General features: G+C 54.2%; 54 protein-coding genes (2 of these 54 cut by a window edge). 33 read left to right on the top strand and 21 right to left on the bottom strand.

What is annotated here, in order from left to right:
* On the bottom strand, positions 1 to 48 hold the 5' end (the start) of the coding sequence (locus tag CCALI_RS04405; protein ID WP_044948871.1) for a hypothetical protein. It extends 867 nt beyond the left edge of the window; 48 of the gene's 915 nt are visible here — the first part of the coding sequence; the start codon lies at positions 46 to 48; its stop codon lies off the left edge, out of view.
* A gap of 96 nt (positions 49 to 144) precedes the next feature.
* The gene (locus tag CCALI_RS04400) at positions 145 to 657 is read right to left on the bottom strand and encodes a hypothetical protein (RefSeq protein WP_016482271.1); all 513 of its coding nucleotides are present in this window, start codon (positions 655 to 657) and stop codon (positions 145 to 147) included.
* A 307-nt stretch (positions 658 to 964) separates the two neighbouring features.
* Between CCALI_RS04400 and infC the strand changes: the two genes are divergently transcribed.
* The 18 genes from infC to CCALI_RS04320 all read left to right on the top strand — a co-directional run bounded on the left by infC (position 965) and on the right by CCALI_RS04320 (position 17,876).
* A complete protein-coding gene (gene infC, locus CCALI_RS04395) occupies positions 965 to 1,540 on the top strand; it encodes a translation initiation factor IF-3 (RefSeq protein WP_016482270.1) in 576 nt (191 codons plus the stop codon).
* A 69-nt stretch (positions 1,541 to 1,609) separates the two neighbouring features.
* The gene (gene rpmI, locus CCALI_RS04390; RefSeq protein ID WP_016482269.1) at positions 1,610 to 1,813 is read left to right on the top strand and encodes a 50S ribosomal protein L35; all 204 of its coding nucleotides are present in this window, start codon (positions 1,610 to 1,612) and stop codon (positions 1,811 to 1,813) included.
* Positions 1,814 to 1,866: 53 nt separating this feature from the next.
* Positions 1,867 to 2,241, top strand: a complete 375-nt coding sequence (gene rplT / locus CCALI_RS04385) for a 50S ribosomal protein L20 (protein ID WP_016482268.1) — start codon at positions 1,867 to 1,869, stop codon at positions 2,239 to 2,241.
* A 103-nt stretch (positions 2,242 to 2,344) separates the two neighbouring features.
* Positions 2,345 to 3,439 carry a phenylalanine--tRNA ligase subunit alpha gene (pheS, locus tag CCALI_RS04380; protein WP_016482267.1) on the top strand — a complete coding sequence of 365 codons (1,095 nt, stop codon included), beginning with the start codon at positions 2,345 to 2,347 and terminating at the stop codon, positions 3,437 to 3,439.
* A 15-nt stretch (positions 3,440 to 3,454) separates the two neighbouring features.
* Positions 3,455 to 5,560: a phenylalanine--tRNA ligase subunit beta gene (gene pheT, locus CCALI_RS04375; RefSeq protein ID WP_016482266.1), complete on the top strand. Its 2,106-nt coding sequence runs from the start codon at positions 3,455 to 3,457 to the stop codon at positions 5,558 to 5,560.
* A 128-nt stretch (positions 5,561 to 5,688) separates the two neighbouring features.
* Positions 5,689 to 6,198, top strand: a complete 510-nt coding sequence (gene accB, locus CCALI_RS04370) for an acetyl-CoA carboxylase biotin carboxyl carrier protein (RefSeq protein ID WP_016482265.1) — start codon at positions 5,689 to 5,691, stop codon at positions 6,196 to 6,198.
* A 22-nt stretch (positions 6,199 to 6,220) separates the two neighbouring features.
* Positions 6,221 to 7,531 carry a homoserine dehydrogenase gene (locus CCALI_RS04365; RefSeq protein WP_016482264.1) on the top strand — a complete coding sequence of 437 codons (1,311 nt, stop codon included), beginning with the start codon at positions 6,221 to 6,223 and terminating at the stop codon, positions 7,529 to 7,531.
* A gap of 68 nt (positions 7,532 to 7,599) precedes the next feature.
* Complete coding sequence (locus tag CCALI_RS14850) at positions 7,600 to 8,139, top strand: DUF1854 domain-containing protein (RefSeq protein WP_016482263.1); 540 nt, start codon at positions 7,600 to 7,602, stop codon at positions 8,137 to 8,139.
* 22 nt (positions 8,140 to 8,161) lie between these two features.
* A complete protein-coding gene (locus tag CCALI_RS04355) occupies positions 8,162 to 9,610 on the top strand; it encodes an MATE family efflux transporter (protein ID WP_016482262.1) in 1,449 nt (482 codons plus the stop codon).
* Between the two features lie 148 nt (positions 9,611 to 9,758).
* Positions 9,759 to 11,330: an NAD(P)/FAD-dependent oxidoreductase gene (locus tag CCALI_RS04350; protein ID WP_016482261.1), complete on the top strand. Its 1,572-nt coding sequence runs from the start codon at positions 9,759 to 9,761 to the stop codon at positions 11,328 to 11,330.
* 186 nt (positions 11,331 to 11,516) lie between these two features.
* Complete coding sequence (locus CCALI_RS04345; RefSeq protein WP_016482260.1) at positions 11,517 to 12,881, top strand: sulfatase family protein; 1,365 nt, start codon at positions 11,517 to 11,519, stop codon at positions 12,879 to 12,881.
* A gap of 262 nt (positions 12,882 to 13,143) precedes the next feature.
* Positions 13,144 to 14,205 (top strand): NAD(P)H-dependent glycerol-3-phosphate dehydrogenase, encoded by a 1,062-nt coding sequence (locus CCALI_RS04340; protein ID WP_197408696.1) that lies wholly within the window; start codon positions 13,144 to 13,146, stop codon positions 14,203 to 14,205.
* 63 nt (positions 14,206 to 14,268) lie between these two features.
* A complete protein-coding gene (locus tag CCALI_RS04335) occupies positions 14,269 to 15,009 on the top strand; it encodes a polyprenol monophosphomannose synthase (RefSeq protein ID WP_016482258.1) in 741 nt (246 codons plus the stop codon).
* A gap of 44 nt (positions 15,010 to 15,053) precedes the next feature.
* The gene (rpmH, locus tag CCALI_RS15675) at positions 15,054 to 15,188 is read left to right on the top strand and encodes a 50S ribosomal protein L34 (protein ID WP_016482257.1); all 135 of its coding nucleotides are present in this window, start codon (positions 15,054 to 15,056) and stop codon (positions 15,186 to 15,188) included.
* A 117-nt stretch (positions 15,189 to 15,305) separates the two neighbouring features.
* Positions 15,306 to 15,713, top strand: a complete 408-nt coding sequence (gene rnpA / locus CCALI_RS04330; RefSeq protein WP_016482256.1) for a ribonuclease P protein component — start codon at positions 15,306 to 15,308, stop codon at positions 15,711 to 15,713.
* A 40-nt stretch (positions 15,714 to 15,753) separates the two neighbouring features.
* Positions 15,754 to 15,960, top strand: coding sequence for a membrane protein insertion efficiency factor YidD (gene yidD, locus CCALI_RS15670; protein ID WP_343123218.1), 207 nt, complete (start codon positions 15,754 to 15,756; stop codon positions 15,958 to 15,960).
* Positions 15,961 to 16,030: 70 nt separating this feature from the next.
* Positions 16,031 to 17,353 (top strand): YidC/Oxa1 family membrane protein insertase, encoded by a 1,323-nt coding sequence (locus CCALI_RS04325; RefSeq protein WP_016482254.1) that lies wholly within the window; start codon positions 16,031 to 16,033, stop codon positions 17,351 to 17,353.
* Between the two features lie 40 nt (positions 17,354 to 17,393).
* Complete coding sequence (locus CCALI_RS04320; protein ID WP_016482253.1) at positions 17,394 to 17,876, top strand: Jag family protein; 483 nt, start codon at positions 17,394 to 17,396, stop codon at positions 17,874 to 17,876.
* Between the two features lie 23 nt (positions 17,877 to 17,899).
* Here the strand turns inward: CCALI_RS04320 and CCALI_RS04315 are convergent, their stop codons facing one another.
* From CCALI_RS04315 to CCALI_RS04285, 7 genes are all read right to left on the bottom strand, one after another.
* A complete protein-coding gene (locus CCALI_RS04315; RefSeq protein WP_016482252.1) occupies positions 17,900 to 18,334 on the bottom strand; it encodes an acyl-CoA thioesterase in 435 nt (144 codons plus the stop codon).
* An 11-nt stretch (positions 18,335 to 18,345) separates the two neighbouring features.
* Complete coding sequence (locus tag CCALI_RS04310) at positions 18,346 to 20,763, bottom strand: YfhO family protein (protein WP_155850476.1); 2,418 nt, start codon at positions 20,761 to 20,763, stop codon at positions 18,346 to 18,348.
* A gap of 53 nt (positions 20,764 to 20,816) precedes the next feature.
* A complete protein-coding gene (locus tag CCALI_RS04305; protein ID WP_016482250.1) occupies positions 20,817 to 21,188 on the bottom strand; it encodes a tetratricopeptide repeat protein in 372 nt (123 codons plus the stop codon).
* Between the two features lie 252 nt (positions 21,189 to 21,440).
* On the bottom strand, positions 21,441 to 22,532 hold the full coding sequence (gene queG / locus CCALI_RS04300) for a tRNA epoxyqueuosine(34) reductase QueG (RefSeq protein ID WP_016482249.1): 1,092 nt from the start codon (positions 22,530 to 22,532) through the stop codon (positions 21,441 to 21,443).
* Positions 22,533 to 22,547: 15 nt separating this feature from the next.
* A complete protein-coding gene (locus tag CCALI_RS04295) occupies positions 22,548 to 23,240 on the bottom strand; it encodes a chlorite dismutase family protein (protein WP_016482248.1) in 693 nt (230 codons plus the stop codon).
* A gap of 29 nt (positions 23,241 to 23,269) precedes the next feature.
* A complete protein-coding gene (locus CCALI_RS04290) occupies positions 23,270 to 24,355 on the bottom strand; it encodes a WD40 repeat domain-containing protein (RefSeq protein WP_016482247.1) in 1,086 nt (361 codons plus the stop codon).
* A 148-nt stretch (positions 24,356 to 24,503) separates the two neighbouring features.
* Positions 24,504 to 25,523, bottom strand: a complete 1,020-nt coding sequence (locus CCALI_RS04285; RefSeq protein WP_016482246.1) for an aldo/keto reductase — start codon at positions 25,521 to 25,523, stop codon at positions 24,504 to 24,506.
* Between the two features lie 240 nt (positions 25,524 to 25,763).
* Here CCALI_RS04285 and CCALI_RS14845 point away from each other — a divergent pair, with 240 nt between their 5' ends.
* The 3 genes from CCALI_RS14845 (at position 25,764) to CCALI_RS04270 (ending at position 30,566) form a co-directional block, all read left to right on the top strand.
* Positions 25,764 to 27,458 (top strand): hypothetical protein, encoded by a 1,695-nt coding sequence (locus tag CCALI_RS14845; protein WP_016482245.1) that lies wholly within the window; start codon positions 25,764 to 25,766, stop codon positions 27,456 to 27,458.
* Positions 27,459 to 27,720: 262 nt separating this feature from the next.
* A complete protein-coding gene (locus CCALI_RS04275; protein WP_016482244.1) occupies positions 27,721 to 29,049 on the top strand; it encodes a putative glycoside hydrolase family 15 protein in 1,329 nt (442 codons plus the stop codon).
* A 125-nt stretch (positions 29,050 to 29,174) separates the two neighbouring features.
* Entirely contained in the window at positions 29,175 to 30,566 is a 1,392-nt protein-coding gene (locus CCALI_RS04270) for a hypothetical protein (protein WP_016482243.1), read from the top strand.
* 20 nt (positions 30,567 to 30,586) lie between these two features.
* Here CCALI_RS04270 and CCALI_RS04265 read toward each other — a convergent pair whose 3' ends face one another.
* On the bottom strand, positions 30,587 to 31,915 hold the full coding sequence (locus CCALI_RS04265) for a nickel pincer cofactor-dependent isomerase, group 22 (RefSeq protein ID WP_016482242.1): 1,329 nt from the start codon (positions 31,913 to 31,915) through the stop codon (positions 30,587 to 30,589).
* 116 nt (positions 31,916 to 32,031) lie between these two features.
* Here CCALI_RS04265 and CCALI_RS04260 point away from each other — a divergent pair, with 116 nt between their 5' ends.
* From CCALI_RS04260 to alaS, 7 genes are all read left to right on the top strand, one after another.
* Entirely contained in the window at positions 32,032 to 32,364 is a 333-nt protein-coding gene (locus CCALI_RS04260; RefSeq protein ID WP_156415914.1) for a hypothetical protein, read from the top strand.
* A 145-nt stretch (positions 32,365 to 32,509) separates the two neighbouring features.
* A complete protein-coding gene (locus tag CCALI_RS04255) occupies positions 32,510 to 33,535 on the top strand; it encodes a LacI family DNA-binding transcriptional regulator (RefSeq protein WP_172636625.1) in 1,026 nt (341 codons plus the stop codon).
* Positions 33,536 to 33,599: 64 nt separating this feature from the next.
* Complete coding sequence (locus CCALI_RS04250) at positions 33,600 to 34,430, top strand: DUF1559 family PulG-like putative transporter (RefSeq protein WP_016482239.1); 831 nt, start codon at positions 33,600 to 33,602, stop codon at positions 34,428 to 34,430.
* 247 nt (positions 34,431 to 34,677) lie between these two features.
* Positions 34,678 to 36,519, top strand: a complete 1,842-nt coding sequence (locus tag CCALI_RS04245; protein WP_044948853.1) for a tetratricopeptide repeat protein — start codon at positions 34,678 to 34,680, stop codon at positions 36,517 to 36,519.
* Between the two features lie 19 nt (positions 36,520 to 36,538).
* Positions 36,539 to 36,793 carry a hypothetical protein gene (locus tag CCALI_RS04240; protein ID WP_016482237.1) on the top strand — a complete coding sequence of 85 codons (255 nt, stop codon included), beginning with the start codon at positions 36,539 to 36,541 and terminating at the stop codon, positions 36,791 to 36,793.
* Positions 36,794 to 36,941: 148 nt separating this feature from the next.
* Positions 36,942 to 38,498, top strand: coding sequence for a CRTAC1 family protein (locus CCALI_RS04235; RefSeq protein ID WP_044948851.1), 1,557 nt, complete (start codon positions 36,942 to 36,944; stop codon positions 38,496 to 38,498).
* Between the two features lie 86 nt (positions 38,499 to 38,584).
* Positions 38,585 to 41,320: an alanine--tRNA ligase gene (gene alaS / locus CCALI_RS04230; protein ID WP_016482235.1), complete on the top strand. Its 2,736-nt coding sequence runs from the start codon at positions 38,585 to 38,587 to the stop codon at positions 41,318 to 41,320.
* A gap of 69 nt (positions 41,321 to 41,389) precedes the next feature.
* Here alaS and CCALI_RS04225 read toward each other — a convergent pair whose 3' ends face one another.
* Positions 41,390 to 42,238 (bottom strand): phytanoyl-CoA dioxygenase family protein, encoded by an 849-nt coding sequence (locus CCALI_RS04225; RefSeq protein WP_016482234.1) that lies wholly within the window; start codon positions 42,236 to 42,238, stop codon positions 41,390 to 41,392.
* A 523-nt stretch (positions 42,239 to 42,761) separates the two neighbouring features.
* Here CCALI_RS04225 and CCALI_RS04220 point away from each other — a divergent pair.
* Positions 42,762 to 44,063 carry a sugar-binding domain-containing protein gene (locus CCALI_RS04220; RefSeq protein ID WP_016482233.1) on the top strand — a complete coding sequence of 434 codons (1,302 nt, stop codon included), beginning with the start codon at positions 42,762 to 42,764 and terminating at the stop codon, positions 44,061 to 44,063.
* Between the two features lie 44 nt (positions 44,064 to 44,107).
* On the opposite strand, the gene CCALI_RS04215 is transcribed toward CCALI_RS04220, so the two are convergent.
* Positions 44,108 to 44,953: a hypothetical protein gene (locus CCALI_RS04215; protein WP_016482232.1), complete on the bottom strand. Its 846-nt coding sequence runs from the start codon at positions 44,951 to 44,953 to the stop codon at positions 44,108 to 44,110.
* A 197-nt stretch (positions 44,954 to 45,150) separates the two neighbouring features.
* On the opposite strand from CCALI_RS04215, the gene CCALI_RS04210 reads away from it, so the two are divergent.
* Positions 45,151 to 45,564 carry a CoA-binding protein gene (locus tag CCALI_RS04210; protein WP_016482231.1) on the top strand — a complete coding sequence of 138 codons (414 nt, stop codon included), beginning with the start codon at positions 45,151 to 45,153 and terminating at the stop codon, positions 45,562 to 45,564.
* Here CCALI_RS04210 and CCALI_RS16725 read toward each other — a convergent pair.
* The 9 genes from CCALI_RS16725 to CCALI_RS04165 form a co-directional block, all read right to left on the bottom strand.
* Positions 45,561 to 45,854, bottom strand: a complete 294-nt coding sequence (locus CCALI_RS16725; protein WP_052572326.1) for a phosphorylase family protein — start codon at positions 45,852 to 45,854, stop codon at positions 45,561 to 45,563. The genes CCALI_RS04210 and CCALI_RS16725 overlap by 4 nt on opposite strands.
* Positions 45,851 to 46,303 carry a phosphorylase family protein gene (locus CCALI_RS16720; protein WP_081648264.1) on the bottom strand — a complete coding sequence of 151 codons (453 nt, stop codon included), beginning with the start codon at positions 46,301 to 46,303 and terminating at the stop codon, positions 45,851 to 45,853. The genes CCALI_RS16725 and CCALI_RS16720 overlap by 4 nt, the downstream gene beginning before the upstream one ends.
* A complete protein-coding gene (locus tag CCALI_RS04195; protein WP_016482230.1) occupies positions 46,300 to 47,298 on the bottom strand; it encodes a DUF4434 domain-containing protein in 999 nt (332 codons plus the stop codon). Before CCALI_RS04195 ends, CCALI_RS16720 begins: the two co-directional genes overlap by 4 nt.
* Positions 47,299 to 47,331: 33 nt before the next feature.
* Positions 47,332 to 48,018, bottom strand: coding sequence for an HAD family hydrolase (locus tag CCALI_RS04190; RefSeq protein WP_016482229.1), 687 nt, complete (start codon positions 48,016 to 48,018; stop codon positions 47,332 to 47,334).
* Positions 48,018 to 49,061 (bottom strand): phosphoribosylformylglycinamidine cyclo-ligase, encoded by a 1,044-nt coding sequence (gene purM / locus CCALI_RS04185; protein WP_016482228.1) that lies wholly within the window; start codon positions 49,059 to 49,061, stop codon positions 48,018 to 48,020. Before purM ends, CCALI_RS04190 begins: the two co-directional genes overlap by 1 nt.
* The gene (locus tag CCALI_RS04180; RefSeq protein WP_016482227.1) at positions 49,058 to 49,798 is read right to left on the bottom strand and encodes a hypothetical protein; all 741 of its coding nucleotides are present in this window, start codon (positions 49,796 to 49,798) and stop codon (positions 49,058 to 49,060) included. The genes purM and CCALI_RS04180 overlap by 4 nt, the downstream gene beginning before the upstream one ends.
* Before the next feature lie 45 nt (positions 49,799 to 49,843).
* Positions 49,844 to 51,355, bottom strand: a complete 1,512-nt coding sequence (purF, locus tag CCALI_RS04175) for an amidophosphoribosyltransferase (RefSeq protein ID WP_016482226.1) — start codon at positions 51,353 to 51,355, stop codon at positions 49,844 to 49,846.
* 20 nt (positions 51,356 to 51,375) lie between these two features.
* Positions 51,376 to 53,643, bottom strand: a complete 2,268-nt coding sequence (gene purL / locus CCALI_RS04170) for a phosphoribosylformylglycinamidine synthase subunit PurL (RefSeq protein ID WP_016482225.1) — start codon at positions 53,641 to 53,643, stop codon at positions 51,376 to 51,378.
* A gap of 229 nt (positions 53,644 to 53,872) precedes the next feature.
* A complete protein-coding gene (locus CCALI_RS04165) occupies positions 53,873 to 54,343 on the bottom strand; it encodes a pilus assembly protein (RefSeq protein WP_016482224.1) in 471 nt (156 codons plus the stop codon).
* Positions 54,344 to 54,573: 230 nt separating this feature from the next.
* Between CCALI_RS04165 and CCALI_RS04160 the strand changes: the two genes are divergently transcribed.
* The 3 genes in view from CCALI_RS04160 to CCALI_RS04150 are tightly spaced (at most 23 nt apart) and all read left to right on the top strand, a layout consistent with a single transcriptional unit that may run on beyond the window.
* Positions 54,574 to 55,116, top strand: coding sequence for a hypothetical protein (locus tag CCALI_RS04160; protein ID WP_016482223.1), 543 nt, complete (start codon positions 54,574 to 54,576; stop codon positions 55,114 to 55,116).
* A gap of 23 nt (positions 55,117 to 55,139) precedes the next feature.
* Positions 55,140 to 56,714: a DUF1800 domain-containing protein gene (locus CCALI_RS04155; protein ID WP_016482222.1), complete on the top strand. Its 1,575-nt coding sequence runs from the start codon at positions 55,140 to 55,142 to the stop codon at positions 56,712 to 56,714.
* Between the two features lie 7 nt (positions 56,715 to 56,721).
* Positions 56,722 to 57,671, top strand: the 5' portion of a protein-coding gene (locus tag CCALI_RS04150; protein WP_016482221.1) for a DUF1501 domain-containing protein. 406 nt of this gene lie beyond the right edge of the window; 950 of the gene's 1,356 nt are visible here — the first part of the coding sequence; the start codon lies at positions 56,722 to 56,724; the stop codon falls past the right edge of the window.

The following is a 57,671-nucleotide window of genomic DNA, read 5'->3' as shown; positions in this document are numbered from 1 at the left end:
GCGGCCTATACGCTTCTGCGAGTAGGTTGTTAGAACGGATGTTCTCACTGTATTTGCCTCCATGCTGGTTCGATAAGAGATCGCTTTAAGCTGCTCATTTGGTACCGGTCTTCTGCGTGGGTAGAGTCTGTAAGTAGAGATGGCCTATATATAATAGAAGCTGACGGCGTTTTTGCCAGGCACCTTGTAGAACATGCGCGGCCAGTCGTCGTAAGAAGGGCTCGTGGCAGGGAAAATTGATGGCGATAGTGAGGACGTGTGCACGACGAGGCTGCCTAACAAGACAGAACCCTTGGCTGCGAGGGCGTAGGTGGCGTCGGTAGGTGTGTAGTTAACAGAAGTAAGGATGAGTTGACGTGCCGTCGTTCCTATTTGAATGCTATTTTTACAGACCACAAGCTCGTTGGGCGAAGCCCAGTAATACTTCTCGCCGGGGTGCATGGCGATCAGCTTACGAGAACGGGTAAGGAGGGTGTTTTGTTGTAGGGATAGGCGCCACATACTAAAGAGAATCAGGGGCAGCAGGCCGAGGAGGAGGATAGTGCAGGCAAGAAGGATCGCATAGCGCCGCCGCTGCAGTGGCGTTATGGAAGAGAGCCTCTCTATAGGTCTCTTTGCAGTTATCGGCCATGACACGCTAGAAGGTTTGAAGACCATTTTCGCTTTCTCCTTTCCTGGGAGCGGGTCTAGGATGAGAACGCCTCTCTGGTGTTTCATCCTTATGGACGGGTATCCGCTTGCGAAAGCAAGTTCCTTCATTTGCGCCAGTCGTAGCTTTTGCCCACACCTAGGTTAGACGGGTAAGAGCGCAACACGGCGTCAAAATTTCACGGTAGGGAACTTTTGGAAGAGAAGCTCTGTTGGGGTATTCTTGACAAAAACGTGATGGAGTGGTATATTACGCCGTACTCTATGGGAATAACTTGGGGGAGCCGTTTTACGTCGCACCCAGCCTCGGTGTTGGGTGAGGTTCGAAACGGAGGTTGCAGACATCAACAAAGACCTGCGTATTAACGAGCAGATTCTGCGCGGGCCTCGGGAAACACGTGTGCGCGATGTACGCGTGATAGACGAAAACGGCCAGGCGCTCGGAATCATGAATGTGCGAGATGCGCTCGCACTAGCCCAGGAAAAGGGCTTGGATTTGATAGAGGTGGCGCCTATGGCGCAGCCTCCTGTCTGTAGAATCGGCGACTACGGTCGCATTAAGTATGAGCAGACAAAGCGTGAACGGGAGCAACAGAGGAAGCAGCGGCAGCAGGGCGAGGTAAAAGACGTTCGTATTGACCCTCGTTCGGGGATGATCAGCGACCACGATCTGCAGATCAAGGTCAAAAACATCGCTCGTTTTCTGCAAGAGGGCAATAAGGTGAAGGTCACCTTCCGCTTTATTGGGCGTGGCATCACGCGACCTGAGCTCGGCAAGCAGACGATGGAGCGAATCGTCCAGCAACTCGCCGACTGTGCGCAAGTGGAGCGACCTCCGGTTTTAGAGGGCAAACAGCTCATCATGGTCTTAAGCCCTAAAACAGGTGCTTGACAACAGAATCGAACCAACCTAAAACGCATAGATGGCGGTTTTGACGCGAACCGCCTTATATTGGGGACTATGAAGACGAAACTTAAGAGCAGAAAAACCGCTGTTAAGCGGTTTACTAAGACGGCTAGCGGCAAGTTGCTGCATGGTAAAACCGGTTTAAACCACCTTATGCGCAAGAAAGATGGCAGCCGACGTCGGGCGCTTCTTGCCGGCGATGAGCTTTACAAAGGGGATAGGAAGCGCATTAAGCGCTTGCTGGGCACGGCGCTTTAATTGGGCGAGCGGCTGCCCTATCCAGCTAAAACGAGAAGGAAGGAGTAAGCTTTATGCCGCGCGTGAAACGTGGCACCATCACTCATAAACGCCATAAAAAGATCATCGAGGCCGCCAAAGGGTATTGGGGCGCAAAACATCGCCTTTTCCGACCCGCCAACGAGCAGGTTCTCAAATCGGGCAACTACGCCTATCGAGATAGGCGTGCTCGCAAACGCGATTTTCGTCGCCTCTGGATCACGCGTATCAGCGCCGCCTGTCGAGCAGAAGGGCTGCAATACTGCCGTTTTATTCAGGGGCTTCGATATCTCGGCATCGCCCTCGACCGGAAAGTGTTGGCCGATATGGCCGTTCATGACCCAAAGGCGTTTTCACAGCTCGTCGCTCAGGCGACGAGCGCTCTTAACGCTGCAGGAGATGCCGCCTAATCGGGTATCCTTTTTACCAACGCGTTAAAGCGCCTCGCTCGCTCCTGCCTTTTCGCAAAAAGCGCTACAGGAGGCGAGGCGTTTTTCTTGGGAGGTTCATCTCGTGAGCGATCCAATTAGCCAGTTCTTGGAGGAGATTATCCAGTTGTTATTGAAGGAGGCTCAGGCGGCCGTTGAGGCCGCGCAGAACTTAGCCGAGCTTGAACAAGTCGAAAAGCGCTACCTAGGCCGAAATAAGGGGCTGAACAGTTTACGACGCTTGATAGGGACGTTACCTAAAGAGCAGCGACCTCTTGTTGGTGCCCGCCTCAACGAAGCTGTCGAGACCCTCACGGCCCTGGTTCAGGCGCGCCACTCCCGCCTGATCAAGCTTATGTTGTCAGAGTCCGATCCAATGCGTGAGCTGCGGATCCGCAACCAGCTCTGGCTGGAATCGGCTGCGCATCTAAGACGCGAACTCTCCAAAACCAAAACCCTCGATGTGACTCTCCCAGGTCGTGCTTTGCCGTTTGGACGTCTGCATCCGCTGACCCAAACGGCCGAGCTAATTCGTGAGACGCTGATCGGCATGGGCTACGAGTTTGTCGAAGGGCCGGAGCTTGAGGACTATCAGTATAACTTTGCCGTGCTCAACTATCCGGAAGACCACCCGGCCATGGATGAGCAGAACTCGTTCTTCATTACGGAAACCAAGCTGCTGCGCACGCAGACCACGGCCATTCAGGGACGTGTCATGGAGAGACGGTCTCCTCCTTTCCGCATCGCCACCATTGGCCGTTGCTTCCGCTATGAGGCTGTGGACGCAACACATCACCACACGTTTCATCAGGTGGATGTGTTCATGGTGGACGAGGGAATCAGCATGGCCGACCTAAAGGGCACTCTCGGCACCTTTGCCCGAGCGATGTTCGGGCCCAATACCCAAGTGCGCTTTCGCCCCGATTTCTTTCCGTTTGTTGAGCCTGGGGTAGACTATGCGATCTCATGGCGAATGCCTGATGGCAATGTACGCTGGCTCGAAATAGGGGGAGCCGGCATGATCCATCCTAACATTCTCCGTCGTTATGGTATAGATACCGAGCGCTATACAGGGTTCGCCTTTGGGTTGGGTGTTGAGCGGATCCACATGCTGCGAACCGGTGTGGATGATCTGCGGCTCTATTTGGAAAACGATCTGCGATTTTTGCAACAGTTTTAATCGAGGGAGCAGGGTATGCGTGCGCCTTTAGCGTGGTTGCAAGATTTTGTGGAGATCAAAGAGAGCGCCGAAACATTGGCGACTCGGCTTACAATGGGCGGTTTAGAGGTGGAATCGGTAGAGCGAGAGCCCACCCCCGAGAGTCCTCTCGCGCCTGTTTTAGACCTCTATGTCACGCCCAACCGCGGCGATTGCCTCTCGATGGTGGGGGTAGCGCGAGAGATCGCCGCGCTTACCGATCGCCCTCTCACCCTGCCCTCCATTCCCTCGTCGCAGATCGGTGGCGAGGCCGCACAACAGACGTCGGTGAGGATAGAGGAGCCAGATCTTTGCCCGCGCTATGCTGCTCGAATCGTGAGGGGTGTCCGCATCGGTCCCTCCCCCAAGTGGATGCAGGAGCGGCTGCGCGCTGCCGGACAGCGTCCTATCAACAATGTGGTGGATGTAACGAACTACGTGATGCTGGAGTTGGGCCAGCCGCTTCACGCCTTCGACCTCAAAAAGCTTCATGGAGAGTGCATTGTTGTGCGTCGGGCGCGGGCAGGAGAGACGATTACAACCCTCGATGGCGAAGAGCGCGTGTTATCTCCAGATATTCTGGTGATCGCCGATGCCGATCGGCCCGTGGCCGTTGCCGGTGTAATGGGCGGAGCGAATTCTGAGGTAGGCGATGCCACTACAGATATCTTGTTGGAATCGGCACACTTCCACTCTTTGGCGGTACGTCGTGCCTGCCGTCAGTTAAATCTTCGCACTGAAGCCTCCTACCGCTTTGAGCGCATTGTAGACCCTAACGGCGTGATCCGCGCTCTCGATAGGGCCTGCCAATTGCTCGCTCAAATCGGTCAGCCAGAGGCCGTACCCGGGGTTGTGGACATCTATCCTTGTCCCATTCAACCGCGTCGACTGGACTTAAGGGTCGCACGTGCTGCCCGGCTGCTGGGGGTGCCGGTATCGGCCCAAACCTGTTTGGACTGCTTGCGACGGCTAGGTCTTACGGTTACCCTCGAAGACGAGGCAGAGAAGTTGTTGGTGGAAGTTCCGACCTTTCGGCCCGATCTGAAACTGGAGGAAGACCTCATTGAAGAGGTTGGACGCATTCATGGCTACGAAGCTATTCCTGAGCGGCTGCCTGTAGGAACCACCACGTTGGGCGGAGACAGCGAGGAGCACAAGCTGCTGAGGCGTATTCGGACGGTCTTGGTGGGCTGTGGGCTGCAAGAGGTGATGAACCATAGCCTGTCCGGCCCTTCGCTCCTCGATGCGCTGGACGACGAAGCGCGGCGGGTACGGGTGCGGAACGCGCTCTCTTCGGGGGTAAGCCTCTTACGGCGCTCTCTGCTGCCCTTATTGGTGGAGACGGTGCGTCGCAACCTGGCGCGTGGACAGTCTAACCTAGCACTTTTCGAGATTGGGCGTGTGTGGCAATGGGAAGAGACAGCGGATGGAGCCAGGGAGCCAAAGGAGTATGTCAGGGTTGGGGGAGTATTGTATGGCGCTCTGTGTTCGCCGGATTGGACACAGCATGGCAAACCGGAACCGGCCGATTTTTACCTGCTGCGAGGCATTGTGGAGCAACTTCTGAAGGCGTTGCGCATAGATCATGCTGCTTTCATTCCCCTTGAGCAGCCGGAGCGTTTTCCGCAGTTTCACCCACGTCACACGGCGTTAGTGCGGTTAACCGATGAAGCATTTGACGGTGGTATCCTCGGCGAGCTTCTTCCGGATTATGCTGTGGCGTTGGATCTTCGGGAGCGCCTCTATCTATTTGAACTCAGCGTGGAGGCCTTACAGGCGGCTCTACCCAAAGAGGATAAGCCTTATCGTCCCCCGTCACGCTTTCCTGCGGTAACGCGCGATCTGGCTCCTCGCATACCCCCAGATGTGCTCTACAAGCAGGTGGATGAGGCCATCAAGACGTTGCAGCTTCCCATTCTAGAGGCCGTTCGGCTCACTGATGTCTACACAGGCGAGCCGTTGCCGGAGGGGTGGAAAAGCCTAACGCTTTCATTTACGTTTCGTTCGGAGACGGGCACGCTGACAGAGGTTGAGGTGAATACGGCAGTTGAGCGTATCCGGCACGTGTTGGAGGAGCGTTGTGGCGCTGTCTTTCCTGCATAGTGTGCTCTGCGGTGCTCATTCTTGATTTTCTGTGCGTAAGGTTGTATACTCGTCATAGTGTCTTAAAATTTGCATGGAGGAAGGTTTAACGCACGATGTGGCCTTTCTGGATGGAGCAATAGTTTTCTATGGCCATTCTTGGGTTTGAACTAGAGGAGATCGCTCGTATCGTTGCGCTCGTGGAATCGCGCGGTTTAGCAGAGTTGGTGATCGAAGAGGAGGGGCGCTACCTGCGCGTAAGAGGGCCTCTCGCAGAGCAGACGAAGAGTTTCGCCACTTCGGTAACCCCCCCGATGATTGCGGCACCAGCTCCTGTGCAGGCGCCAGCTGTTCCTGCTGCGCCGACAAAACGTAAAGAACGCCGCGCCGATTCGAACGAGGAGGCACCAGGGCGGGTGCGTCTCACCTCGCCGATGGTGGGCGTTTTTTATCGCTCGGAAAAGCCAGGTGCACCGCCTCTTGTTAATGTGGGCGATCGGGTGGAGGTGGGCCAAACGGTTGGCGTGTTAGAAGCCATGAAGGTCTTTTCAGAGTTTAAGTCGGAATATGCGGGTGTCGTGGTAGCCATTTTAGTGGAGGATGGCCAGCTCGTAGAGGCCGGCACGCCTCTTATGGTGATTCAGACCGACAATTCATAGATGAAGGCTCTAAGGAGTGAGGATGCGCCCCTTCCAGAAAGAGAAAATCCGTATTGGGCTGCTAGGGCTGGGTGTAGTTGGTTCCGGCACCGTCTCCCTTCTGCAGCGCAATCGTCATGCCATCGAACGAAAAATCGGCTTACCTATCGAGGTGCGCCGCATCGCCGTTCGCGACAAGAGCCGCCCTAGAGCGGTGAAGGTAGATGCCGCCCTGCTGACAGAAAACGCCTATGAGGTAATAGATGATCCGGAAATAGACATCATCTGTGAGCTCATTGGAGGGGTTGAACCGGCCCGAGAGTATGTGCTGCGGGCCTTGCAAAATGGGAAGCAGGTGGTTACGGCCAACAAAGAGATGATCGCCCGTGTTGGCCATGAGCTGATGGAGGAGGCCGCACGACGTAACCTCGACTTTCAGTTTGAGGGGAGCGTGGCCGGGGGGATTCCGATCATCCAGCCCATGAAAAACAGTTTGGCGGGTAACCGAATCGAAGAGGTGATCGGGATCATCAACGGCACGACGAACTACATTCTTACAGCGATGGCGGAGGAGAAGACCGATCTGAGTACGGCTTTGAAAGAGGCCCAATCGCTGGGTTATGCCGAGGCCGATCCCACTAGCGACATCGCCGGTCATGATGCGCGCTATAAGATCGCCATTTTAGCCTCCATCGCCTTTATGAGTCGCGTTAACGTGGAGGACGTTTATGTGGAGGGCATCGAGCATATAGAGGCGGCCGACATCGCCTATGCTGAAGAACTTGGCTACACTATCAAGCTGCTCGGCATCGCTCGGCGGGTAGGTGAGGATCGCATGCAGGTGCGCGTGCACCCCACGCTTCTGGCGAAAAACCATCCTTTGGCCAGCGTGCACGACGTGTACAACGCGGTTTTCGTACGGGGCGATTCTGTTGGGGACGTGATGTTTTACGGCCGAGGGGCCGGATCAGGCCCTACGGGCAGCGCGGTTGTAGGCGATATCATAGATACTTGTCGTAACCTCCGCTTTGGCGCTACAGGGCGTGTGGGCTGTACCTGCTTTGAACGACGCACAATACTGCCAATAGATGAGGTGGATACGCGCCACTATATCCGTATGGTAGTGCACGACCGCCCCGGCGTGCTGGCGGCTATCTCCAAAGTGTTCGGTGACTACGACATCAACATCGAGGCGATGATCCAAAAAACGATCAAAGGAAAACAGACCGATATCGTGTGGGTTATGCACGAGGCGCCTTGCAGAGCCATTCGGGAAGCGCTCGAGATCATCCGTCATCTGCCGGTGGTTGTAGAGGTTTCTAACTGGATTCGGGTAGAAGAGTGGAATGACTAAAAAAGAGGCTCGTTTCCTTAAGGGTGTGCGGAGCTGCACATCCAATTCTCTAAAGGAGAGAAGAGACAATGCCAGCATCGCAGAACGGCGTAGAGGGTTCATCAGAGCGGCCAACGGCCTCCTATGAGCTGCGAATACTCGACCCGAAACGAATAAAACTTTTCCGAACCGGAGGTGTAACTCGCCTCACCCTGCAGGATGAATGCACCTATCTGCGTATCATCGCCGCTCGCGCTTTTCCGCTTTCTGACCCCGACCACTATATCGGCTTTTTGGACGGGGCCGGAAAGGACATTGGGATTTTAGTAGACCCGTCGCATTTAGACCCTGAATCTCGCCAAATTTTAGATGAAGAGTTAGAGAAGCGCTACTTTGTGCCCGTTGTGGAGCGTGTTATCTCGGTGAAAGAAGAGTATGGGGCGGTCTATTGGCGCGTTGAGACCGATCGGGGCGAAAAGGAGTTTGTTGTTCGTAATCTACGGGATAATATCCAGGAGCTGTCGTCCACGCGTCTCTTGATCACAGATGTGGATGGCAATCGTTTTGAATTCCCCGATATCAATCGCCTTGACGCGAAGAGTTTAGGCATTATCATGCGCAACCTATAGGTTGCACCTGTAGGAGGAACTGTTGAGTCTGCAAGGCGAAGAGGCCTTTCCTTTGGAGCCGGTCTCTGAACCCGTGGAAGCTCCCATCGAAACACATTTGGTGGCGCGACCGGCCCAAAGTGGGCGCGAAGTTCACACGGTGGTCTGGCAATTGGCCTGGCCCGCTGTGGCCACGATGCTTCTGCAGACCTTCAATGGCCTCATGGATACGCTCTTCGTGGGACACCTGCCCTACGCCGCCCAAGCGCTGGCTGCAACCGGCGTGGGAGGCCAGGTTATCTTCTTGCTGATCTCGTTAGCGATGGGCGTTTCCGTGGGCTCGACGGCTTTGGTAGCCCGCTTTGTAGGGGCCAACGAACGCAAGGAGGCGGCACAGGCATCTGGGCAGTCGTTAACCCTTGGCCTAACCATGGGATTGCTGTTCGGCTTGCTTTTCTTTAGTTTTCGTGGGGTTATGGCTCGGCTCTTATTAGGAGGTGAAGCCGATGGATTGGCGATGAGGCTCTGTGAGCAGTTTCTCCATGTGGCCTTGCTAGCTACGCCTTGCATCTTTCTTCTCAATGCGCTCATGGGTGTTTTTCGGGGACTTGGAGACACGCGAACGCCTCTACGCATCCAATGGGTCATGATCGCCATTCATATGAGTTTCGACTGGCTGCTTATCTATGGGCATCTAGGGCTGCCAAAACTAGGAATCTACGGTGCAGGCACAGCTTTGGCCAGCTCAATTACTGTGGGCACACTGCTCTATCTTGTAGCGTTGGGCCAGCCTGCTGGTTTGCCAGATACCTATCATCTTGGGCATCTTTTGCCCAGCTCTCGTTGGTGGCTACGGATCCTTCGTGTAGGGATACCCGCTTCGGTCAACGCCGTAATCCGACAGTTGGGGATGATGTCGTTTACAGGTATGCTGGCACGGGCGGCCGCGGCAAGCGCTGGCGTCGCTGCGCTGAACATCGGTGTGCGGGCTGAAGCTATTGCGTTTATGCCGGGTGTTGGTTACAGTGTGGCAGCCCAAGCGCTAGTTGGACAGAGTTTAGGGGCTGGAGACCCCAAACGCGCGGAGCGTTTCGCCTATGCGGCCACTTGGCAGGGGGTGGGCATTATGTCGGTAATGGCGGCCATCTTCTATCTTTGCGCCCGTCCTTTTGCCGGGCTTTTTACCAGTGATGCAAGCGTGATCGCTTTGGGCTGCGACTATCTGCGCGTCAACGCTTTCAGTGAGCCTTTTTTGGCGCTAGCTATGGTGTTGACAGGCGGCCTGCAGGGAGCAGGTGATACAATGCGACCTACCTTAATTACCATCCTCACTATGTGGTTTATCCGTTTGCCGCTGGCCTGGTGGCTTATTTTCCCACTGGGCTTGCAAACCCATGGGGCCTGGCTCTCCATGGCTGCAAGCACCATTCTCACTGGGCTGCTGATGCTTGCGCTGTTTCGTGGTGGCAGTTGGAAAAAAGTGTCTGTTTAGGCTTAGAAGCAGGGTTTCTCAAATTTGCTGCCGCTGACCGGCAAACTCTTTTTCGGGATTGCAGGCCGATAGAGCCGAAAGAGATCGTATTGGAACAACTGCAGAGAGGTAAAATGGATGAGGAGATAAGTGTTTATCGGGAAGAGGGATGGATTTTGATATAGCGATTGTGGGGTCGGGGTTTGGTGGCTCGATTCTAGGGATGATCGCGAGGCGCCTGGGGTATCGCGTTCTTTTGGTAGAACGAGGAACCCATCCTCGTTTTGCTATCGGTGAATCCACATCGCCCTTGTTCAACCTCCTATTGGAAGAGACTGCGGAGCGTTACGATCTGCCGGTGCTACGTATTCTGAGCGCCTATGGCAGTTGGCAACGTACCTATCCCCAAGTTGCTTGCGGCCTCAAACGCGGATTTACCTTCTTTGAACATATCGAGGGACGTCACTGCAATGCCTCTACCGATCCAGCCTCCCAACTGATGGTGGCCGCTAGCCCATGTGATGAGGTAGCGGATACACACTGGTATCGGGCGGACGTGGATGCTCTGCTCGTAGAAGAGGCTCAACGAATGGGCGTAGACTATACCGACCACACGGATCTCGTTCGTTTGCAGCGGCAACCGGGCGGTGGATGGCGGCTTGAAGGAGAACGGTTGGGCAAACCGATGGTCTTTTCCTGTCGGTTTGTGGTGGATGCAAGTGGTCCCCGAGGGTTTCTTTCACGCGCTTTCGTCATTCCGAATAGAGGATTTTCTAACTACCCAAAAACGCAGGCGGTCTATACGCATTTCACCGATGTCAGACGATGTGAAACCGTTCCCGACTACGTTTTACCTTGTCCAGCGCCTTATCCCATGGACGATGCGGCCGTGCATCATCTTTTTAATGGGGGCTGGATATGGGTGCTGCGATTTAATAACGGCATAACAAGTGCGGGCGCTGCACTTGATGAGACGCTGGCGGTGCAGCTGGGTGTGGCGGCCGATCCTGAGGGAGGATGGAAGCGACTGCTAGCCCGTTATCCCTCTCTGCAAGAGCTTTTCGACGGGGCACAAACGATAAGGCCCTTTATTTTCGTTCCTAGCCTGCCATGGCGAAGTCAGAGCGTGGTTGGAGAGGGGTGGGCGATGCTGCCTTCGGCGATGGCCTCCATTGACCCGTTGTTCTCAACGGGGTTTCCGCTCAACTTGCTAGGCATATTACGGCTGGCAACCATCTGGCAGCACGGTTTGGAAGAGTCTCACCTTTCCCGAGCCCTGCCGATCTACGCAGAGGTTGCGCTGGCCGAGGCCGATTTCACTGCACGTTATGTGGCCGCTTGCCGTAAAGCGATGGGCTGCTTTCCCCTGTTTGCAGCCCTCAGCATGTTCTACTTTGCTGCCGCTAGCTTTTCCGAAATGGCCCGAAGGCTCCGCCGCCCAAATTTGGCGGCGCACTATATGGCAGAAGACCGCAAGGACTTTATGGAAGGCTGGGCGCGGTGTGAGGCAATGCTGGACGCAGTGTTGGAACAACCAACTCCTGCAGCCCTTCTCTGCTTCGAGCGTGCCGTTGCCGAGGCCGTCGAGAATCTGAACGTAGCCGGACTCTGCGATCCGCATAAACAAAACCGATATGGTGTTGATTTTGAGGATGTTGTTCGGGGGGCGGAGAAGCTGGGCTTTACTCCGGAAACCATACGAGAGATCATCAAGACCGCACCTTGGGCGCAGGGCTGTTAGCTGAAAGTACGTCCTATAAATTGCGATTTGGGCACTTATATCCCTATTTTGTTAGGGGTGCGTCTGTTGAGGGTTATTTCGCGTCCCTTCCTCTTATGGCAACTGAAGTGTCTTAGGCAGGGAAGGCTTAGGAGTTCGTAGAAACTTACCCTAACCCAATGCAAAGGCTCTTTGTGGAGAGACTCAATGAACATCATTATCATCTGTCTGGATTCGCTTCGTCAGGATCATGTCAGTTTCTATCATCAAGGCAAACCAGCTTTTGAGGGGATCCCAGCCTGTCGAACGCCCAACATAGATGCTTTCGCCCAGCAGTGCGTGGCGTTTGAAAACGCCTATCCCTGCGGTCTACCCACCATCCCCATACGGATGGAGCTGATGACCGGCCAGTTCTCCTTGCCCTATCGTCCGTGGCAACCGCTTGCGCCAACCGATATTCCCATGGCGGAGATTTTGCGAAAAGAAGGATATGTTTGCGGTCTTATCTCAGACACCTATCACTATCGCGCTCCTGGAATGAACTATCACCGCGGCTTTAACGCCTACCATTGGATTCGGGGACAAGAGTATGACCCTTACAACTCCGCCCCCACGCGGCGTAATGTTACGAGCTATGTGAATGAAAACTACCCCCCTCAGTGGCGTCAGTTAGTGGCACAGTTTCTGGCGAATACCGACGATTTTACTCAAGAGACCGACTGGTTTCCGGCCAAAGTTGTGGAGCAAGCCTGCGATTGGTTAAAGAAAAACCGGTGTCATGAAAAAATTTTCTGTTGGATCGACTCTTTTGATCCCCATGAGCCTTGGGATCCGCCAAAACGCTTTGATACCTACACCGATCCCTCTTACAAAGGCCCACGGCTTATTATGCCGATGGGCGGGCAGGCTGCCGCGTGGGCTACAGAAGAGCAGATAGCCTATATCCGCGGGCTTTACGCCGGCGAGGTAAGCTTTGTAGATCACTGCCTTGAGCCGTTATTTACGTGCCTAGCTGAGAACGGCTATTTCGACGATTCGATCATCGTGCTGCTGGCCGACCATGGTCATCCGTTGGCCGATCACGGAAAGTTCTTAAAAGGGGCCGATAGGCTCTACTCGGAGCTACTTAAAGTTCCTTTTCTGGTGCGTCTGCCAAACGGCGCACCGCGTAGAACCAAAGCGTTGGTACAGTTCCCCGATCTTCTGCCGACGCTGCTTGAGTTGATAGGATTAAAGAACGATGCGGCCTCGATGCATGGGAGGTCGTTTGCTCCCGTTCTCTTGGGGCAGGAGGAGAAGCATCGGGAGGCAGTGATTGCTGGCTACCATGCAGGGGTCGATCGCTGCATTCGTGATGGCATTTGGAGTTATATCCAGAGGCCTGAAGGTGAGACCGATGAGCTGTATAACCTTCTAGAGGATCCGCGTGAAACCCGCAATCTCATAGATGTCTATCCACAAGAGGCGGTGCGTTTGGCATCCTATTTCGGCAACTATTGGCGTCGTAGGGCTACACATATCGTAAAGGGCATTCAGGGCGAGTATGAGGTGGCTAGCGGGCCAGTGATCTGAGGCTGGTCTGTGGTCGCGTCCTGGCCTTTCGCATCGCTTCGGCAGAGAATGAACACCATTCACCGAGGCTTGTAAAGGATATCCTTGCCTTTTCTCCTAAAGTCCATTGTGGTGCGGGCGCTGCTGTATGAGAGGCGCAGTTTAGGGAAATTGGGGTAGACTTTGAGGGCACCTTAGGAAGCCCTGTGGCTTTATTTGGCACAGTTTTAGACTATCTGCCAAGGGAGTAGGTTTGTCGTTAATAGGCATGGAGAGAGGAGATTTGGCTTCCCTAGTCGATCGAGGGGTTGCCCAGAGACGTCTGGCTATATTGGGAGCCGGGAGCTGGGGAACGGCATTAGCTCTTATTTTGGCCGACAACGCCCATCGCGTTTGCCTTTGGGCGCGAAACCCGGAGCATGCGGAGGCGTTACGACGCGAGCGAGAGAACCGGCGCTATCTTCCTGGTTTTCCCCTACCTTTAAATATCGAGATTACCTCATGCCTTGAGGAAGCTCTGACGGAAACCGAGGGAGTCATTTTTGCGGTTCCAAGCGATGCGGTGCGCTCGGTGGCCGAATCCATTCGGCCTTTACTGCCGCCGAGCGCCTTTGTGCTTTCTGCTACCAAGGGGCTGGAGGAGGGGACGGGCTTTCGAATGAGTCAAGTTCTCATGGAGGTGATTCCTCAGGTAGAGAAGCGGTTGGCAGTGTTGTCCGGCCCCAATTTAGCTGTCGAGATGGCACGAGGGGTGCCGACAGCCACCGTGGTGGCCGCCTTTTATGAGGAAACCGCTCGTCACATTCAGCAGGTTTTCGCACAACAAGCTGTGCCCACTTTTCGCGTTTATACCAGCGCAGATGTGGTTGGAGTAGAGCTGGGGGGAGCTGTAAAAAATGCAATCGCCATCGGCATAGGGGTTTGCGATGCCCTTGGTTATGGAGATAATGCGCGGGCTGCTTTTATGACGCGTGGATTGATGGAGACGATCCGACTCGGTAGGGCGCAGGGAGCCAAAGCGGAGACCTTTTCCGGTCTTTCCGGAGTGGGAGATCTTATCGCCACGGCCCATAGCCGCCTGTCGCGTAACTACCGTGTGGGATATGGAATCGGGCAAGGGAAAGCACTTGAAGAGGTTCTACGTGAGATCGGGCAAGTGGCCGAAGGGGTGCCGACGACGCGCGTCTTATGCGACCTGGCGCGACGTTATGGGGTGGAGATGCCTTTGAGCCAGGCTTTACACCGCCTACTTTTTGAGGGGTTTTCCCCTGAAGAGATCATCCGCAACCTCATGCTAAGGCCTCTAAAGAGCGAGGGCGCATCGTGTGGCCTCGAAACGTGCTGAAATCGCCGCGTTACAGCTTCTGTTCTCTCGATGGAAAGAGAGGGGGATGAGAGGGCAAGCGCTTTGAAGCGGGTTGTAGTCGTTATACCAACCTATAATGAGGCGGAGAACATCGCACTAGTAGTTCATCAGGTATATGCGGCATTGCCTGGAACGCACCTGTGGGTTGTGGATGATGGATCGCCCGACGGTACTGCCGAGATAGCAGAAGGACTACGTTCTCAGCATGATGGGCTTTGTGTCTATCGGCGGGAGGGGCCGCGCGGATTAGGGCGTGCCTACCGTGAAGCTTTTTCGCGCCTTTTACAGGAGGGGTGTTATGAATACATTGTTCAGATGGATGCCGACCTCTCGCATGATCCACGCTACCTGCCTAATCTGATAGAAGCGGCTGAGGGGGCGGATGTTGTTTTAGGCTCGCGTTATGTAAAAGGGGGCGGTGTACGCGATTGGCCGTTTCATCGTGTATTGTTAAGTCGGTGGGCTAACTTTTATGTCCATCTTATCACCGGCGTTCCGGTAAGAGATGCCACCTCGGGCTTTCGCTGTTGGCGCGCCTCGGCCCTGCAGCGCCTGAATCTGGAGGAGGTGGTTTCGGAGGGCTATGCTTTTGCCGTCGAAATGGTTTTTCGGGCTTACCGTGCAGGCTTGCGTATTGTGGAGGTGCCGATCGTTTTTACCGATAGGCGCCATGGGCGCTCAAAGATGACGCGGCAGGTTATTTGGGAGTCGGTGCAGATGCCATGGCGCTTGCGATTTCAGTATAGTAATAGTAGCAAACATCCCTTCCGAAAAAGGCTCTGAACATGCTATAATAGGAGACAATTGTTCGTGAGGAGACGAGGGAAATGAAGCGAACATATCAGCCCCATAACAGGCGGCACAAGCGTGTGCACGGCTTTCGCAGTCGTATGCGCACGCATGATGGACGGAATGTGCTGCGTCGGCGTCGGCAGAAGGGTCGCCATCTACTTGTTCACTAACGATGCTGTTTGGGGCCTCTGGGGTATTCGGAAGGCGCGAAGAGGAGCCTAAAAGTAGGAAACCGTTCGCGCCTTCATTCCGTATGCACTACAGAACGCCACCTTTTAGAGACAACGATGTTGCCGCGTCCGTTGCGCCTGCGTGCTCGTAAAGATTTTCAGGCTGTCTATCGGGAGGGGCGTTCGTTGGTAAACCGAGATGTGGTGCTTTATCTGCGAAAACGGAATGGAGACGACGCTTCAAACCCATCGCATCCGCGCATTGGGTTTGTGGTAAGCAAGAAAGTCGGAAAGGCTGTGATACGCAACCGATTGCGTCGGCGCTTGCGTGAGGCCGTTCGGCTACAGGTAAAAAGACTGAAACAGGAGCCCTATGATCTTGTTTTCGTGGCGAGGTCGTCTCTGTTAAAGCGTGCATGGCCGGATGTGTTGACTGCAGTGAGTGCGGTTTTACAGCAGGCAGGTATTCTAGATGAGGCTGGAGGGGAGAACAGTAGCAGTGGAGGAGAGGGAGCAGGGGGCTAGATTGACACAACAGGGCTTTACAGCGCGAATGAGTTGGCTTATTCGCAAAGGACTGATCGGTTTGGTCCGGATGTACCAAGCGACGCGGCCCTACCGTCCAAGAGTATGCCGCTACTACCCCTCCTGTTCTGAATATATGATCCAGGCCATCGAAAAATACGGGGTTTACACGGGTGTGGCTTTAGGGCTACGACGGATTGTGCGGTGCAACCCTCTTTCGATAGGAGGGTACGATCCGGTACCGTGAAGACGGCCGTTGCACCTCTCGCATTAGGAGTAGATCTCGGATCCACCTGCAACTTATGAGGAGATTGTCGTTGAAAGTTACACAGCGTTTCTTGGTGTTTAGTGTTATTCTCATCGTTCTCGGTGCCCTACTGACAGGGTGCAACCGAGGCCCTCAAGGCTTACCCCCTTATACTTTAGAACATGCGCGCCAACTTGAAGCCACCGATCCGGATGCCGCTGTAGGCACCTTTATGGCCGTGAAGAACCAGAATGCGAGCCGTGATCCGGAGCTGGCTGCCGAGGCGCTTTGGGAGCTAGCGCAGTTTACCTCCAACCCGAACTATTATGGTACTCCGGCTCAAATTCATGCCGCTGACCCTGAGCACCTAACCCCTGAAGCCCTTCATGAGCTAGATGCAAAGCATGCCCAAGGTGACCTGCTAGCACGGCAAGCGCTTATTGAGCTAAAGCGCTCTTTCGCCAACACGAAAGTCGCTCAAAACCCGCAAGTAGACCAGTTATTGAAGGTTGTTGACGAGCGCATAGATCGGCGTAACTCGCACAGTCTAGGCTATAAGTTCATAGATGCTCTGGTCGCGATAACGGGTCGAAACCCTGACTTCAGCTACTGGTTCGCTCTTGTTTTGTTGGCCATCATTGTGCGAGCGCTTACATTTCCGCTCATGCTGCGTATCTACGCCAATCAGCGCGAGATGCAACGCATGCAGCCCATCATTCGTGAGATACAGGCGCGCTATAAAGACGAACCGCAGGTGATGTTCCGTAAGGTGCAGGAGGCCTACAAGGAGCATGGCGTAAACCAGTTTGCCTCGTGTCTTCCCATGCTCATCCAGTATCCACTCCTGATCCTCATGTTTGAATGGATTCGTGCCTATGAGATTCATTTTGCGAACGGGCATTTCTTATGGATTGGCAGCCATTTGGCCGACCGGTTTCCCGGCATCGTAGCCCATAATCTTGCGGAGATGGATGTGCCGCTGCTGCTGATCTATGCGGCAAGCATGTATCTCTCTATTAAGCTCACCCCCGTAAGCGATCCGCAGATGGCTCAGCAACAGCAGACAAGCTCGCTTATCATGACCTTTATCATGATCTACTTTTTCTATCAGGAGGGATGGTCTTCTGCGTTCTTGCTCTACTGGCTAGTACTAAACCTGATCTCTGCGGCCCAACAGTACTACTACATCTACCGCCCCACGAAGTTGGCGCAGGCTACCGCGGGAAACGGGGCCGTTACGTTGAAAGTGACGTGGGAGAACGGAAAAGGGGGCGAGCGCGATGGCCAATCTTCCCCTGTATCGTCAACCAGCGCATCTCCATCCGCCAGTTCCTCACCATCGCGTTCGTCAAGCGCACGACCTGCTCCGCGTCCACGTCGTAAGAAGAGATAGTGTCCGTTTGCTAACTCAATTAAGGAGAGAGTCGAAGCAAATGAGCAACCCTATAGATAGCGAAACTCTGAGCGAACAGCAGCGGATCGCCCTACAGCTCATGAACGAGATATGCGATCGGCTGCCGCATGATGTGCGTCCGGTGGGACGTGAGATGCAAGGGTGTTACTTTTATGTGGAGCTTGTAGGTGAGGATGCCCAACGATATTGGGGGCATGCGGGAAAATCGCTGGACGCGCTTCAGTTTATAGCCAATAACATTCTCGTCCGCCGCGTTCACGGTGAGCTACGGCTCGTGCTCGATGCGGATGGCTATCGGGAACGGCGGGCAGCCGCGTTGCGCGCTCGCGCGCTGGAGCTGGCCCAAGAGGTGAAAGCGATGAATCAGGAGGCGGAGCTGGAGCCGCTTCCTCCTCACGAACGCCGTATTATCCATAAAGCGCTTGCCGATGACCCCGATGTGCGTACCTATAGCGAAGGCGAGGAGCCAGACCGGCGCATCATCATCTCACCCCGCGAGTAGACCCTTTGCAAACGTGACCGGTCTTATTCGCTCTTCGCATCCGCGCAATAAGGGGCGATGAGCGAGCGGAACTTCTCTGACCATGGGCGTGGGCGGCGCGTTTGAGGATCCACTCTTACAATGACCGTGATGCCATCTGCGGCCAGTTCTCCATCTTCCCGATACATTTTAAAGGAGAGCGTGAGGCTGCTATTGCCAAGACGACTTACTGTCACAAAAATATCCACAGGCTGAATATGCTCTATGGGAGCCCGGTAGTTGATCTCATTGCGGGCGACCACATAAGGCCAATCGAGATCGGGGTTTTCTGGATAGGCCCCTTCTCCCAGCGCACGCCACAACTCGAATCGGGCTCGCTCAAATAGCACCAGATACTCCGCATTGTGAAGATGATGCTGCGGATCCATCATGTCGAAGTAGACGTGCTGTTTGCTATGTAATACAACTGGTTCCGACACTCGATCCCTCCTTACATGGTTTTGCGACTTCGGAATAGGTTTTTGGACGATTCCCAACAGAGAATCAAAAGGCCTGTTAGGCTTAAATAAAGTCCGATGTTAAAGCTTGAAGGCTGAAACTGAAATGCGACAATATGGTTGCCTGGAGCAAGGCGTACGGCTCGAAATAGCGAACCTTGAGAGGCAGGTGGAGTGAGAATAGGAACGGGCTGCTTATCTACCGTTGCTTCCCAGCCAGGGTAGTTTTCGTCGGCGAGAATAAGCAGTCCGCTGGTGAGCGCCGTAACTCGTAAGACGACACGGGTTGGGAGGTCTTGAAGATATGTTACCGGCGGGTTTAGGAGTTTGGGATTATCCGATAGAAATCGGGCGCGCGGCAGAGCGGAAGATAGCAGGTAGAGGGTAAGGTCATTGCTTGAGAGCGATAGTGGTGGGGTTGAGGGGGGCAAGGTGACATTGGCAAAGGCTGGGTTGTCGGTGGGCAGTGCTACCGCATAGCGAGCGCTGGTTGTCGGAAGCAGCGGGGCATTCGGGTTTTGAAAAAACACCATATTACCTACTTCTGGAGGGCTAGCGTCGCTCACACCAAAGCGGTTAGGGCGGGCAAATTGGTCAGCATAGGCTTTCAATTGGCCAGGAAACAGGGAATCGTAACCTTGCACATCGCGAAGCTGGTAGACCATAGCCCCATTGGGAGGGAGAACAGCCGGTGGCGGATGATCGAGGCTCCAGAACCGATTAATGGGAAATATCCGTTCATGGCCGAGATGGGCTTGTAGGTAGCGAATGCCAGGCGTGCGAGGGTAGACCCAGGCTGGGCGGGCAACTGGGTTGATCGGGATGCCGGTCCAAAATAGGTCGGCGATCGTGATAGCAAGGCAACTAACAGCTAGAGTGAAGGAAACTGACTTGGAGCGTCGATGCGCCTGCCAAAAGAGAACGGCGGCCAGAATAAAGCCGGCTCCGAGGCGAACCCAATCGTAAGGGATACGGGAGAGCGCTTGAGAGAAGGTGGGCACGTGGAGCAGATCAAAACCGGGAAGCGGAACGGATAGTGCCTGAGAGACCAAAAAGAGGCAAAGGCCAAAGCCGGCTAGTAAGACCGCAAAAAGGGCCAGGAGAGCACGCTTATTAGGCGGCGATTCAAGCAGGTAGTCCAAACCAAAGGCGGCTAAACAGGCGATGGCGAGAGCCCAAAGCACTAAGATGCGTGCTGGCGATCCAGAGGCCCCAAAACCCGGAATGCCGAAATAAAAGAGCGCATCTAATGGGGTGCCGAGCGCCATAAGGAGTGCGAGCACGGCGAGAAGCACGAAAAACAGAGCCCGATAGTTTAGGGATTGGCGTTGCAACGCACGATAGACGGCTAATGCAGCCAAAAGCAGAGGGAGAATTCCTACATACAGGGCCGTTTCGGCGGCGTTATGTCGCACAGCCACTAACGCGTTGGCGGCAGATTGCAGATAAAATCCCCAATAATGGTTTTGCGGATCGTAATCGTTGCCGGTGAGGTTGGGCAAAAAGAGGGTAGTCAGTTCATAGGGCTGAAGCGCGTAGCCGACGTACTCTTGGTATCCTGCTGTTGTGGCCTGGGTGGCACGATGAGATAGACGCGAAAGCTCTAAGGTTGGCAACAGCTGAACAGCACAGAGTAGACCTCCAAGTAGAAAGGCACCTGCAGATAGTGCGATTGATCTTCCCAAGGCTTTCCGTTCGTTCGCTGTACGAATAAGAAGGGCAAGCGACCAGAGAGAAGCGGCTAGTAGACCATAGAAGGCGATCTGCAGATGCCCAGCCAGCAGCATGAGGCCTATAGAGGCGCCTGCAGAGGTAAGAGATGTGCCTGGCGCACTATGTGTGCGCAGAAGCCGGTAGAGCTGGCGTAGAACCAAAGGAAACCAGCAGGATGTGGCGAGAAAGGTGGGTAGCTGGAGCCACTGCACCTGCCAGGCCGAATAGGCATAGACGCAGCCGCCAAGCAAGGATGAAAGTGTGGAGCACCGAAGCTGTTTTAGGAACAGGTAGGTAAACCACCCACAGAGGGTAAGGTGCAGGAGGGCGTTGAGGTTAAAAGCGATTGTTGTTGGAAGAGGATCGAACAGGAGATTAGGGGGATAGAAAACGGCGGACTGGCTATTGGCGACGAAGGGCGCGCCACAGAACTGATAGGGATTCCATAAGGGCAGCAATCCGGAGCGGACCGTTCGGGCAGCGAACAGGCGCCAGGGATAGAACTGGGCAATGCCATCCCAGCGCAGCGGGTTCCACGGTGGCAGCGAGTGGGCGTGAATCGCGGTCTGGTAAGGGGCAATATAGCCTAGCAGACCGGCAGGCAAAAAAACATCCCCTACGAAGGTTGTACGGTAGAGAAAGACGGCAGCAAGTAAGAGATAAAAAACGGGCGGGAACCAGATAGAAAACTTGTTCAAGCGCGCCACACCTTGGCGAGAGGGCACAGCAGCATGTGGCAATGCGGCGTTCGCTATCCAAGCATCTCCTTAATGAATTTTAGGCTGTCGGTGGCGCGTTTGTTATTTGGGTCAAGACGCAGCACTTCCTGGAACTCCGCCGTCGCTTCATCGTACATGCCGAGCATCGAGTAGGTAAGGGCGAGGTCGAGCCGGATATCCACGCGCTCGGCAGCAAGTTGTACGGCTTTTTGAAGCTCTTCGAGCGACTCGTCGAAGAGACCGGTAAAGCCGTAGACAAGACCGAGCTGATGATGCGCGTCGCAGGAGTTGGGGTCTTTCTCCAAGACCTCTTTAAAGGCGGCGACAGCCTCATCATACTGGCCCTCGTTCTTATATGCGATACCACGTTCCAGGATGCTGTTTTCTAAGCAGCTCATTGTCATGCGTGTCTCCCTAAAGGTTTTTCGGGGTTCTATGGTCATCATAATCAAGGATAATGGCGTTGAGCGACCCCGTTTGTTCTGTTCTGACTTGTTCCCTGGAAACTAGATGCGATTATATCATGTCCTCGTAGGAAAATCAAGAGGAGGTTTTTATAGGGGGTGTGTTTTTAGTGCTATGGCTGTTACGGAATGGGGGCTCTGTTGTGAAACTTGGTGTGTGTAAGAGAGCTGAGGGTTTGCCCTGGTTCAGTCTTAGGGAGATGAGGAGGTAGTTTTGCGCTTTCTTAACGTGTCGAGCGCCCAAGCTGCATGCTCACGCACGAGGGGGTCAGGGTCGTGCTCGGCAGCGTTTTGAAGCGCGGCTTCGGCCTCTGGATCGTCGCTGTAGGCAAGGGCAGTGGCGACGTTGCGCAGCAGGCCCCTTCGTTTTGCTCTTTTTACGGGGCTTTTTCGAAACTTCTCTCGAAACTCTGGTTCGCTTAATTGCAACAGGTTGACTAAGCGACTATTTCGAGTGATCTCACGAGGTTGAAACGCCGGCTCTGTGGTGGGCACGCTAAACTTTTGGTTGAAGGGGCAGACCTCCTGACAGATATCGCAGCCGAAAATGCGGTTGCCGTTGGCCGATAGTGCAGGGCGCAACTCAACGGGAATGGCCTCTTTGAGTTCGATAGTGAGATAGGATATACAGCGGCGGGCATCGAGCTGATAGGGAGCGATCAGAGCACCTGTGGGGCAGGCCTCGATACAGCGCTTGCATCGTCCGCAATGCCCCTGGGCCGGCCTATCGGGCTCGAGATCGAGATCGGTTACCAAAGCACCAAGAAAGAAGTACGAGCCACGACGCGAGTTGATCAACATGGTGTTTTTACCAAACCAACCTAAACCAGCACGTTGAGCTACCTCTCTTTCAAGCAGGGGGCCAGCATCTACATAGACACGCCCAGCAGCATTTGGATCGATCCGTTTTTTTATGTACTCCAACAGCTGATAGAGACGTTTTGTAATGACATCATGGTAGTCGTCTCCACGAGCGTAACGAGCGAAAATGGCATGGTTTGGACGTACGGGAGGAGTACCAGGCCCCTCTTCTGTGTCGGCATAGTAGTTCATAGCAACGACGATAAGCGAGCGTGCATTGGGCAAAAGCTCTTGCGGATTCAGCCGTCGCTCCAAATTTCGGGCAAGATATTCCATCTGGCCGGCATATCCCTTTTCGAGCCAATCGCGATACTGTTGTTGAAAGATCGAAGGGATAGCCTCTGCGATCCCGACGAGATCGAAACCTAGCTCTTTGGCATAGGCTTTGATCTGCTCTTCGCGCGTCGTTGTGGTCTGCATCATGTGGCTAGAAAAGCGCTAGCCAATCGCATCGAGCGCTTCACGCAGTGGTACCTGTACGCATGTAAAGGTTGGTGTATCCCGTAGGGTATAGGCGCTCGCCTCCGATTCGCGCATATGTTGGACAAGATCGAGAAAGTCGGCCGGAATGTCGGTTTCAAAGGCAACCACGAACTCTTGATCATCAATGCCGAAAGAGTAGGTGGTGTTAAGTTTAACTGTAGGATACTTATGTCCAAGCTCTATATGCTCCGCCATAGCTTTTTGGCGTTCCTCATAGGGCATTCGATACCAGGCGCGCGTTTTGACGAAGGGATAGACAAAAAGGAATTTGCGTCCGGTGGGTCGGATGATGAGACGACGTCCTTCCGGCTCGTTTTTTGCGGTCGGGTCTTTGTATTGGGAGGCTTTGGTCATGGAGAGGAAGCAGTAGGGCTGTGTCATCCAGCGACCGATACCGGTTCGTAGAAAGCGGGCTGCGTGATTTCGCAGAAGGTCAAGGTCTGGTGAGGCCATCCAAAGCAGGAGGTCTACATCTCCACGAATGCCAGTAAGGGAGTAGCTACGAATCATCATTTCGTCGGCGGCCTCTTCCACCGCGCAGGTGAAGTCGGCCTTATCTTTTTCTCGAACCTCATCGGGTTGGCGTCGCCAAGCGGGGTCAACTTTGTAGAAAGCGAACTCGACCATGGTACGGCCACGGTTTTCCATCGTTCATCTCCTTGGTAGTAGATCGGTAATTAGGGTGCCAGTACGAGCGCCCGTACTGGGCTGTCGTGGGCTGCGATACAGGCGACCTGCTTATCTGTATTTACGTTCCAAAAGCTAAGAGTATTATCGGCTGCGCCGCAGACGAGCATTGTACCATCGGCACTCCAAAGGAGCGTTCGGGGGGGTTGAGGTAGGTTTCCTTGGAAAGTGAGAGGCATTCCTGTGATGGCATTCCAAAGGCGGATATGACCGTTGAAGTCCCCAGTGGCCAGGGTTTTGCCGTCAGGGGAGACGGCGAGGGCAGTAACGCCACGTTCGCACACGAAAATACGTCGAATCTGTGCACCAGTGGCGAGGTCCCAGATCATCAGATAGCCGTCTTCTGAGACGCTGGCGACCTGTGTGCCTCCTGAAAGAAGCGCGATACCGGTGATCGGAGCATCGTGGGCTAGAATGCTAGAGCGCAAAACAATTCGGCGTCCATTATCCAGAAGCAGCCATACCCGTATCTGTCGGTCGGCGCTAGCGCTAATGAGGGTGTGGTTATCTGAAGCATAGATGAGGCCTGTAACCGCATCACTGTGAGCGGGCACCGCTGCAAGCAGACGCCCTTGTTTCCAGGCCCATAGGCTAATGGTTCCATCGGCGGCTCCCACGGCGAGGATCATATTGTCGGGCGAGATGGCAAGTGCGGTTATGGGGCCGTGGTTTACTGCAAGGGTGTCGCCGGGCGCACCTGAGGCAAGGTTCCAGAGGCGCACAACGCCATCCGCTCCACCAGAGATCAGTGTTTGCTGGCCGTCTTTCGTGCCCAGCGCCAGAGCGTTAATGTCACCGGTATTTGGGTCGATCTGCAGGGTAGGTTGGCCGCTGGTGTCCCACAATTTGATGTTTCTGCTTGCCGAGATAACTTTTGGCAAAGGCATGAGATTGAGAGTCGGAGGCGAAGGAGGAGTGGGCGTTTGTACCGGTTTGGAAGGGCTTGGTGCACGCGATCGACCGATCTGCGCTTGAATCGGACAGGCAAAAGCCACACCAAACAGAACGAAGAGCACCTTCACTACAATATTGGGCGCAAATATCATCCGTGCACACCGCAGGCTGGTAGCGACCAACTCCTTGCTCCTTCCTTCACAACGATCAATCGCGATGCATCACCTCCTTTTTAGACCCCAAATTGGACAACAAGTTTCACCCTCTTCTCCATATCCCTATGAGGATGGAGAAGGCATTGACGATTTAGCGCTTTGAACCTTGGCTCCTTTAGGGGGCAGCTTCCAACGGTTCCAGGTAGAAGTTATGGGCATAAAGATCGGCGACTTTGTTCAGCTCTTCTTGGGTGAAGGGGGGAGTATCGGGGGCTTTAGCGAACTCCTCCAACTGAGCGTGGTCATAGATATTGGGCAACACCGATACAATAGCAGGCTGGGCGAGCAACCACTGGATGGCCATTTGACCAGGGGTACGACCTGCCGATTCGGCGGCAAAGCGCAGTTTTTCCAGCTTCTTTAGGCCATTGATGAGCCACTCTTGGCGCATCTGATCGTTGACGAGGCGGAAGCTACGATGGTCGTTCGTATCGAAGGTGGTTTCTGTGGTGTAGCGTCCTTCCAAAATGCCGGAAGCATGGGGCACGCGCACGATAACGGGAACACCAGCCTCCTTAGCTGCCGGGCAGATCGGTTCACCGAGCTGTTGTTCTAGCATGTTATAGATGATCTGGACAGCCATACGGCGCTCTTTAACGCTGTAGAGACCCTCTTCCACCTGGCGTTCAGGCCGTAGCGCCGGCCCTAAGGCCGCACCATAGGAGCGAATTTTGCCTTCTTGCTTAAGCGCTTCAAGGGTGGCAAAAAGATCGTCGTTTTGAAGTGCGGAGAGGCGCGGGTTGTGAAGTTGGTAAAGGTCTATATGATCGGTGCGCAAGCGTTGTAAGCTCTTTTCACAGGCGCTACGCACGAAGGTGGGCGTCCAGTCTTGGGGCCTTTCTCTCTGGCCGGGCTGGACACCGGGGTAGTTGTAGAAATCGTAGCCGAATTTGGTAGCGATGACGATCTCATCGCGGTGGCCTTCGAGAGCGTCGGCGAGCAGCGTCTCGCCCTTGCCGTCGCCATAGACGTCGGCGGTATCAAAAAAGTTGATGCCGAGATCGAAAGCACGTCGCAGCAGGCGAATGCCCACCTCATCGTCGTTAATGCCCCACATGGTCGTGGCGACCGTCCAGACGCCAAAACCCACAGTGGAAGCTTTAAGCCCCGTTTCGCCTAACACACGGTATTCCATGTTTTACCTCCTCAGAAGAGACGAAGGGCGGTGAACCCTTCTAGCCATTTTCGCTACTAAATATAGTATCCAACATTGGGGAAGGCTGAGTCAATATTTGGATAGAAATATCCAAATAACTCCTCTGTCTGCTTTCCTCCGTATAGATAAATTGAGTGCTTGACTTGTACAAGGAACTATGATACACTGAAATACACTTTCGGAAGCAGTAAGAGATTTTTGGAGGAGGGGTCGTTGACGATGTTCTACCGTAACATGGTGCGCTTATGCGTCTACTTGCTCCCTGTTCTATGGTTTCTAGGGACGCCATGGGCGCGAGGGCAGGGGATACCGTTTACCATCATTCGCCCACCGGATGGCGCCACCGTTCGTGAGAACGTAGCAATTGAGGTTCCGCGTGCTAGCATACCGCCTGAAGGCTATGTGGGTGTCTACATAGATGGGAAGTTCACCGCTGCGATCTATCCACAACAGAACTCCGATAAACCCTTTACCTATATTTGGGCCACAAAAGATTTAGGAGTATCCGATGGTGAGCATACAGTGCGGCTAGTGCTTTTCGGCCCGGCGCCCGATCAAGCCAGCGGTAGCGTCCAGATCGGCTCGACTTCCATCCGCGTCAACGTTGCCAATATCATTCACAACGGCCCCTCTGTTTTGCGCTTGCGCTATCGGTTTCCGGAAGGTTTTCAATATCACTACACCCGCGACAGTTCTTCAGTAATTGTAGGAGGCTTTTCGGAGACCGGATCCAGCAGCGACGTGCCCCTCTCTTCGATTGAGAGCAGGCTGCTTTTCGATATAGAACAGCCTTTGCCAGAGGCTCTCGTTCGCGACAAGCTCACGGCATTAACTGTCATGCAGGGTGGGCAGCAGTTTATCTATCCTCAGGATCAGCTGCCCGACTCAGTCTATCAGCTACTCGATGCATTGGGGCGAATTCACTATGAGGTCGACTCGAACTCCGTGAACATAGGATCTCCGCCGCAAGGCCAATTGGCGGCTTACCAACAGGGAACCACCGCATCGGCCCAACCCAGTATTTTGGAGCTAGATGCGCTTAACTTGCCTACACTACCGGAGGCGGCGGTCTCTGTGGGAGAGACGTGGATAACGCCGGAGCAGCGCATAGATATCCCCGGTTTGCCGTCGAGCGATCAGCCTAAAGTGACTCTGCATAGTCGCCTGGTAGATTTAGAGTGGCAGAATGGCTACCCAACTGCCAAGATTCATCAATCGTTTGACTCTACCACGGAGACTGCTAAGCTGCCTGAAACGATTATGTTTAATGGCATTCCTATTCAGAAGCCCAAGATCACTTACGAGCGCGACATCTACTTCGCCTACACGGCGGGGCGCGTGGTAAAGATTGTCAGCACGCTGACGATTAAGGGAGATACGCCTGCGCAGATCAACAACGCCACGGCCAATGGTCTCACCACTACTAGCTATGGAGTGCCTTATGGAGGGCCGGGCGGTATGCCCTATGAAGGGAAGTATCCGGGCATGCCCGGTGGCCCCTACGGAATGGGTGGAACCTCCTCACCATATTCAATGAGCGGTGCTCCATACGGTGGCATGCCTTACGGTGGTGCTCCCTATGGTGGACGCCGAGGCGGTATGAGGCCCGGTGGCCCGCCTGTGGGAGGGCCTTCCTACGGAGGTGGATCGTCGTCCCCTTACGGTGGCTACACCGGTGCACCAGGAGGCTATCCGGGAGCACCAGGGGGGTATCCTGGAATGCCTCCTTATGGAGGTAGCTCCTCTCCTTACGGGATGGGAGGTAGGCCGCCGTATGCCGGAGGCAGCTCGATGCCAGGGGTGCCCGGCAGCAGCCCCTACGGCGCCGGAGGAGTGCTCTCCCCAGAACAACTCCACGCCATAACTGTGCGAACAAGCACCATCACGAATCTGACCAGCGTCTCGCACTCCTAGTGCGAAGGTTTAGTAGCTGCTTCCCGTGGGGTGGGGAAAGCCTCACCCCATCCTACTTTTAGGGATATGAGAGAGATACAAAAAAGGGATTCTCTCTCCTTTTCAGCCCTCCCGAGGGACTTCAGAAGGCGATCTGTAGACGTGTCATAGCGCTTGTTCTGTAGAGCAAGCACTGGGGCGGTCTGGAGCGTAGCGTATGGTGCGGAGAACGCCTGGTATCGTAGGAGTAGATGGTGCCAACTGGCAAGGAGGTAGTTGCCAGATGTATTTCATCCGTCGAGCGTACCCTCCATGCCCAAAGCGACGTCGAGGGCGTTCATTGACAATAGTGTGCGTAGGATGGATTTTGCTTTGGGGGCAAGTGAGGGCACGTCCCATACCGCCCATTGGTGCTGAAGCGCATCCCTTTCCCGATACGACCGACCGGATCGTCGTCTTTTCCGATCAGCTGCCGGCAGCAAACTCTTTAAGCCCGGCCCAATGGCGGTTTATTGCAGACCACTATGCGGGCACTCAAAAGGAGACCCGCAGTTGGGCGGAGACGATTCGCAAGTTGAACCCACATTTCATTATATTGCACTATCAGCTTGCTGTGGGAGCCGGCACTGCAGCTTTCTTAGATGGAGAACGATGGACGAACGATTTTGGCTATATAAAACAACATCCGCACTGGTTTTTGAGGACTGCTGACGGAAGCCCAATTTCCCAAAATGTCTACCATTGGGACGTGATGAACATTCTCTTTAGAAATGGGGAACCCATTTCTGGCTGGCCGAAGTATTGGGTGGAAACGGCTCTGCAAAGACTACGCGATAACGAAGATGACGGGGTGTTCGCTGATAGTTACACGCAGGATATTCTCATGAACCAGGTGAACCCACCATTTGCGTGGTTCTCTCATGTTGAAGCGTGCAAGCAGAACTGGATACCGAATCTCAACCTATATGGTGCTTACTGTTGCAAGGCGTTGCATGATCAGCCAGAACACTTTTACTATCTGCCGAATTTAGGTGGTTTGGTGAATGCGTGGGACACCACAAACTACGCGGTTGGGGATGGGGGAATGAACGAGGGATTTGCGCTGTCGGGGCCAGGAAACTACTATGCGCCGAGCGATTGGCAACTTCAGATGAATCGCCTTTTAGCTCTTATCCGAGCTGATAAGATTGTGATCTGCCAATCTTACATACGCGATTCGGACTACGATGCGCGATGGTTTGTGATGGGCTCGTACCTGCTGATCAAGGGGCGACATACATATATCAACATGTTCGATACCAGCACTCTTTCGTGGTATCCCGAATACACGATATCGCTAGGTGCCCCGCTGTCAGAGCCTGCCCGCACGATTTCGGCCGACTGGGATGTGGCCTGGGGAGTCTATCGCCGCGACTTTGCTAGGGGGATGGTCTTAGTAAACCCCGATACGCGTCCTGTAAAGATAGATTTAGGCCATACCGAGTATTTAGTGGAGGCTGAGGGAGGTGGGCCGGTTCCTGCTTCAGGGGTGCCGATGGGGCAACTGAAGAGACGACCGGTGAGGGTAGTGACGATCCCTAGCCACAGTGCCCGTATTCTCTTGAACGATTGAGTTCAAAGCGATAGTGGCAAAAAAATCCTGTTGACAGAACGACGTTGACACTAGTATTATATATTGAAGACGCGAAGGTTTTGAAAACCTTGTTATTGGTGAGACGGCGTTAGGTTGGGGCAGAGATGGTCAGAAGATCGAGTTTACAGTGGAATAGCCTTTTTCTTTTTGGAGCTGCTCTGCTTCTATTGGTAGTCGCACGGGTGAGCTGGGCACAACAGACGCCGAATCCTTTCCAAGATGTTCCTGCCGGTAGCTGGGCCTATACGGCGTTGGCGACCCTTCAGCAAGAGGGGGCGATTACCGGCTATCCAGCAGACTATTTTCAAGGAAAAACCCTTCGCTCTCGCTACGAGTTGGCTGTGGCTTTGAAGCGTGCTCTTGATAGGCTCTCTGTAGCGAGCTCGGCAACGCATATTACCCTTAAAGACATCGAGCCGCTCAAGCGGCTAGTGGCGGAGTTCGAGCCGGAGTTGAAGATGCTAGGCGAGACGCATGCTGCGGCTGAGGCTAGCGTTGCCGCTGTAGAGGCATCACTTACCAATTCTGCAAATTCGGCCTTATCAGCTTCGGTTCCTAGCCCCTCTTTGCAAGTGACCGCCCATGTAGACCCTCAACTTCCTTTGTTAGAACCGTCATTGCCGACTGGCAATGCGTTTGTCAGGTCATCCTCGTCTAGGGCCGTTGAGGCCGCGTTGCTGCCCACAGCGAATATCGCAGACCTAGGCAATGCTTTACGGCTTAGCAACGCCTCTAGCCCTGGAGTTGCCTTTCAACTCTCTCTGGCTCGCGCCGCACAACTGCAGATGCAACTAGGTGATGCCACTGCCTTTGATCCGCTGCTTCCTCCAAGTGCTGGGTTCCTGTCTTACACGACACGTCTCACCTATCAGCTTCAGCCCAACGTTACTCTGCAAGCCGAGGCACTACGCAATTTAGTTCCCATCCTCGATGGAAACAGCTATGCCTTGCTGGGAAGCAATGCCTATCGTTTTCACATAGGGTATGCCAACGGGCCGGCGAGTGCGGAATTGGGCTTTCAGTTTGTGGCGCCTTCGCTCGATAATAACTCACTTCTAGCAAGTAGCCTTCTGTTGTCGAACAGCACCCTGTTGGAGGGGCCGTTTACTAGTTTTTCGTTGCGGCTATCTCGGTCGCTTCAAAGCTACTTGATGGGCGAAATCCTGATGAATCCCAACAATAGAGATGCCCTATCGGATATGGTTTTGAACGGAGTATACCGTGGACAGGCGGGAGTCGTCTGGGACCCGTTCCCTGGCTTGCATCTGAGTGCGGGGTTTGAGAGCATTTTTTACGATCTCTCAACTGCCTCCGGTCTTGGAGGGCGTTCTCTCTCCTCTCAGCAGTTTTTCACATTAGGGGCCGGTTTAAATCTCACTCGCAACGCGATGTTGCAACTGCTCTATCAATACGGCAACAGTACCTCTCCCCTGTTAGATACATCCCGCTCTACCGGCAACTCCGTATTCACTACCCAATTAGCCATTCACTTCTAAAAGGGCTCGCTCGGGTTGTCCTATCGCCCAGCGGGCAGCGGTTGGCTTAGGTCTAAGGCATGTCCCTCCGTAGCGACTTCGAGATCCGGGTTTCTTTTTGCTTCCTCGAGCAGGGCTTGGCTTATTTCAAGGTTTTGGAGATCGGCCGTATTTCGGATACGCGCGAGGCGCACTTTAGCCCAGTCGCCTCTGCCGCAGGTCGCAATACCGGTGCGCACGCAATCTTCTGGTGTAGGCAGGATCAGGGGCAATCGGGCACGTTGGGTGCCGCCTTCACCACTAGTACGCATGTTGATGTAGGAGGCGACGAAATCGATCTTTTTGGCGAGACGCTCGGTGATCATATCGGCGAGGCCAAAGGCGGCGGCATTGCCGTGGGATGCATCGGTTAGATCAAAAACGGCAATGAGACGGATGTTCGGACCGTCCCATTCGGATTCGGGGATGGAGGGCATAACGGCTCGACCAATGACATGTGTATCCATGCAGGATCCGCTAATGTTTTTGCCCATCTCGTCTACCAATAGAAGGTCAAGAGAGTTGAAAGGCAGATGGGGCATCAGCTTACGACTCTTATCCAGGAGCGCCTCTTCTGGTGCTCGCCCGATGGCGTGAGGTGGAAGCGGATGGATTTCACAGGTATGTCCGAGAGAGTTCTCAATAAGCGCGATGCCGCCTAAGATGGGGAGGCGTTCGACCATGAAGCGGGCTACGTAGGGCATGAGGTCACGAAGGCCGGTGGCTCCAAAGTGATGGATACGTTCGGCGCCCTGTTGTTTTCCAAGACCGATGGCCAGCATTTTGGCGATGCCGCTTTCAATGGGGCCGGTAAAGTCGGTGTGCGGTTTGATGCGGTTGATCAGCAAAATCGCATCGGCTTGGAGGGCGTTACGATCACAGACAACAGGAAAGCCTTTATAATCTCCAGCCTCTTGCGTAAGTTCTCCGATGGGAGCGACCTCCATGGTGGCTTTGATTTCGGCGCCAACGTTTTCTGGGGTAATGCCGTAGCTATAAAGGACTTCCGTCTGTCCTTGGGCTGTGGCGCCGCCGTGGCTGCCCATGGCGGGAACGATGAAAGGACAGTGTCCATGCGCTTTCAGCACGCCGACTACCGTGCGAACGATGAGGGCGAGATTTGCGATACCCCGACTGCCTACGCCAACCGCGACCGAGGCATGGTGAGGAAGCGAACACGACGCAAGTAGTGTCTCAAGAGCTTCACGGGTGCTTTTCTCTACCTGCTCTTGGGAAAGGGCAGGAGTGCGTTCTAGTTGGCGCACACTCCAGACGGTAGGCAGGGGCACCTCTGGAAAGGTGAACAGGTGGGTGGGAAGATCTATCTGCATGAGCGGCTCCTTTGGCATAAGTTGACATGTTATAATAATACCCAGCTGTGGAATGGCGACGAGAAGATTTGTGGCATTGTTGGAGGAAGCAGATGCAAAGCGCAGAGGGGCGGGAGATGAAGTTCTTTGTAATTGGTGCTGTGCTGCTTTTGGGGCTTTTCTTATTCTTCGTGAGCCGTGCTACTGCGCCCAAGCCTCATGCTCCACTTCCAAGCCAACGATATCTCTATCGGGACTATGTAGAGCACGGGGATTTGGCGGCCAAGCAAGTAGATAAACTTGCGATTGAAACGCATGGAGACATCTCGAAAGTATCCCCAGATGATAGAGATTGGCTAGATAGTATGACGGGGGGACACGGTGCCGATCTTCTCAGGATGCGCTATCGCTACTTATCAGCACATAAGGGCTTACACCAAAACCCTGTGAAGACACATTCAAACAAATGAGATCGCTCCGCGAATCCAAGAAATTGCGGAGCTTTGAGGAATGGGAAGAAAACAATAAGAAAATTTTTGGGTTAATCTCTTGACAGCCAATCAAACCTTTGTTATAATGGATTATAGATTTACCGATAAATCAGTGGATAGTACGGTGAAAAAGGAACAGAAAGACCGCAGGATGGTGACTTTAGAGGACGTCGCTAAACGAGCTGGCGTCAGTCGTATGACGGTTTCTGCCGTTCTCAACAGAAACCTAACCCACGTTCGTGTCTCCAGAGCTACCCAACAGAGGGTTTTACAGGCGGCCACTGAGCTCAACTACTTTCCAAATGCAATCGCTCGCTCCTTACGAAAGAAACGAACAGGCATTATAGGGTTTTATGGCGGTCTTGGATACCTGAACGCTAGTCTGCCATTCTATGCTGAGATCATAGGTGGGTTACAGCGAGGATGTGATCTGCATCGGCTTGATCTATTAGTTCATGGGACGTTTCCTCGTCGCTCCGTCAAAGACATTTATGCTGAACTGGTGGATGGACGTTTGGATGGGCTTGTTGTCCATACTTCTGCGGACGATCCTCTAGTGACGCTTCTGGCAAAATCGCACTTACCGGTGGTTGCTATTGCTGATGCTATAGAAAGTTTGCCTTCGGTAGTGGTAGACGATTTTATCGGGGGCAAACTTCAGGCGGAGCATCTAGCTGGCAGGGGGCATTCTCAGGTGCTTTACAGGGCGAGCGATCGGCCGCTGATATCCGCATGTCTTCGCTACGATGGTTTTATGGAGTGCGCCCAAAACTATCGTATGAAAGTCACTACCTGGCGGGGCCTAGAAAATATAGCGAATGATGCTAAAGCCGTAGACGCTTTCTGTGAGGTGCTAAAGAGCTGTCAGGCCACAGCGGTCGTTTGTTGGAACGATATGTCGGCTCTCGATACGCTGATGATCTGCCGTGATAGAGGGATGAACGTTCCAGGCGATGTTGCGGTTATGGGATATGATGGCATTCGTACCATGGGGAGTCTCTTTCATCGGTTAACAACTATTAAGGCTCCTTGGTTCGATGTGGCAAGCCGTGCTATCGCCTTATTAGTGGAGCAGATCGAGAGTAAAGATGAGAATCTGCAGAAGGAGGTGGTGCTGCCCGTAGAGTTGGTTTGCGGTGACACAACCTAGTCACTTTGTTGCTATCAAAACCATTATATACATTTTCGAGAACGATATGTATAGGAGGAGACATATGAAAGTGAAAAATGCATTCACGCTTATTGAATTGCTCGTGGTCATCGCCATTATAGCGATTCTGGCTGCAATTCTCTTTCCCGTGTTTGCCCAAGCGCGAGAAAGAGCACGAGCCATAACCTGCACGAGCAATCTCAAGCAGATCGGTCTAGGCATAGATATGTACGTCCAAGACTATGACGAGACCTTCCCATGCGGATGGGGAGGCCCTTCGCTTGATGCTCAAAAATGTATTTGGCGCATTAGCATCCAGCCGTATGTGCAAAAATACGGCGACGGTATGCCCTATAGTGCCGCGACGGGGCAAGCCCGTGGCATCTTTAATTGCCCAGACGATCCCTATATCGGATCAGGATGGGACCCAACAAGCTATGGCTACAATGCCTTTGGAGGACTAACAATAGGCTGGGTGAATTTGGGCGGTGGCAATGGTGCATTTCCTGGTGCTAAGCTCGCCAGCCTCTACTCTCCGGCCAATTTGGTAGCAGTTGCCGACGCGGCTGAGTTCGGAACACCTCAAAATAAAGCGGCCGATCCCAACTTCGATATCCCAGGAAGCGGAAGTTGGTCCGGCTGTGGTACCGATGGGCCTGGTCCATTTAACATGCATCCGAAGATATGGAAGGAAAACGGATCGGTGGACTGGGACTTTGGGATCCCGGAGCAGGAGGACTTTGGTAGTTGTCGTAATGGAGGACGTCGGCCGGCAGCACGTCATTTCGGCAAATTCAATGCGGTGTTTGCCGACGGGCACGTAAAGTCGGTGGATGCTAATGTAATGAATGCAGTGATTAATTCTCCACAGGACATCCTTCGCAACCACCAATAAAGGTGACGATAGGAGTCAACAGGAGGAAGAGCTTTCTCTCCTCCTGTTGACCCTTCCAAATACGATAAAGCCAATGATAACGCAGCGCGTAGCAGATGAGCATAGGCGTAGCAGACTAGCCAATATAAGTGGTTATTATAAAGTTCTACGACGCCTATTTGTCTGCTTTCTTATAGGCATAATAGCTTTCGTCGGGGTCTGGGCTTTATTGACTAGTCCCTGGTTCCTCCGATGGCGATATCGGCATATGCCGCTGTCGCAAATGATTCAGCAATTTCCAAAACATCGTGTAGATCCTATTTTTCTCTACTATTTAGGCCTTAAGCTTAACCAACGCGGGGACTATGTTCATGCCGATCCTATTTTGCGCCATGCCGTTGGGCTAGACCCAGACAATCCAAACTATCGCGATGAATGGGCACGTGCCTTGCTAGGTAGTGGGTTGGTAACTGCGGCTTTTGGTGAGCTTCGTCAATATGTGGGCACTCATCCCCACTCCGCTCAGGCGCATTACCTCATGGGAAAGTTCTATGTTAGCCAACGTGCTATGGATAAGGCTTCGGAGGAACTGCAAAAGGCCCTACAACTTGACCCAACACTTGGAGAGGCTTGGGCCTATCTGGCTGTTGCGCGTGAGGCTTTAGGGGATAATACGCAGGCCCTACAGGCAGCCCAAAAGGCGGTAGCTCTTAATCCGGGTAGCGCAGCAAATCGAGCCACCCTCGCCCTGCTTCTGTCGGATGCAAACCAGCAGACTGCCGCTCGCAAGCAGTTTATGCAAGCCATTCGCCTAGCTCCGCAGCAAGAGACCATACGCCAGGCCTTCGCAACCTGGTTGCTTCAGCACGCGAGGAGTTCTCAAGACATAAATGAGGCGCTTGTGCAAGCCCAACAGGCTTTAAAGCTCTCTCCACGAGACGCAGCCGCATGGCTTGCGGAAGGGAGAGCCTATTTCCTATTGGGTGACTACCGGCAAGCGGTGGCGCCGCTTATGAGAGCCTATCAGCTTTATCCCTATGATCCGACGGCACCACTAACCTTGAGGGAGGTTTATCAAAAGCTCGACCAACCCAAAGAAGTGGCACGCTGGCAGCGTCTCTATCTCTTATGCCAAAAGGGGGCCGATCGCTATCAACGACTTTATGATGCCTTACGGGTACATCCGCAATCATCACCCCTTCATCGAGAAATGGCGGAGCTTTTAGCACAGCGAGGCGATGTAGAAGGGTGTTTACGTAACTGGGCAGAGGCTCTACACCTCCCCGCAGATGCTCCTCAGGTTCTTATCGCGACCGCTAACAGCTTGACGGATGCGCATTTTGCTCAAGAAGCACTTCCTCTGGCGCAACGTGCCGTACAGATCGCTACGGCTAACCCTAGTGCCCATGAAGCGCTTGGTAATGCCTGGCTGGGGCTCAATCGGCTGCGTTCTGCCCAAATTGAGTACGATGCCACGGTCAAATGGCACCCTCAACGCATTAATCCCATTCGAAAGAGAATTCAGGCCTATTGGGCGTATCGAATCAAGCATCCTCTTCCATCAGATATTTTATTCGGCAAGGCAAGGGCTCTTCTCGCGAAACCAGATCTCACGTACTCCGATGTGCAGAAGGCAGAAGCCTTAGCACAACAGGCCTTTGTGCTCGATCCCGAGAATAGCGCCTGCGCGGAATTCTTGCTTGAGCTTCAAATTAGAAACGGCCAACTTAGTCAGGCGTTACAAACAGCTCAACAGCTTGTTTTTCTGTTGCCCTATGATCACCGGGCACATGCCTTGTTGGCAAGCCTCCTGGCTCGGCAAGGATCTTCACTCAGTGACCTCCATGAAGCTCAAAAGCAGTTAGCACTCTCTGGTACAGACCCTTCCCTCTCTGCCATCCGTGCCTATGCACGGGGGATGATTGCGCTTAAACAGGGCGATCTGAAGACTGCTTTTCGCCAACTTAGCCTTTCTGCACAGCTTGCCCCGAATGCTGCCGATACATTCCGACAACTTGCTATCGTGGCACGCGCTTTAGGTAATCTGCAGGCTGCTAAGATGGCAGAAAAACGAGTACAAGAACTTACCTTTGCGGTCTCTTCAAAATAAGAAAGGAGCTTTTAGCTAGATGAACAAGCAACTCTTATCAGCTGCAATCGCTTTTTGCGTTATCGCCGTGCTCGTTCTCGGATTCGTGATTTATCACTTTACCCTAGGGAACAATCGTGCTGCCAGCCCTCCACCGCAAAAACCCAACATACAGAACTTACAACAGCAGTATTCACAGAGCTATACGCAAGGATATATGTATTCTCAGTCTGGCGGTGGGGGGCAGGTTCCTCCTTATGCACGTTATTATGGGCAGGGCTCGGCTGGACACTAACCTCTCCCAGGGTATTTTCGTGACACGCAGAGAGCTATGGAAGCTCCTTGGCAAGACTCTCCTTGTTGGGTCGCTTTCGGGGTGTCAAGTGCTCTCTGCGTTCCCTCCAAAACGCAAGTTGAGAGAGCAAGGGCCTAGGTTTGTGGATATGTCCTCTCATGCCGGTCTGGACTACCGCTGGGTCATCCCCGGCCCTCGCCCCCTCAACATCCTTCAAACCATCGGCAATGGATGCGCCTTCCTCGACTTCGATAACGACGGCAACCTCGATATCCTCCTCGTCGGAAGCTCTCTCGCTCTCTACCGTGGCGATGGAAAAGGGCATTTCCAAAACGTCACCCGTCAAACCGGTCTCGATAAGCTGCATGGCCATTTTCTGGGCTGTGCGGTTGGGGACTACGACAACGATGGGTATGTGGACATCTACCTGACAGCCTACCGAGGGGGAGCGTTGTTACACAACGAGGGGGGGAGCCATTTTCGGGAGGTAACGGCACAGAGTGGCATCGCTCCACAACCTTGGGGCACTTCGGCGGCTTGGGTGCAAACCACCAACAGTGGATACCTCGATCTCATCATAGGAAACTATGCAGTTTTTGGTCCCCACGTAACTCCTCAGCTGTGCACAGACCGCGGCGTTAAGACCTCTTGTGGCCCTCGCTACTACAAACCGGAGCATTGCGTTTTCTACGCTAATCTTGGCGATGGGCGGTTTAGCAACAAAACCTCTTTCTATCATGCTCAGGGTTCTGGAAGATGCTTAGGAGTTGCGTGTGCCGACTTTGACGGTTCTGGGAGGCCTTCTATCGTCTACTCGAACGATGAGATAGAGGGCAACCTACTTTATCCGGCATATCAGGGAAAGAGATGGGTATATCATGACATTGGGCGCGAGGCTGGGGTTGCTACCGATGGAATGGGGAATATTCACGGTGGAATGGGTGTAGACTGGGGTGATTATGATAACGACGGGAAACTGGACCTAGTCGTAGCGACCTTTCAGCACGAGGAAAAATGTTTATATCACAATGAAGGAGATCATATATTTGTCGATCGATCCCGCAATACAGGTATTGCCGACATCGCCAGGCCGTATGTTGCTTTCGGAGCCAAATTTTTTGATTTTAATAACGATGGGTGGCTCGACCTCATCTTTTCGAACGGCCATGTACAGGATAATATCCATCAGATCGATCCCTCCACTAGCTACCGGCAGCCGTGCCTATTGCTGCAAAATAGTGGGGGCGATCCTCTTCTTTTTTCGGATGTAACGCCTCTTGCAGGGAGCGATCTCATGCGCCCTATCGTAGGCCGAGGTTTAGCTGTCGGAGACTACGATAACGATGGTCGCGTTGATCTGTTGATTGTGGATAGCGAAGGATGTCCCCTATTACTGCACAACGAAACGGAGCCAGTTGGGAACTGGCTCGGTATCCGGCTTGAAGGGAAACGCTCCAATCGCAGTGGCTACGGTGCTCTCCTAGTGGTGGAAGCGGGAGAAAAGCGCCTTCTACGCCAATGCCAAGCTGGTGGCTCTTATATGTCTTCTTCGGACCCTCGCGTTCATTTTGGGCTTGGCAATGAGAGAGAAGTGAGGCAGTTAACGGTAAAATGGCCTAGCGGTCGTGTGGACGTTTTTGTTGATGTGCCTATTAACCGTTATTTGGTGATTTCTGAGGGCGAGCAGAGGTTTGCGGTTTTATGAGATATCCAGGGCTAGTTGTGTGAAGGCATCCTCTTCCTGTTGTATACTTATGACGAGAACGTAGGAAAGGAACGAGGTAGTAGAAGATGCAAGCCCACGTTTTGCGAAGGGCCTATATCGAGTTTTTTAAGGAGCGAGGGCATCTGCATTTGCCGGGAGCACCGCTGATACCCATAGATGTGCTGGGTCATCTTGACGAGTCGACTCTCTTTACCGGTTCGGGAATGCAGCAGTTTAAGCCCTATTTTGCTGGGGTTGCAACCCCACCCTCACGGCGCATTACAACGGTGCAGAAATGCGTGCGCACTGGCGACATTGATAGTGTGGGAGACTACTCGCATTGTACCTTCTTTGAGATGCTAGGCAACTTTAGCTTTGGCGACTACTTTAAAGCAGAAGTTATTCCGTGGACATGGGAGTTCTTAACCCAGGTGGTCGGGCTTGAACCAGAGCGGCTATGCGCAACGGTTTATAAAGACGATGAGGAATCCTACGCCATTTGGCATGAAAAGATAGGTCTGCCTGAAGACCGCATCCATCGTCTCGACGAAGACAAGAACTTTTGGCCGGCCAACGTTCTTAGCGAAGGGCCTGATGGGCCTTGTGGACCATGTTCGGAGGTCTACTATCGCTTGGTGCCGTTGGAAGAGCTAACCACCGATCCCCAGCTGACACCGACGCAGCGCTTCCTTAAAGATGAGGCAGAAGGACGGTGGCTAGAGATTTGGAATAACGTATTTACTCAGTATAATCGTAGTACGGACGCAGATGGCAAACCGATCTTAACCCCGCTACCTCAAAAGAATAATGATACGGGGGCGGGGCTTGATCGTATCGCTTATATTGCCCAAGGGAAACGCAGTGTGTTCGAGACCGATCTGTTCGGCTCTACATTGGAAGCGATCGAGAAATTGGCCGGAGTACGGTACGAGGGCAGCATGTCACCCACGGATTTCGCTTTTCGGGTGGTTGCCGAACATACGCGCTGCATGGTTTTCTGCATCGCTGACGGCATTTTGCCCTCCAATGAGGGACGTGGGTACGTGCTGCGCTACATAATGCGACGTGCCGTGCGTTATGGCAAAATGGCTTTGGGATTCGATTCCCCCTTCCTTCATGAGGTGGCTCCCCATGTGATCGCACAGATGCGCGATTTCTATCCGGAGCTCGAGGAGCGACGTGCCCTTATTCTTCAGACGATCCGCACAGAGGAGGAGCAGTTCCGCCGCACTCTCGACAGAGGGATGCGCATTCTGACGGATATGCTGCATTCCGTGGAGGTTCAGGCAACCAAACGTCTCCCCGGTCATGATGTATTTCGCCTTTACGATACCTATGGCTTTCCGCTAAGGCTTACCCAAGAGCTAGCCGCAGAGGTGGGTGTAGAGGTTGATTTAGAGGGTTTTGAGGCGGAGCTGGAAACGCAGCGTGTGCGATCACAGCAGTCGAGCAAAATAGATAGAGAGGTCTTTTCTGCCTCCGTGCTTATGGGCGTCATCGGTGCCGATCTGCCGCCGACGGAGTTTCTTGGCTATCATACGCTGCAGGCGGTGGCGAAGGTGCTGGCCATCTACGTAGGGGACCAGCGCGTGGAGTTTGCACGAGCAGGAGAGAAAGTAACCGTTGTGCTTGACCGAACTCCGTTCTATGCTGAAGCGGGCGGGCAGGTTGGCGACACCGGCACGTTGGTGGCACCCGAGGGAGAGACAACCTGTGCACTACGAGCCGAAGTGTGTGATACCCAGAAAAGTGCCTTAGGGGTCTATCTTCACTCCGTAATAGTTCAGGAAGGGGAGCTGCGAGTAGGGCAGAAGGTTTATGCAACGGTGGATCGAGTGCGTCGCCTCGACATCATGCGAAACCATACGGCGACCCATCTTTTGCAGGCGGCTCTTCGACAGGTGCTTGGCACCCATGTGTATCAAAAAGGCTCTTTAGTAGCGCCGGACCGACTGCGTTTCGACTTTACCCACACGGCTCCAATGACTGACGATGAGTTGCGGCAGGTAGAGGAGTTGGTCAATGCCGAGATCTTGAACGACGTGGAGCTAGAGGTTCATTGGGATGTGCCCCTTGAGGAGGCCAAAGCGCGAGGCGCTATGGCGCTTTTTGGGGAGAAGTATGGCGAGCGCGTACGCGTTATCGAGATTCCGGGGTTTAGCATTGAGCTTTGTGGGGGAACGCATCTGCAGCGCACGAGCCAAGTAGGGCTTTTCCGAATCGTCTCCGAAACCGGCATCGCGTCCGGAGTAAGGCGTATTGAGGCGGTAACCGGCCGAGCCGCTTGGCAATATACTCTGCAACGTGAACAGTCGATCAAGCAGCTTCCGACGTTGCTGCGAGCCCAGGTGAAGCGTTTGGATGATGTGATAGTTGCTTTAGACCGTCTTATCAGAGAAAGAGACGAGCTTGCGAAACGTAATCGTCAGTTGCTGCTGGAGCGCTCAATTGCCCGCCTTGATACGTTAGAACCGACGCTCGTGGATGGGGTTCCTGTATTAGCCACCTCAATTGAGGGAGTAGATGCCAAAACATTGGGCGACCTGGCGGAACGAGTTGCGGGGCGCTTGAAAACGGCGATTGTCGTATTGGGAACTGCCGTCGAAGAAAAGGGACTTGTTGCGGCCAAAGTTACGGCTGACCTGGTTCAACAAGGCTATCATGCAGGGAACTTGGTGAGAGAGCTTGCCAAGATCATAGGCGGCGGTGGAGGAGGTAGGGCCGATTTTGCGACGGCCGGCGGCAGGGATTATTCCAAGCTTACCGAAGCGCTTAAGACGGTGCCGGATTTAGTAAGAGCGCAGAAAAAGCAAAAGCCTTAGAGCACCCCTGAGATTAGAAAAAGACCGCCCCCTCGCTGGCACCGCGAGGGGGCGTAAGTAAGCCTCTACCTAATCCCACGGATCGAGGCCAAGCAGTTTGCGGCCAAGAGGAGTGAGTTCCGCGGTTTTTTGGTACTTCTGCTCGATCTCTCGCGGATCTCCTGGAAAGACGCTGTTACCAGGTGGGAGGCGGTTCTGCCAGCAGTGTATGCGGTGTTGGCGCTGCTCTTCGGTGAGGCGTTCTGCGGGAAACATCGAGATATATTGAGAGAAACGGGGGCGGTTCGAGACGTTATGCCCGTTGCCGTGGGCGAGGGTATTGATCCAGATGATGAGGTCGCCGGCTTTTGCGGGGATGGGAACCACCTTTTTGCCTGGCGGGAGAGCATTGAGATCGGGGACACGCGGATTTCTATCGGGCGGTTGTGTGGCGATCCACTCTTCAAGCCCTTTATGGAAGCCAGGAATGCACTGAAAGCCTCCCATATCTTCCGTTGTATCGGTGAGGCACAAGACGCCTTGGACGCTGAATGGCAGAGGCAGTTTAGAGGTATCTACGTCCCAATGGATGAAGCCCTTGTGGTCGTATTCAGGGTGGTCTGGATGGCGAGGCGGCTTCATACCCACGCGGTCTATAGTAACGCAGAGTTTATGGGTGCCGTAGATCTCGGAGAAAGCTTGGTGGACACGGGGATACTGGCGAGTGTCCCACAGAGCTTGATGCTGGTACATTTCGATCATCCCGCCGGGTTTTAAAGGTGGGCGATACCAGTCCTCTGGATTGTTGGGGTCCATGCCGAGAAACTCAAAGATAGCGTTGACCACAGCGTTACACAGCTCCACGGGCACTACGTTGCGAGCGACGACGTAGCCGTTCTCCTCGAAGAACGCCAAGTCTTCTGGGGTGAATACGCTCATAAAGAATCTCCTCGGTTCAAGATTTGGGTATCGTTGCAAATTTGGGTCACTCCCTTTGGATCTACAATTGGTCCTTGGTTGAGAGTTTCCCTGCTTACAGAAAAAAGGTGCCCGGCTTCGCCATTGAAGCCGGGCGGCACCGCAAGTGGCATCCGCGCACCTGGGTACACTGCAATTGAGGACGAGAAAGAAGGATACCTTCGTTTATAGTATATCATAGAAGTGTTTGTCGTGTCAACTGATTCTCCAAAAATTTGCTAGTTTTTTTACAGAGAAAAACAGAAAACGAGGTGCGTGGGCGGCAAAATGGCCTTGCCATGGATTTTGGGGGTAGAGGCGTATAGAAAAGAGGGTATTTTTTAGCTAGGGAATGGAAAAGATGCAAATTCTTCGGCTCAATAGCCTGTAGAATCGAATCGGAGAGTCTTTTTAGTTAGAGCTTGCATATGCTATACTTATAATTGCCAAACAACGTGGAAATAGGCGACTAAGTCTTTTGATGTGAAAGGAAAAGCAAACAGATATGACGACCACCACAGGAAAACGACGAGGGCGTCGCCCGGCGCTCGATCCTGCCGATCGAAGGCGACTTGCGGCGCGCATTGCAAAGATGGTTCTGGTTGATCGAATGGAGCAGAAGGAGATTCTGCAACAACTGCTAAACTCCGAACCCAATTTAGCGCATATTGATGCGAGCACCATCTCTCGTCTCTACCGGTTTGCTCTTGATAGCGGGATCGTGCGCGTTCACATTGATGAAAACGCGCCCTTCAAACCACCGCGCGTAGACCACCTTGAGCGAGAGCTGATGGCTGCCTATGGACTGCAAACGGCGATTGTGGCCGATATGTCGGGGCATTCCGAAACGCTCGAAAGCAGCCTTGCCGATGACCGCTTACATCAGGCTCTAGGCCAACTGTGCGCGGACTATCTGGATACGATCATTCGCCAGAACGAGATCGTAGCACTCTCTTCCGGCCGAGCGGTGTTCTATACCTGCGAGAGCCTATTCAACAAGCACATCTACGATAAACGCAACGTGCGCGGCGTGAAAGTGGTCTCTTTAAACGGCAATATCGCTGCGGAAGTGTGGTCTATGGAAAGCCCCGACGCTCGCCGGGCTATGGATGCCGACATTAGCGGCTCTTGGCTTGCCCGCGCCTTTCCCGATGCGCAGCTCATTCGCTTGAGCCTGCCGGTGGCAGCCAAAACGCCCGAGATGGTGTCCGAATGGCTATCCGAAGGGCCAGGCCGCTGGATTTCACCGAAGGTCTGGGAGGAGAAGGCGCGACAAAGGGCATTAGGTACAAGCACGGGGATTGCCGCAGAAGACGATGTCTATGTACCTACGCTTGCGCTAGTTGGTATCGGAGGGGTGCGCCCCAAATCGGGCCATCGCTTTATTGTGGGGCTGCACGAACCCATGATGGGCAACCTCCAGCCCGAGTTGGGCAAGATGATCGATCTGATTGCGCGCTACACGAATAACGGCAAGCCCGGATTTACCTGTGCCGTTGGCGACCTCTGCAATCGCCTCTTTATCACTCTGGCGGCGCGCAAACATATGTCGCCAACCGATCTGAAGGAGCTAGAGTCCTACGTGCAGGCCATCAACGATCGTCTGCTCTCCGTTACCATAGAGCAGCTCATGTTGGTGCCGAAGGTCGTTGTTGTCGCCGGCGGTGCTACAAAGTTCGACGCCATCTATTCGGTGCTTGAGTGGCAGGCGATGGGTTGGAAACAGCCGATCGTTCACGATCTCTGCACCGATAGGGAGACGGCCGAAAGGCTGCTACAAGCACGTCGAAGCTCGCGTCGCAGCTAAGCTTCGAGCTTGATCTACACGCTGCGGGCCATAGAGAGGGAGGCTTAAGCCTCCCTCTCTTCGTGTGGTTCCGAAGGCTCTGCTTCGCGTTCGGTGGCGCGTAGAAGCTGTTCTGATGGCGTGTTGAACGTGGTCGGCATAGTGGGACGGAGCAGTTCGTCGGGCTGGGCGGGGGATACGGGGGCGACAGTGCCTCTCAGCAGGGTGGCGCGTTCGGCGGCTAGGCGCGCTTTGGCATGAAGATAGGGGAGACAGGCACGTGCCGCATCGCGCACTTCCGCCTTCACTTCGGGTAGATCACTTGTGGCGAGCTGTTCTACCACCACCAAGGCACGTTCATCGCCGATCTGTTCTAAGGCCTTCAGAATCGCTACCTGCATCTCCGAATCACTGCTGGCCAGGAGCAGCAGCAGTGCATTCATCTGCTCGTTGTTAATATATTTGGCATCGCTGGCTTTTACCTGGGGCAGGAGACGACGTAAAGCCCTATCGGCTGCCTGGCGTATAAAGATATCCCGCTCGCGTGTCATTAAAGCAAGAGCCCCTACGGCGCACGGATCACCTGCCTTAATTACCGCATGAACCTCCTCACGTAAGCGGCTTAGGGTACGCTCTGCCATGGCCGCGCTGCCGCCCCCCATTGCGAAAAGCCACCAAAACTGTATGATCTTGAAATGGGTAAGGTAGCACAGAAAAATAATAAAAGCTAACCAACAGACGCGCACCGTCCACATGCGGCGCCGGTAAAGACGCAACTTTTTGGCCGTGTCTAAAAGGCTCTCGATCTGCCTTTCTACCTCACGACGACGCGCTAAGGTATTGACCTGGGCCGCAATCTGCTGCTGGATCGTCTCCTGCTGCGGCTGCGATTCGTTTTCAAAAAAGGACATGGCTGGCTTCCCTCTTCCCTCTCTTTATAGAATACGCCATAGAGAACTTTTCTGCGTTCAAAAAGCACGGAAAACAGCGGTCAGACCAACGAAGAGGCGATAACTCGAAGAAAACCGATGCAATACCGTACTACCGGCCTTTACGGGTAAGCTATTAAAGGACGAGCTGACAACTTTCGGGTTAAAAGGAGGAACGAGTGTCGTTACGCGCCCTTGCAGAACAGGTGCTGCATAAAAAGCGCTTTGCCCTTTGCGGAGATGGCACAAAGGACGATGCGCTTTTTCAACTCTATCGTCAGCTGAAAACGGCAGGATATCGTGTCTATTTGGTGCACCCACAACAGAACGAGTTGGATGGCGACCCCGCATACCCCTCGTTAGATAACATTGCTGATCCGCTTGACTGCGTGGTGGTGGCAACATCGCCCGAAAAGGCGCTGGAGATCATACGTATAGCAGGGCATCTGAAGATTCCCTATCTCTGGTTGCAGCCCGGAAGCGAGTCGTTAGCGGCGCTTAACCTAGCTCGCTATTTTGGTTCGCAAGCCATTGTAGGCTATGACCTAAAAGAGCTTCTACAGTGGCATCAGCAGCAGCCGATGGCCTCTTAAGAGAGACGGTCAACTTGTTTTTGCATTCGGCAAGCCTGAAGATAGTGGCGTAGATGTGCCAATGCAAGGCGAATGTTTTCCGGGCGCATATCTCGTGTGCTTGCGATATTGCTGATAGCGCGTATCTCGCACACAGGGATATCCTTTTGGTGGCCGATCTGCGCCACTGCCGCCCCCTCCATACTTTCAAAGTCCGCCTGAAAAAGAGAGCGGCGCAGCTGGGCTGTTTCTAGCGTGCCGGTACACTGATTGACAGTGCACCCTCGCCCTCGCTTTACATGGAAGTTCATATCCCATGAAGCGGCGACCCACTCGTCGGGCAGGGCGAGGGACAGAGGGGTTGAGTAGAGGGAATGGCTGAAAGGCGCTTCGCGAATTGGGCGAAAAAAGGGGGGTGGGGCAACTCGAAGCCGATGTCACCATAGGTTTCCGATTCAGCAAGCACGATATCGCCGATCTGAAGACCAGCATGGGGATAGGCTCCCGCGATCCCGATGTGCAACAGGAGAGACGGTTGCAGCGAATCGAGTAGGGAATAGAGGGCGGCGAAGATGGAGGGAATGCCTACACCCGTGCAGACCCACGCAACGGTTCCCTGGTAGCCCCAGGCCGTTGGTTGAGAGATCGGGGCGACCTCATCGTCAGACCAGAAAGCCGCGAGCTCTTGGGGGGTTGCAGCGCAGACCAAAAGGGAGACTTCTTTAGGAGATCCCTGCGATTCGAGATTGGATGCCATCATAGATCGTTTAGGGCGACGAGCGAGGGAAAGGTTTGCGCTAAATAGGCCTGATAGGCCTGCCAGAGGTGGACGGAGTTGGGGTGACCACAATGCTGAGGGCTATTGGGTGGGTTGAGAAGCCCATGTGTCTGGTAGCAGAGGATGGTTTCAACGTGAGGAGCGATGGCTGTGAGTTGTCGTAGGATTCGGTGGAAGTCGGCGGGAATGAGGGCGCTTGCATAGGTGGCCCCTTCAAACTCGAACAGTTCCACATCGGCCCAGAGCTCTGGGGTAGGGCCTCTATGGGCGGCCTGCTGGTGCAGACGACGCAGGCGTGCGTAGATGGCGTCTAGCTCTTCCACTTTGGTTTTTCGCACGCCTACCTCATCTTGATAAGCGATAAAATCCACTCCGGCCTGGCCGAGGGTTAAAAGTTGCTTGAGAAACGTCTCATCCTCCTGCACCTGCCGAGTGCCGTAGGGAGCGATAAGAATGCGATGGTGTGAGGAGAGGGAGCGAAGATAGTGTGCAAAGACCGGTAGGAAGCCCATCATGTTCTCGCTGAAATGGCCGCGTATCTCGGCCTCGTTGGGTACATACCATCCATAGAACGCTTTAAAGGCGCCGTAACGCTCTATAAGCTCTTGTGCCAAAGCTTGGTGCCAGGCGAGATAGTCGGGGGCATCGCTGGTCTCCTCCGTCGTATGTCCATAGAAGCCGGCGCTAACAAAAACTTTGAGCCCGTGTTCCTCTGCCGCCTCTAAGACCGCTGCAATGGGGTCAGCGCAGGCCAGATCGTGTCGTGGCATCAGACGAGATGGATAGAAGGCGCAGTTGTCTAAGGCGGAGGACATCAGTACCACGTACTCCAAATGGAGTTGTGCCATTTCTGCAATTTTTCCTCGCCACTGCGAATCGGTGAAACGACGGGTCGTTTCGTTCCAGTAGTCCCCATCGTGAGGATTCTGATGCTGGAAGTCCATCCAAGAGCCTTGAAGACGTTGCGGTGCTGCCATCGAGTGGGTGGTACCTTTCCTAAATCGTTGATCCTAGGTTTTTGGCGAAGATGTTCCAAAAAGCAGATGTGCGAGCGCATCCGGCGTATCGCACAAAGCGGTTGGCTTTTGGGTTTCGAGCAGGGAGCGCGGAGCAGCTCCCCAAGTAACCGCAATGGAGCGAATCCCAGCGGCCCGGGCGGCCTGCACATCGTGCACGGTATCGCCGATATAGACGGCAAGAGGGCGTTGCGACGGAGGAATGCGAAGACAATCTAAAGCCGCAAGCAGACCATCAGGGGCCGGCTTTGGGTTGGGGGTATCGTCTGCGGTGATGACCACGTCCACATCGTCGGCAATATGAAGGCGAGGCAAGGTGTTGGCGATTTCAGCACGATTTTTAGAGGTTACCAATCCCGTGGGAAAACCACGGCGCTTGCCCTCTTTGAGGACGGAGATCACAGGCAATAGAATGCGCTCCTGATCACGGTGAGCCTCATAGTACTCAATGAAGGCCTGGATAACGGTGTTCTCGTCCGTGCCAAAAGCTTCCGGCTCGCCGAAAACTCTTATCTGGTGTTTCAGTGGTGTGCCGATGAGGGCACGAAGCTCGCTTTCTGAGAGGGTTTGGTGGTAGAAACGACGGTAGATATGATCGAGCGCGGCCGCGATCAGTTTAGTGGTATCAATCAGTGTGCCGTCAATGTCCCATAGCAGACAGGAAGGTTTAGGTTCCAGCATCAGATAATGACGACCTCATGAACGCCTTGGCGGATATCGCCAATGATAGAGGCCACTTCGCCAGCCTCATTAAGGTGGTTTACGATAAGAGGAGCTTGCTCTGGGGGTGCGATGAGCACCATCCCGATACCCATGTTAAACGTACGGTACATTTCGGGTTCAGGAACGCCTCCTTTTTCTTGGATAAGCGTGAAAATGGGAGGCACTTTCCAGCTACGCCGATCAATGATGATGGAGCAGTCAGGTGGAACGACACGTGGGATGTTTTCATAAAAACCGCCGCCGGTAATATGAGCCATAGCGTGGATATCGAAGGTGGTGAGCAGAGGCAGAATAGTGGGCGCGTAGCAGCGATGGACGGCTAGCAACTCCTCACCGAGCGTGCGTCCCAAGCACGGAATATATTCGTAGAGAGAGAAAGGCTCAGGCCCCTCTAGCAGGGCTTTGCGTACCAAAGAAAAGCCGTTGGTATGCAATCCATTAGAAGCCAGCCCAATCACGGTGTCTCCGGGGGCTACCTTTGTGCCATCAATGATACGATGCCGATCGACAATGCCGACGATGCAACCCACTAAGTCGTACTCTCCTTCCGGATAGAGGCCTGGCATCTCTGCCGTCTCTCCTCCGATCAAAGCGCAACCCACGTTCTTGCAGGCCTCCGATAGCCCGCGAATGATCTCCTCTGCGACGCTGGGAACAAGGCGACCTGTTCCAAAGTAGTCAAGGAAGAAAAGGGCCCGCGCGCCTTGCACTAAGATGTCGTTGACGCAGTGATTGACAAGGTCTTGACCTATGCTGCTATGCGCGCCTAGCTGAGCGGCTATTTTCACTTTTGTGCCGACTCCGTCAATACTGGAGACCAGAACGGGGTCTGAATATCCATCAAGGCCGTTTAGAGCGAACATGCCGCCAAAGCTGCCAATGTCGGTTAACACCTGCGGTGTGAAGGTGCTGCGCACATGTTCACGCATTCGATGAACGGCTTCATTGGCCGCATCTATATCCACTCCCGCATCACGGTAGGTGAGGCGCAGGTCGCTCATCGGTTCGATCCCTCATCTGTAGTGAGTTCATAGGGACGAAAGCGGAAGTCGGCAGGCATTTTCCCCTCCACTCGTCCCACGATCCGTCCCCCACGCGTGATGGTACCTATGAGAGAGCCATCGGGGGTAACCTGAATACGTCCGACGTTACCAAGATTATCTCTTAACACAACAGTGCCTTTGCAACGAGTCTGCCAGCCGAGCAGGTTTTCAAAAACATCTATTTCCGTTTCCATTTGCACGGTATAGTTTTCCGTCAGATTGACCTGAAGGGTGTCGGTTAGGGAACGAGCCGGCATAAGGCTCGAAAGATGGGGCGCTCCCAAGGTGCGTGTGCCGCGGACTTCCGTCCCGTCGGGAAGCGCCACGGCATAGTCGAAACGGAGGGAGGGAGAGTCCGCTGCTGTGACCACCGTGGCCACGGCTTGCGTTTTGGGATGATGTTTTGTAACGCTAGGCTGTGGGTGAGACAGATGGAGCCCAAGGGGTACGCCTTCGATGGATGCGGCCGTAAATCGCAGTAGGTAGTTCACGCAGTGCCCAAGCGCGGTGGCGGAGTCGGGTAAACTGCGTGCCGCATCGCGAAGTGCCTCGGTTTCAAGAAGTGCCTCGGTAAGCAGTTCTGCCCCATTTTGCCCAGATTTCCTCGCAGTATAGAGGCGGGCCGCGACAGCGGCAGCCGTAGCTCCAGTAGCAACGAGAACAAAAGGCAACGAAACACGTTTGTTGATTTCCATAGGAAAGTCCTCCTTATGACCCGTGCAGCGGCAAGGGCATAGAGCTTACTCTTCGCTATCGCTTGGGGCTAACAGGCTCTCTTCGGAGCCGGTGCCCACATGAGCGAGGCGTTTGGTAGGCTCTTCGAGCATCATCTTCGTCAGCTTTACCCGTTGTGGAATTGGCACAGGGTATTTGCCATCGAAGCAGGCACGACAGAAGTTGTCACGTCCCATATCAATGGCGCGTAAAACACCTTGGAGAGAAAGGTAGCCCAAAGAGGTTGCTCCGATAAGCTGGCGTATCTCTTCCACGGAATGACGGGCTGCCACGAGTTCGTCTTGATCCGCCATATCAATGCCATAAAAGCAGGGATATTTTACCGGTGGGGCCGTGATACGAACATGGACCTCGGCGGCTCCGGCCTCGAAGAGCATTCGCACGAGCTTATCGGTGGTGGTACCGCGCACAATGGTATCGTCCACCATAACGACCTTACGGCCTGCCAACGTCTCCTTAAGAGGCGTATATTTCATTCGAGCACCCATATCCCGCATGCGCTGACTTGGCTGAATAAAGGTCCGCTGAATGTAGCGGCTCTTAATAACACCTTCGCCGTAGGGGATGCGCGACACCTCGGCGTAGCCGAGCGCTGCCGGGGTGCCGGTATCAGGGATTGGGATCACGACATGGGCGCCGGGGCAGGGATGTTCGCGAGCTAGCTCTTGCCCCATTCTTCTGCGCACGGTGTGCAGGGTTCGGTTGTAGAGCATGCTATCGGGCCGGGCGAAGTAGATGAATTCGAGAAGACAGGTAGCACGTCGGTGCATGGGAATGGCCTGAATCTCTTGCAGCCCATTTTTGCCGATAGAGATGATCTCGCCGGGTTCCACTTCGCGAAGATAGTTGGCACCTACGGTGGTAAGGGCGCAGCTTTCTGAAGCGATGACGTAGTGCCCATTGCCGAGTCGGCCTAGGCAGAGAGGCCGGATGCCGCAAGGGTCGCGCACACCAAGCAGTTTATCTGGGGTCAGCACAACGAGCGAGTAGGCGCCTTTAATGCGCTCCATAACGTCGCGCATGGCGGTCTCGATGTTGCCACGATAGGCCCGGGCAAGCAGCTGTGCGATGACTTCACTATCATTTGTGGTCTCAAAGATGCACCCCTGTGCTTCGAGTTCGTTACGAAGTTCAGAGGTGTTAATGAGATTGCCATTATGGGCGACGGCGATGGGGCCGCAGCTTGAGAAACCAACAAGCGGCTGAGCGTTACACAGGACGCTCGACCCGGTGGTGGAGTAGCGTGTATGGCCGATCGCGCTGATGCCTTTAAGAGCGCGGATGCTCTCTTCATTAAAGACCTGCGTCACAAGCCCCATCTCTTTATGAAGGCGAATGCTGTGGCCATCAGAGACGGCGATGCCAGCGCTCTCTTGACCTCGGTGTTGAAGTGCAAACAGGCCGAAAAAGGCGATGCGGGAAACCTCTTCACCGGGGGCATAGATGCCAAAGATCCCGCACTCCTCTTTAGGGCTATCGGAGTCGGGGCACCTTTCATTTTTCAAAAAGTTATCCATCTCTGTTTCCTTAGCGTTTCTCAAGCCACAGAATGGGCGCTTTGCATTCGTCGGGGAATGGCTTGATGCCATGCTTGCGCTAACTGCGCGATAGGCAGGTCAATCAGATCGGTGGTTCCATGCGCGATGTAAAGACGATCGCCGCCGACCGTTCCAATCCAGCGGGGACGTACGTCGAACTCAACGGCGAGATGCTCAACCCGTTTAAGCGCTTTATCGTCCTTTACCGAGATCACCACGCGTCCTTGGGCCTCCCCAAAAAGAACGGCAGCGCGTGGCAGGGTAAATTCAGCGGGTGCAAGCAGCACACGGGCGCCCAAGTTTCCTAAAATGGCACACTCGGCCAGGCAGACGGCCAGTCCTCCTTCGGAAATGTCGTGGCAAGAGGCGATCAGGCGCTCGCCGATGAGGTGAAGCAGAAGGGCATGCAACCGCTCTTCGCCCGACAGATCTATGTGCGGTGGGCGGCCTGCCTCTTTTCCATGAATCAGGCTTAGGTATTCGCTGCCTCCGAGACCGCCGGAGGGGTCTTGGTAGGCCTCTAGAAGCAGGAGGATATCCCCTTCGCGTCGAAACGCGGGCTGGCAACGACGACTGAGATCGTCGAGGATGCCCAGCATCCCAATGGTCGGTGTGGGATAGATGGGGCCGTCGGGTGTTTCGTTATAGAAAGAGACATTTCCGGAGACCACGGGTATTTGGAAGGCCTCGGCGGCCGCAGCAATGCCCTCCACCGCGCGTCGAAATTGCCAGAACCGGTCTGGCTTTTCCGGATTGGCGAAGTTCAGGTTATCGGTAATGCCAGCGGGGCGCGCACCGACACAAACGACATTTCTTGCCGCCTCCGCCACGGCGATTTGCGCCCCGATAAAGGGATCAAGATAACAGTAGCGGCCGTTGCCATCTATTGTGAGCGCGATTCCCTTTTTGCTCCCACGAATACGCAACACGGCCGCATCGGCCCCAGGAGCATAGACCGTTTGGGTTTGAACCATGCTATCATACTGCTGGGTAACCCACTCTTTGTTGGCAAGGGAGGGGCTATCCAAGAGGCGCAGCAGGCACTCCGAGCAGGAAGGGCCATCACCTCCCTCCTCTTCAGCACGCAGGTCTGGCAAGGAGAGGGGGTCAAACTGCTGGAGAGCGCGCACCATATCAGGCTCTTCGGTCTCCAAGTAGTAAGTAGGACAAGCATCGGTAAGCGCTTTAGCGGGCACTTCAGCCACTACGGTCTCCCCATCGCGCACCCGTACCAGGCCATCGTTTGTAACGTGGCCAATAACAACAGCGTGAAGCCCCCATTTTCGAAAAATAGCAAGGACGTTCTCCTCCGTTCCTTTACGAGCTATGCAGAGCATCCGTTCCTGCGATTCGGAGAGCATAATCTCATAAGGGGTCATGTTGGGTTCGCGAAGGGGCACTTTCCGAACATCAATCTCTATCCCTGTGCCTGCTTTCGAAGCCGTTTCGCATGTGGAGCAGGTGAGGCCTGCCGCCCCCATATCCTGAATTCCCACAATGCAACCAGAGGCAAGCGCTTCAAGCGTGGCCTCTATCAGCAGTTTTTCCATAAAGGGGTCGCCCATTTGCACATTAGGGCGTTTGCTTTCGCTATCCGGCCCCAGCTCCACGCTTGCGAAGGTGGCACCATGAATACCGTCCTTCCCTGTACTGCTACCAACATAGATCACGGGATTACCCACGCCTTCAGCGACAGCCCGGGCGATCTTTCTGCGCTCCACCACGCCCACAGCCATGGCGTTAACGAGCGGATTACCGCTGTAGCAGGGATGGAAGTAGACCTCACCGGCTACCGTGGGAACGCCAACGCAGTTACCGTAGTGGCTGATCCCCGCCACCACGTGCTCAAAAAGATAGCGGTTACGCGGCTCGTCGAGCGGGCCGAATCGCAGCGAATTGAGAATAGCAACAGGGCGAGCACCCATCGTAAAGATGTCGCGCAGAATGCCGCCTACTCCGGTCGCCGCGCCTTGAAAGGGTTCCACTGCCGAGGGATGGTTGTGCGATTCAACTTTAAACACAATGCCGAGCTGTTCATCTAAGGGCACCACACCAGCGTTTTCCAAAGCGCCGCGCTCTTGTGCCTCACGGTAGTTCTTAAAGAGGGTTAAAATTGGGCGGGAGTATTTGTAACCGCAATGTTCCGACCACATCACGGAAAACATACCCAATTCCGTAAGGGTTGGGGTTCTGCCTAACAGTTGGCAAATGCGGGCATATTCGGCGTCGTTTAGGCCCATCTCCCGCACAACTTGCGGCTCTATCACGCGAATACTCTCCTCCTCTCTCGTCGTTACGCCTCCCTGTGCCCTAACGATCCGTAACTAACATCCCTTTAAGTATAGCTTATGAGCGGCTTAGGGGTCAAATGATTTCGGAGCGGACTTCAAGCTCGCAAGACGGTTGTTTTCTGGGTAAGGAAGAGAAGATTGGAAGACAACAAGAGCAGGCTGCAAAAACAACCTGCTCTTGAGGACTGAAGAAGGAAAGGGAAGCTTAGTTGTTGTTATTGCCGCCGCTGGGATTTGGGTTCTGCTGTCCCCTGTTCCGATTACGCTGACGGTTACGCCAATTCTGCTCCTGTTGCTTGAGCCATTCGTCGAACTTTTTCTGTTGGTCGGCGTTCAGCACTTTACGAATAGCCGCGTCGGTGTTCTTACGAATCTGCATAAACTTTTGGCGACGCTGTTGGGGAGTTAAAGAGGTGTCTTGGCGAAGCTGGCGCATCTGTTCGCGCTGCTTTTTCATGATATCCTGGATCTGCTGTTTCTGGCTGGCGGTGAGATTGAGGCTGTTGAGGAACTGCAGAAACCCGTTCTGACGGCGATTTGGGCGCTGTTGTTGACCAGTGGGTGCAGCGGGCGGCTGACCTTGAAGCGCACGCGCATTCGGTGCGGCAAAGCCCAACAGCGCCAGTGAGGTAAAGGCAAGGACCGCTAGCCCATTGCGAAACGATCTACGGTTCATAGATTTTCCCTCCTTTGAGAAAATAGAGTTGGTTCCATTGAGAAAATAGAGTTGGTTCCATGGTGTGTAGCTGAAAGGAGCTGCTAACCCTTTCGCCAAATATAGACTAAGAAGTCGCCTGAAAGTTTTGCTGAATTTTGACGGCCTGCCAAATATTCACGAAACCGAAGGCGAGGCAGTTAGGTAGTCTCTATAACCTGACTCGGTTGGGAATAAGGGAGGAGAAACAGATGACAACTGCGGCGGTGCAAGCAACGGTGGTAACGTTATTGACCTTAATGGCTACATGGACCGGCCTGCTCATGGCGGTGGCGCTTCTGCTGCCAGCTGCCACACAGGTTGCAGAACACCATTTACAGACCTCGAAAGTTCGGTCGTTTCTTCTGGGCTTGGGGCTTCTCATCAGCATTGCGATCGGTTTTAGCCTTTTTCGGGCCGGAAGCCCTGTTGCTAAGCTGTTAGGTTTTGCCAGTCTTGAGCTTTTCGGCGCCTTGTTGGTGTTGGGGGCGGCAGGCATTGCGCAGCTTATTGGGCGACGGGGGGAACCGGAAGTCGGACAGCCAAACTTTCGTAACCTGCTTCGTGGCAGCCTCACGTTAAGCTTAGCTATGGGGTTTCCCTTTATTGGATGGTTTTTGTTTGCTCCATTGGCCGTTGTTTTTGCATTAGGGGCCGGTCTTTTAGCGGTATGGCCGGAGCGTCGGCTAGCGCCTAAAACGCTGCCGCCCGTTATTTCAGGGGGTGGGCCGACGCAAGAGGGGTTAAACCACTAAGGTTGTCTTAAGGGAGAGGCGCCATGGGAACGGATGTACAGAGGGATCACCGCGCTTTGAAGCTTTCGCGGCGAGAGTGGTTTACGCGCTGTTTGCAAGCAGGAGGGGCTGCGTCTGGGGCGTTGCTGTTGGGAGCCGGCTGCCACTTTCCAACGCCTACATCGCTTGGCATCGTTGCACCTTCACCCCAATGGTTGCCGCCTCCCCGCGCCGCCCGGCTTTCCACCGACGTTTGGCGGGTGCTGAATCGCGCTGCCTTCGGCCCCACACCAGGGCTGGTTGCTGCCGTCGCCGACATCGGCATCGCCCATTGGCTCGAGGATCAGTTGGCCGATGCGATGCCCGAAGACCCCTATCTCACCTGGCATGTAAGCGGCTTAGATACCCTTCAAACCGAGCAGGATGATCCCAATGAGCTGTTCGCAGAGCCAAACGAGCAACTGGTGATCGAGACGGGAAAGGCCGCTCTGTTGCGAGCCATCTACAGCCGTCATCAGTTGAGAGAGGTAATGGCCGATTTTTGGGCGAACCATTTCAATATCTACGCATTGAAACTCGACGGGAGGGCCCTTATTCCTACCGACACCGAGCGCGTGATTCGACGGCATGTCTTTGGTCGTTTTGAGGAGATGTTGCAAGCCTCTGCGCGTAGCCCCGCCATGCTGACCTACTTGGATAACCGGGACAATAAAAAGGGCATCCCCAATGAGAACTATGCAAGAGAGCTGATGGAGCTTCATACGGTGGGGGTGCACAGTGGCTATACCCAATACGACATCATGCAGGTTGCGCGCTGTTTTACAGGGTGGAGCGTTGGCAGTGGGTTTCGAGAGGCGCAGTTCGTTTTTAGACCCCAGTGGCACGATGAGGGCGCCAAGCAGGTACCTTTTCTACATCTCTCGCTCCCCCCTAATGGCGGACAACGCGATGGTGAGAAGGTGCTCAGCGCGCTTGCGCACCATCCTGCCACCGCACACTTCCTTGCCGCCAAACTGTGCCGGCATTTTCTCGGCAGTGAGCCCCCAGCTCTGGTAGAACGAGCAGCCAGGGCCTATCTAAAAAGCGATACCTCCATCCGCGCTTTGTTGCGTCCCATTTTGCTAGATGGGCTGACAAATGCCGATCTGTGTCAGCCGGTTTTGAAGCGTCCTCTCGATCTGGTGGTCTCGGCTCTGCGATGTTTCGCTGCGGAGACCGATGCAGGAGACGGTTTACAAACCCATCTAGCGAATATGGGACAACCTCTTTACCAATGGCCAATGCCCGACGGTTTCCCAGAGAAGACATCGGCTTGGGCGAGTGCCTTGTTGCCGAGGTGGCAGTTCGCTTTTGCCCTGGCCACACAGGGTATCCCGCGCACTCGAATCGATCTAGAGGCGCCATTGAAAGCGCGAAAGGGTGGAGAGGCGCAGATGGTGGATGTCTATGTGGAGGCCGTTTTTGGGCGTCCGGCAGAGGCTCAAGAGCTTGCCAGGGTACGCGGACTACTGCATGGTCATTTCCGGCGCGCCCGATCAGCTGGTGTCCCAGACGAGGTATGTAAGGCGGAGCTTGTGGCGTTGATGCTCGCCGCACCGGAGTTTCAGTGGAAAGGATAGAAGAACGATGCCGAAGTCGCTTTCTTATCGAGAGACGCTAAGTGGCTCAGCCCTTCGCTCGGCCACAGAGGAGGGGGCGAGAGCTGACAGCTCCGCTTTGACGAGCGTAACCCTTGGGCCGCGTGCGCATTTGGTAAACCCCGATACGTTCGTGGTGATCTTTTTGCGTGGCGGTGCCGATGGCCTCAACATCGTTGTGCCTTATGGTGACGAGGACTACTATCGGCTACGTCCTACCCTTGCCATTCCGAAAGCGAGAGGTTCTCAGGGCAGCCTCAATGGGTGTGCCCTACCGCTCGACGATTTCTTTGGTCTCCATCCCGCGCTTGCACCGCTGTTGCCGGCCTGGCGGGAGGGGCAGCTTGCCCTGGTTCATGCGGTAGGCTCTGGGGACCATACGCGCTCTCATTTCCAAGCGATGGCTGCCATGGAAAGGGGGCTTGCCGAGGATGGAGGTGGAGCGGCAAGCGGATGGTTGGCGCGGCATCTGCTGACGACGGAAGGAAAAGAGGCGGCTCCGTTACGCGCTGTAGCCGTTTCCGACACCCTTCCTGAATCGTTACGAGGGGCGCCGGGGGCTACCGTGCTCCAATCCCTAGCCGATTTCTCGTTATCTAATGCCTATTCTCTGCCTACAGGCAGTCATAACAGAGTTTTTCATAAAGAGTTACAAGCCGAGCGGTTAGCTGCCCTACAGCAGACATTGCATCAGATGTACGACATCACAGGTGCTCAGTCATCGGAGGAACGAGTTCTCATGCAAGCGGGAACGGCCTCGCTGAAGGCCATGGAGGCCATTCAGAAGCTTGATCCTGAACACTATCGGCCCGATCATGGGGCGGTCTATCCCAAAGACGATATAGGGCACGGGTTACAGCAAGTGGCCTGCTTAATTAAGGGGCGTATCGGCTTGGAGGTCGCCTGTCTAGATACGACCGGGTGGGATACTCATGTAGA

The sequence above is a fragment of the Chthonomonas calidirosea T49 genome, from assembly GCF_000427095.1.
In the GTDB taxonomy this organism is placed as follows: domain Bacteria; phylum Armatimonadota; class Chthonomonadetes; order Chthonomonadales; family Chthonomonadaceae; genus Chthonomonas; species Chthonomonas calidirosea.
The sequence above is the reverse complement of the archived record's forward strand: the minus strand, read 5'-3'. Positions and strand labels throughout refer to the sequence as shown.

Excerpts from the sequence above, each read along its gene's own strand:
- CCALI_RS04400 (WP_016482271.1), bottom strand. The coding sequence starts at position 657 with ATGGTCTTCAAACCTTCTAGCGTGTCATGGCCGATAACTGCAAAGAGA.
- rpmI (WP_016482269.1), top strand. The coding sequence starts at position 1,610 with ATGAAGACGAAACTTAAGAGCAGAAAAACCGCTGTTAAGCGGTTTACT.
- rplT (WP_016482268.1), top strand. The coding sequence starts at position 1,867 with ATGCCGCGCGTGAAACGTGGCACCATCACTCATAAACGCCATAAAAAG.
- pheT (WP_016482266.1), top strand. The coding sequence starts at position 3,455 with ATGCGTGCGCCTTTAGCGTGGTTGCAAGATTTTGTGGAGATCAAAGAG.
- accB (WP_016482265.1), top strand. The coding sequence starts at position 5,689 with ATGGCCATTCTTGGGTTTGAACTAGAGGAGATCGCTCGTATCGTTGCG.
- CCALI_RS04365 (WP_016482264.1), top strand. The coding sequence starts at position 6,221 with ATGCGCCCCTTCCAGAAAGAGAAAATCCGTATTGGGCTGCTAGGGCTG.
- CCALI_RS14850 (WP_016482263.1), top strand. The coding sequence starts at position 7,600 with ATGCCAGCATCGCAGAACGGCGTAGAGGGTTCATCAGAGCGGCCAACG.
- CCALI_RS04350 (WP_016482261.1), top strand. The coding sequence starts at position 9,759 with ATGGATTTTGATATAGCGATTGTGGGGTCGGGGTTTGGTGGCTCGATT.
- CCALI_RS04345 (WP_016482260.1), top strand. The coding sequence starts at position 11,517 with ATGAACATCATTATCATCTGTCTGGATTCGCTTCGTCAGGATCATGTC.
- rpmH (WP_016482257.1), top strand. The coding sequence starts at position 15,054 with ATGAAGCGAACATATCAGCCCCATAACAGGCGGCACAAGCGTGTGCAC.
- rnpA (WP_016482256.1), top strand. The coding sequence starts at position 15,306 with ATGTTGCCGCGTCCGTTGCGCCTGCGTGCTCGTAAAGATTTTCAGGCT.
- CCALI_RS04320 (WP_016482253.1), top strand. The coding sequence starts at position 17,394 with ATGAGCAACCCTATAGATAGCGAAACTCTGAGCGAACAGCAGCGGATC.
- CCALI_RS04305 (WP_016482250.1), bottom strand. The coding sequence starts at position 21,188 with ATGACAATGAGCTGCTTAGAAAACAGCATCCTGGAACGTGGTATCGCA.
- queG (WP_016482249.1), bottom strand. The coding sequence starts at position 22,532 with ATGATGCAGACCACAACGACGCGCGAAGAGCAGATCAAAGCCTATGCC.
- CCALI_RS04295 (WP_016482248.1), bottom strand. The coding sequence starts at position 23,240 with ATGGAAAACCGTGGCCGTACCATGGTCGAGTTCGCTTTCTACAAAGTT.
- CCALI_RS04285 (WP_016482246.1), bottom strand. The coding sequence starts at position 25,523 with ATGGAATACCGTGTGTTAGGCGAAACGGGGCTTAAAGCTTCCACTGTG.
- CCALI_RS14845 (WP_016482245.1), top strand. The coding sequence starts at position 25,764 with ATGTTCTACCGTAACATGGTGCGCTTATGCGTCTACTTGCTCCCTGTT.
- CCALI_RS04275 (WP_016482244.1), top strand. The coding sequence starts at position 27,721 with ATGTATTTCATCCGTCGAGCGTACCCTCCATGCCCAAAGCGACGTCGA.
- CCALI_RS04270 (WP_016482243.1), top strand. The coding sequence starts at position 29,175 with ATGGTCAGAAGATCGAGTTTACAGTGGAATAGCCTTTTTCTTTTTGGA.
- CCALI_RS04265 (WP_016482242.1), bottom strand. The coding sequence starts at position 31,915 with ATGCAGATAGATCTTCCCACCCACCTGTTCACCTTTCCAGAGGTGCCC.
- CCALI_RS04260 (WP_156415914.1), top strand. The coding sequence starts at position 32,032 with ATGAAGTTCTTTGTAATTGGTGCTGTGCTGCTTTTGGGGCTTTTCTTA.
- CCALI_RS04250 (WP_016482239.1), top strand. The coding sequence starts at position 33,600 with ATGAAAGTGAAAAATGCATTCACGCTTATTGAATTGCTCGTGGTCATC.
- CCALI_RS04245 (WP_044948853.1), top strand. The coding sequence starts at position 34,678 with ATGCCGCTGTCGCAAATGATTCAGCAATTTCCAAAACATCGTGTAGAT.
- CCALI_RS04240 (WP_016482237.1), top strand. The coding sequence starts at position 36,539 with ATGAACAAGCAACTCTTATCAGCTGCAATCGCTTTTTGCGTTATCGCC.
- CCALI_RS04235 (WP_044948851.1), top strand. The coding sequence starts at position 36,942 with ATGTCCTCTCATGCCGGTCTGGACTACCGCTGGGTCATCCCCGGCCCT.
- alaS (WP_016482235.1), top strand. The coding sequence starts at position 38,585 with ATGCAAGCCCACGTTTTGCGAAGGGCCTATATCGAGTTTTTTAAGGAG.
- CCALI_RS04225 (WP_016482234.1), bottom strand. The coding sequence starts at position 42,238 with ATGAGCGTATTCACCCCAGAAGACTTGGCGTTCTTCGAGGAGAACGGC.
- CCALI_RS04220 (WP_016482233.1), top strand. The coding sequence starts at position 42,762 with ATGACGACCACCACAGGAAAACGACGAGGGCGTCGCCCGGCGCTCGAT.
- CCALI_RS04215 (WP_016482232.1), bottom strand. The coding sequence starts at position 44,953 with ATGTCCTTTTTTGAAAACGAATCGCAGCCGCAGCAGGAGACGATCCAG.
- CCALI_RS16725 (WP_052572326.1), bottom strand. The coding sequence starts at position 45,854 with ATGAACTTCCATGTAAAGCGAGGGCGAGGGTGCACTGTCAATCAGTGT.
- CCALI_RS16720 (WP_081648264.1), bottom strand. The coding sequence starts at position 46,303 with ATGATGGCATCCAATCTCGAATCGCAGGGATCTCCTAAAGAAGTCTCC.
- CCALI_RS04195 (WP_016482230.1), bottom strand. The coding sequence starts at position 47,298 with ATGGCAGCACCGCAACGTCTTCAAGGCTCTTGGATGGACTTCCAGCAT.
- CCALI_RS04190 (WP_016482229.1), bottom strand. The coding sequence starts at position 48,018 with ATGCTGGAACCTAAACCTTCCTGTCTGCTATGGGACATTGACGGCACA.
- purM (WP_016482228.1), bottom strand. The coding sequence starts at position 49,061 with ATGAGCGACCTGCGCCTCACCTACCGTGATGCGGGAGTGGATATAGAT.
- CCALI_RS04180 (WP_016482227.1), bottom strand. The coding sequence starts at position 49,798 with ATGGAAATCAACAAACGTGTTTCGTTGCCTTTTGTTCTCGTTGCTACT.
- purF (WP_016482226.1), bottom strand. The coding sequence starts at position 51,355 with ATGGATAACTTTTTGAAAAATGAAAGGTGCCCCGACTCCGATAGCCCT.
- CCALI_RS04165 (WP_016482224.1), bottom strand. The coding sequence starts at position 54,343 with ATGAACCGTAGATCGTTTCGCAATGGGCTAGCGGTCCTTGCCTTTACC.
- CCALI_RS04160 (WP_016482223.1), top strand. The coding sequence starts at position 54,574 with ATGACAACTGCGGCGGTGCAAGCAACGGTGGTAACGTTATTGACCTTA.
- CCALI_RS04155 (WP_016482222.1), top strand. The coding sequence starts at position 55,140 with ATGGGAACGGATGTACAGAGGGATCACCGCGCTTTGAAGCTTTCGCGG.